Genomic DNA, 57,671 nt, shown 5'->3' on the forward strand with positions numbered 1-57,671 from the left:
GGTGCTGCACTGGCATCACATCCTTCTGTGGTTATTGCCGTTAAGCTTCCTGTTACAACTGGTGCAGTAGTATCTTCGATTGTTATTACTTGGGTAAAAGTATTACTTACTCTTCCACAAGAATCTGTAAATGTCCATGTATTTGTATAAGTTCCATTAGTATTACAACTAGCTGAAGAAACAAAGCTTCCTGATGTTTTTACTATTGTTAAATTACAGCTTAGCTCTGGTTTTAACTGTTGTGCTGTTAATAAACCAGCCGAATCATTACACGATATAGTCCTATCTAAAAAATTTGTAGCCGTTGTCCAGTTTGCTTCATTTGGTTGATTGATATTTATTGTATTCGGTTGATCATCTCCAATTCCACAACTATCTACTGAATTAGAACTTAAAGTTGTTTGTAAATTACTATTCTCTTCTCCAATATAAGTTGCTGTTAATTGCATTTGAAACTTATCTGGACAGCTAGTTTCTATAAAGTAACACTGTTCTTTTACTTTTACTTGATAATTTAGTGTATATACTGTATCTCCAACATCTGTTATTCCATTAATAGCATTAAATGTTAGTTTTCTTGTTGCACTAACATAACTATACGTTACTCCAGATGGTAAACCTGTTATTGGTTGTATTAGGTCTACTTCTTGTGGGATATCTACCTCTATTTTTAAGTTTTTAACATCATCATTTCCATTGTTTTCAACATCTACAGAAAAATTAACTGTATCGCCTACATTCACTGATGATCCTGTTGTTGGTGCACTTGTAAGTATTAATGGTGCTAGATCTGGTTTCCATACATCTACCGATAGTCCTATTAAAAATAAACCATAGGTTTCTTGGTTTGATGTTAGCCTAATTGTTGCTGATGTTTGATCATTATCTATAATTGAATTTCCAGAATTGTTTAAAGGAAATACATCTGCATCAAACCCTAATGTATTTGTACTTGCTGGATTTCTATTGGTAAAATCGGTTCCATCTTTTCCTATTCTACTATTAAAAAAGTTATTAGCACTACGTAAACTATATGATACATCTACCCAATTATTACTTACATTTTTTATTTGTAATTTATCTCCTGATAAATCTCTATCTCCTTCTAAAGCTCCAATTACAACATCTACATTAACATTACCAGAAGGAACAGTTTGAAAACCACTAAATCCTATTTCAAATTCATTTACACTACTTGTTACATTTGCATATCCATCGAATAATGATATGTTTTTGGCTGGCATTGTAGGGCTTTCGTATACAAATACTATTTGCCAACCTCCAGATGTTCCTGTATTTCCTCCTCCATGTGATTCTAACTCTCCTTCTTTTGCTCTTACATTTGCTATCTGATAAACTCCATATGGTGTTGATAATCCTTTTACATCATTTGTTATATCTTTAAAACAGATATATGGATCATTTACAAAATGACCTGTCTCATCTCTTCCTCTATAAATTACTTGATCTGCTGTTATGGTTTCATAAATTGAACTTCCTGGAAGTTGCATTTTTACTTTATTGTAATCCCAATTAGGTTCATCATTTGGATCATCTTCTTCCATATCTGCTGCTGCCCAATATATATATGCTTTTTTTATACTTAAACAGCTTATAGATGGCTCAGGATTTACAAAAGTTGCATTACTTGAATTAAATGTACTATTATCATTATCAATATCGACAAATACATTATTGGTAAAATCATGATTTCCATCATTTCCATTATAATTATTGCTCTCATGTCTTGATAAAACATTATTAGCTATTAAAGTAACATTTCCATTTACTGCTTCTGAAAACCTTGGTTGAAAACTCTGTTTAACCTGAGCATTAAGCTCTTCTAAACCAAGTAAAAATACCAGCCCAGAAAACAATAAAATTATATGAGTAATTTTTTTCATAAGTAAACGGTTTTTATAGCAAAAACTTTTTAGTTATCGCTATTTGGGTTTGGTATATAAGACTTTAAGGTAATTTTATCTAAGGCAGTAGCCCTTCTAAATGCATTTGGATTTGACACTTCTGATATTTCTAACTGTGTACAGCTCCAATTACCAAGATTTAAGTTATTTGGCTTTTTTATTTTTAAGTAAAATACTTTGATACCATTTGCATTTACTACAACTTCATCTCCAATTAAATTCATATTCTCATCATACAATGAGTAATTAAATTCTGTAATTGTTGTATTCTTCTTTTTACAAAGAACATTTGTTAAGTTTACTTTATAAATAGTTTTATTTAAACTCCTATTTTTTAGTTGCAACTTATGTATATGCTCTTTTTCGTAATCTGCTTTTTTACTGTATTCTTTTACAGATAACTCTACCAAGTTTTGAGATATCCCTTGAAATATTGTTATTATAAATAAGCATGTTGTTAACGTAATTTTACAAACCATATATTATATTTTAAATTCAAATATTTACATACCATTCTATTTCTAATTATATAGAAATAGGGATTAAATAGGGTAATAAGAGGGTGTAAAAGGGTATACGTTTAATACGTAAACAGCATATTACTTCATACAGTAATAGTATAATAAATTCTATAATTTATATTAGGGAGGAAAACTAACACTACTTGGGAATAGTATTAATTTTGAGAGGTTAACGTTTTCTAAGTTTTTTAAAAACGATTATACCAAATATAACGTATCTTTTTCATTTTAAAAAAACTAAGTTAAAAAAAGGGGCTTTTCCCCCTCACTTTTTTCAAGCATAAAAATTCCTTCTAGATTTTATTTTTTTTGCTTCTTAATAGGTAATTTTGCTGTATGATTCAAAACGATACTATTATTGCAATGGCTACCCCTTCTGGTGTTGGAGCTATTGCTGTTATAAGACTTTCTGGTGAAAAATCTATTGAGATTGTTGATGCTTTTTTTAACTCTATAAAAAAAAATAAATCATTACTTTCTCAAAAATCTCACACGCTACATTTAGGACATATAATAAATAATGGTGTTGTTCTAGACGAAGTTTTAGTTTCTATTTTTAAGAACCCTCATTCTTATACTGGTGAAAATGTTGTCGAAATTTCATGTCATGGTTCAAGTTTTATCCAGCAAGAAATTATACAATTATTCTTAAAAAATGGTTGTAGAATGGCTGATAATGGTGAATTTACTATGCGTGCCTTTTTAAATGGCAAAATGGATTTGAGTCAAGCAGAAGCTGTAGCTGATGTTATTGCTTCTAATTCGGCTGCTAGTCATCAAATGGCTATTCAACAAATGCGTGGTGGTATTACCAATGAATTAAAAGATTTGCGTGCTAAATTATTAGATTTTGCTGCTTTAATTGAATTAGAGCTTGATTTTTCTGGTGAAGATGTTGAATTTGCCGATAGAACTAAATTTAAAGAATTAGTTGCTAAAATTACTTTTGTTTTAAAACGCTTAATTGATTCTTTTGCTTTTGGAAACGCCATGAAAAATGGTATTCCTGTTGCTATTATTGGTGAGCCTAATGTTGGTAAATCTACCTTATTAAATGCTTTATTAAACGAAGAAAAAGCTATTGTTTCTGATATCGCTGGTACTACTCGTGATGCTATTGAAGATGAACTAATTATTGAGGGTGTTGCTTTTCGTTTTATAGATACTGCTGGTATTCGTGAAACGGAAGATATTGTTGAAAATATTGGTATTAAAAAAGCCTATGAAAAGGCTGAAAATGCTCAGCTAATTATTTATCTTATTGATTCTAACAAATTTTCACACTCTAGTGAACTTTTTTTAAAAGAAATTGAGACTATAAATAAACGTTTTCCTAATAAACGTTTATTGGTTATTGCTAATAAAATTGACACCTTATCTTGTCATGATTCTTCTATATTACAATCGGAAATTGAAAATTTAATTTTACTTTCTGCTAAACAAAAAACTGGTATTGACGAGCTGAAGTCTGAACTAACTTCTTTAGTTAATACTGGTGCTTTAAGTAATAATGAAACTATTGTTACCAATTCTCGTCATTTTGAAGCGCTTAATAGTGCTTTAACTGCTATTACTTCTGTACAACAAGGAATTGATTTAGATATTTCTACTGACTTATTTTCTATTGATATTCGTGAATGCTTACGTCATTTAGGGAATATTACTGGGGAGTATGATGTTGACAAAGATATTCTTGGGCATATTTTTGGGAATTTCTGTATCGGAAAATAGATTTTATTTCTTTTGTTTTCTTAAGGAAAGAATAAGAAAATAAATATCAATACTCAATTGCTTATCTATTTAAGCAATTGGTCCAAACTTAGCATATTCCTTTTCTTTTTCAATAGTCCAAATAACATTCCCGTAATCAAAATGCCAATATTCTTTTGAGTCACACACAAAATCTTCACTTTCAAATAATCCTATAAGTAATGCTCTATTTTTTTTTGCTTCTCCGTTAATTTCTGGATGATATGGATAACATTTTTTTGAAAGTTCGATATCTAACCCTTTGTTTGTTCCAAAATCCATAACACAGCCTTTAGAAACATCATAGATTAAAGCATCTACAGCTCCACCTGTAGCATGCATTGATTCTCTAGAAAAAGCAATAAAATAACTAACTATCTCTTTAACCTCTTCAAAAGATTTTTCTGGATGCTCTTTCTGAAAAAAATCAAATTTGGTATCCCATAATAATTGCTGATGTTCAAAAGATCTCCATGCTGAACGTATAATTAATATTTTATTTTGATCATCTAGTTTCTTACTAATTCGCCCAATTTTCTCTATAATACCTTCTCTAACTAAATATGTATAATTAGGAGAAATGGAAGGTTCAAAAATCAAATTAAAATCAGTATTCATTAAACTTATTAAAGGCGAATGGTTTTCTCTAATCCAAATCGATGGGACTAAAAGTTTATTTTTTTTATCTTTTGCTTCTACTGCTTCACAATATGCTTTTGCTTTCATTTAATTGATTAAATTTTTAGTTATATCTGAAGAATTTAAGACCCTTAGTAATGCTTTATATTTCAAAGAAAATTCTACTGTATCACCCACTTTTAAGTTTGATTTCGTATTATCAATCACAATATGGTCACTACTTGCGCCCAAAATTGATAGATTTTGTTTAGGCATGATTCCTGAAACAGCAACATCTTGTCTGCCAATAGCAAGAATGCCTCTATTCATTTCTCCTTTATCTTTAAATTTTTTGATTTTACCATTGGCATTTTGATGTACTTCACCATAAGGCTTAGACGGTTTAATTTTTGTCTCAATTATTTCTGCTACTAATGTAAAAGCGTCTGTAAAAAGGTTTGGAATTGCTTTTCTGCAGAGTGCTTCTCTACCTAAAAATATGGATTCTCCCAAACGTAAATTATTAATTCTACCTATACTCTTTGAAGATTGAAACCAATTGTAATTTGCTGAATTTCCTCCAGAAATGATAGTTAGTGAAATTTTAAATTTGTTTTCTAAGTGAATAGCTATTGATGAAAGTTCGTTCATCTTATTTATATCTGGGCTTATTCCTCCATAACAAGCAAAATTACTTCCTATTCCTATAAAATTAATTCCTTTTAATTCTAATACTTCTTTTACTGTATTATCTATTTCTAAAGGCATAATTCCTTCTCGTAAATCACCCAGTTCCACCATAAGAACTACTTTGTGTATAATATGATGTATTACAGCATATTTTGAAAGTTCTTTTAAAATTTTTAATTCTGAATTTAAGCTAATGTCTGTATATATAACAACTTCTTCTACTTGACTTAAAGATGGTGTTCTAAGTAATAAATATTGAGCTTGAACTCCTCCTTTAATCATTCTTTTAATATTTTCAATTCGCGAATCTGCAAGAATTTGAATACCATTATCTACTAAAACAGTTGCTATTTTAGGATTACCACCAATAAGTTTTGTTACACCGGTAATTTCAATTTTTTTAGTTCCATAAAACTTTTTCAATTGTTGAGTGTTATGAGCAATTTTTCGAATGTCGATATCTATCCTTGGTGTTCTCAAACCAACGCTAGATCTTTTTTTAAGTTTGGAAATTTTTTGGTCAATGCAGTTACTAATTTATCACACCCATACATTAAAACATCTGTTGTAGGAAGGTCGTATTCTAATTCATATCCTTTAATAACTTTTTTAATTTCTATATCCGTCATATGTTCATGATTAATAGTAATAGCAATGACTTCTGTTTTAGAAAACACTTCTATCATTTCTATTTCACCTTCTAATCCTAACATAGGTATCTTTGGAAAATCACAATAACTTTTTCGTTTTGGAGGGTGTTGAATAATAATTGCATCTGGCATCGCTCCACGCATAATAGCGCTTGAAGAAGTGAATGCAGGATGACTCAAAGCTCCTTGTCCTTCAACAATAATAATATTTGGCTTTTCTTTTCGATACACACTTAGAATAGCGTTTTCAACTTCACCAGATGCAAAACCCGATGTTAAAACATCAACTGCTATTCCATATTTTGAGCCTTGCAACAAGCCTGTTTGTCCTGTAGTTATAAAAGAAGCTTTAATCCCCTCTTTATTTAAAGCGTTTACTAAAAGTAAAGCTGATGTACGTTTACCTACCGCACAATCTGTTCCCATTACAATAACAACAGGAACCTTAACTTCTTTAACTTCTCCTGTAAAACTATAAAGGTTTTCACGTTTTGGAGGTTTTCTGACATCTTGAATAGTAACACTGTGTTTGATTGCCATGTTTGCAAATATGATATTATCATTTAAAAACTCAGGTAAACCATTAACTATATTCATTCCTCTTTTAATAGCTGATAATATTATTTCTTTTTGATAGACATCTAAAAAAGATGTTAATGGAGCAATGCCATATATAAAATATCTTGGTATACTATTTAATATTTTTAATGCATTGTCTATGCTCTTAAATATTGGGATTCCATTTCTTATACCATCAAGATACTCTCCTGCATCTTGACCTGCTTTAGAACTATCTATAATTCCTACAATATTATACCTATCAGATTGACGAACTAAACCATTAGCTACTTTTCCATCTATCTTTCCAAATTCATTCTCACAATAAACTAATGCATCAACCTTCATTATATTTTTATTTTATTTCACTATTAAACTACTGATTCATAAGACTTTAATTCTCTTTCAAAATAAACTAACTCTTTACCTAATGGATCATTTTTAATTGTACAATAGTAAATTTTTCGAGCATATATTCTTACTTCTAATAGTATGTGTGGCCTTACTTTTGCAAAAACAATATCCCCTATTTTATATTTATTTTTCATATTCTTTTTTTGTGAAAATTAATTTTTATTCTGATCTATTTTTTAAATTTCTTTTTGCAATTTTAGCTGCTTTCTTTTCTTTGGGTGTTCTTGAAGGAGGTGTTTTCCCTGATTTATGTTTTATTTGCTTCTCTTTGGACATTTGGATTATTTTTATGTTTTAATATTAAGTTTTGAGTTCTTTGTTTATAAAAAAGCATTAATCTTTCAAGTGTTCTTTTACTAAGGTTACTATTCTTTGGTATCTCATTCATGTTAAATTATTGATCTTAAATAATTATATAAAAATATTGTAGTAAATAAAGGTCTTGAAAAATGAGGTTAAGTTTGTTACATAACTTTGTTTAATTATTACATATATCATAGGTTTTCTAAATTTCTTTTTCGTTTAAATTTCATTTTTTTATAAAAAGAAGGAGAGAGCCCTGTTGATTTTTTAAATTGATTAGACAAGTGGGCTGCACTACTATAATGAAGTTTATTTGCTATTTCGCTTATATTTAACTCATCGTATAATAATAACTCTTTTATCTTCTCTATTTTATGGTTAATTATATAGTGCTGTATCGTAATACCTTTTACTTCAGAAAAAGTATTCGCTAAATATGTATAATCATAACCTAACTTATTACTTATATAGCCCGAATAGTTAATTTTGGGAATTTCTTCAGAATGATGAATCATATTAATAATTACAATTTTTATCTTTTCAATTAAAATACTTCGCTTATCATCCAATAATTCCAATCCCCTTTTTAATAATTTTTTTTTTAATTGAATACGTTTTTCTTCTGAGACATTTTCTAAAATCTCAACCATTCCAAGTTCAACTACAAAATAATTTAATCCTATTTTTTTTAACTCTTTCTTTACCAGTATTTTACAACGCATGCTTACCATGTATTTTATATATAATTTCATTTTTTTATCTTGTTTTATTACTGAAAACTAAAATAAAATGCTTGCATTTCATTTTATATATTAAAAGATTATGAAGATAGTTTTAAGGTAGCCACCTTTGCCTTAATATATAGTTTTCTTAAATGAAGTGAATTAATCTTAAAGATAGTGAAAAACTACTCACTTGACACATAACAAATGAGTTTCAATTATTTGAACATCTGACACTAGTAATAAAAGCACTACCTTAGTAAGATTATTAATTTATAATAGCTATTATTACCATGTGGACGCATAACAAATATACTTTAGGAGATATAATAACACATAGTAATTTTATAGACTTAGATTTCCAAATACTTGATATACTAAAAACTGAACCAGATACCAAAGGAAGGTATTTATATCATTGTGTATTAGTAGATGGCTATCCTGAAAAATTAGGTAAACAATTTAAATATCATGAATCTAATCTATCTCTTATAAGAAAAGGAACTCCAGAAGAATTAAAAATTCTTTTAAATACATCAATTGTTAACGAAGAGTATGAACTTTCTCAAAAATTAAAAAATATTATAGATAATTTTTAATCTTTTTCTATAATTATAATTAATACTAATACTTTTTACAACAACAACTAGTTCTAAATCACTTTAAATATCAAAAAATTGAACTATGTATAAATTAACAATAAATAGTTAAACTATTTTCTAATAATAATAGCAACAAACTTCCTCTTTTACTCTACCTAAATCCTTTAAAACCACTGATTTTACTAAGCATATTACTTTGTCTATATCCTTTGGTAGTACTTTGTTTTATTATGGTAATTAAGAGAAAGAAAATAAACTAAAGGCAGCTATAATTTAGCTACCTTTTTTAGTCGTATTTGATACTCAATTGCTATATTCATATTTTAAAATTCTTACCCGTAGCTTCTTAAGTCATTTAACCCCACTTCGCTCCTATTCTTTAATAACACTAGCCATAATTATTACAAAATCATCAGCGAACTTCGTTGATGAAATAAATATAAAACGAAACCTTCAGCGAACTTCGCTGACGAAATAAATATAGAACAAAACCATCAGCGAGCTTCGCTGACGCAATAAATACAAAACGAAACCATCAACGAACTTCGCTGATGCAATAAATACAAAACGAAACCTTCAGCGAACTTCGCTGATAGAAAAAACTAAAAAAATCATGTTTTTAGGCTATAATACACCTATTTAATACTCACTAAGTGATTCTTCTGATAAAAAAACAGGGAGGGAACCTTATTTTAATTATGGTTTTCCGTAGAACTAGCTTCTTTTTTTATGTTACATTCAAAAACTTTAAAAATTTGACGAACATTTTGATAAATATAACTGGAACAAAGTTCCGTATATAAACAAGTTATGCGTCTCTTAAAAAAACAACCTACAATGATAAAGAGTTTGAGAATCTCATTTTTTGCTTTATCTCGAAGCACTGACTTAGAGATAAAATCAGAGACGAGTATTAATAAAATTATGAATGATTTCTTTTTCACATTTGCAAAAGAAATTGATTATGAGAATAAGAAAATCAGTATTGAACAATTACAAAAAAACACTGAAGACCTAAGAAATAGGATTGATTCTATAGTCCAAAAATATAAATCATCAAATCCAATAATAAATCAATTAAATACATATTTTAATGATTTAAAGAACAATGAGTCATTTTTTTTTCTAGTAAATTCATCTATTACAAATGAACAAAGCTTTCAACTCTATAACTATTTGTCTACATTGGAGAACAATGAAGATTTTAAAAAAGCATCTAAAGAAATGGATGAGTTATTTGGAGATTTAAGAAATAACTATGATATAATTGCATTTAATGAAGGAACCAGAAACAAAATTGGAGAACCAGATAAATCCAAAAGAGTTTGTAGGTTTTGTAATAGAAAATATGGCGAAGTAACATTTAGGAAAGTTGCACATTCTATTTCAGAAGCTCTTGGTAATAAAAAAATTATCACCAATGATGAATGTGATTCGTGTAATGAAAAGTTTGGAACAGGAATTGAAAATGACTTGATTTTATATTTGAATCTTTATAGAAATGTTTTCGGCATTAAAGGGAAAAATGGTATTCCTAAACTTAAAGGGAAGAACTTTGAAATACTAAATAGCGGAAAGAGTAAAATTGAAATCAAATATTTCTTGAATGAGGAAGAAAAGAATGACCCAAGTTTTAATGATTTTAAAGTACGACTTGAAACAAATCAGAATATTGTAATTCAAAATATATACAAAACACTAGCCAAATATGCATTAAGTGTACTTGATAATAAATATTTATGTGATTTTGAAAAAACAATTCAATGGATAAATCACGAATTTGACAGTGAGAATTTACCGAAAGTGGCAATACTTACTTCTTACGAGTTATTTACTCATCACCCTCAGTTAGTGGTTTACAGACGTAAAAAAACAGACAACAACTTGCCGTATGCTGTAGCCGAATTTCGATTTATTTTTTTGACTTTTGTATTTATTATTCCATTTTCAAGTGTTGATAAATTAGAATATTCAAACGAAGATAATTTTAATGAATTTTGGACATTCTTTAAACATTACAACTCTGTTGAAGGGTGGAAGTTCAATAAAATGAATGATACAAAACCAAGAAAATTCACAATGAATTTAAACTTTGAGCTTAGAAATAAAGAATAAAAAACGAACGCATAACAATGTATATAATGCATAGCGGGTTTTGTGGATATTTTGAGCTTTGTTACTCGCCCGTATTTCGGTTCTGAAAGTTAAAGTTCACGTAATCCGCTACGACTTTATATACTCACCGTTAGACATAAACAAGGTAAAAACTAACAAACGGTTTCTTATAAAACACATATTATAAGTAATTGTTATTTTTTAGTTGCTTTTATAAATAAAAATCTAACAAAAGAAAACAAAAATCTCCACCTCACAATGCAACATATACTGATTTCAATAGACTTATTACTTTTTGTATTGATAAGTAGATTTTTCTTTAGTAGTACTTTGTTATTTTTTTTACTAATTTTAGTATTGAATTAAGTTTCTTAATTTAAATTAGACAAACCAAAAGCCTTATAAAGTTTAGCTCTTGAATTCAATGATTTTATCTCAAGAATATTAGCTTTTAACTCTGATGTAATCAGTTTTTGCTCACGAGAATTTATAAGAAACAGAGAACTTTCTCCTAATTGAAATTTACGTTCTTCAGCATTAAACATTATTTTATAATCTGAAACAATGCGTTTTATTAAATTATTTTGTCTTCCTAATGAATTAATTTCTGCTTTTATAGCATTAATTTTATTTTGAATAGATAGTGAATTTGAAGTAAGTTGAAAGCTTGCTTCTTGTAATTTTAAATTTGTAAGTTTTAAAGCTCCTCTTTCTTTTCTTAGAAATAATGGAAAACTAAAGTTTACAAAACCTTTATAATTCATACTTTTAAAATTATTGAATTGACCAATATCTGATGCTAAAAAATTATACTGCAAGTCTAATTTTGGTAATAATTTGTTTCTTTTCAAAGAACGATCAACACTTAATCTAGCTATTTTTGCCTCTAAACCTTTTAACTTAGGATGGTTTACAAGTAACTCTTTTTGAGAAATTGTTTCCTCTAAAACTAAGGAGGTAGATAATACTTGATCGTTTGGCAACAAAGGATATACATATTCCTGTATTTCTAAAGGCACATTACTAAGCCATAAATAATTACTCGCTTTTAATATAGCTTTCCTTGTTTTAAGCTTTGCTACTTCAAGATTTAACTTTCTATTCTGTAATGTTATTTTTGCTTCAATAGAATCAATTGCTGCTTTTTCACCTACTTCTACGTTACGCTTTACTCCATTATATCTAATTTGCGCATTACTTAAAAAGCGCTTATAAATAGCCAACTCCTTATGTGCCTCAAGCCATTTAAAATAAGCTACACTTGCATCAAAAATTAAATTATTTACCAGTAGTTCTCGCTTTGCTTTACTTTGTTTAATAAAAATTTTTGCTTTTTTCAGCATTGCCATACGTTCATTAATTAAAAGCCCCTGAGCTAAAGAAAAAGATACACCTGCACTATAAAGCCCGCCATTTGGAACTGTTAAATTTGGATTTAAATAGACACCGCTATTCTCTTCATAATTTACTTTAAACTCTATTCCGTACCAAGTTGGTATTTTAAAAGTTGTATTTAATTGATTAAAGTACTCTGTGTTTTTAAATTTCTTTCGATCATAATCTATTTCAATTTTTGGATCAAAACCTCCTCTTGATTTTAAAAGATTGGCTTCTCCAATGCTTAATTGCAAATTTGCTTGCTTTATTATAGGGTGATGCTTTTTCACATAACCTAAATACTCCTTAAAAGATAAGAATTGTTGTAATTTTTCAACTTTATTTTGAGCTACTGAAAGTTTTAAATAGAAAAATAAAATTATGACAATTATATATTTTATTTGCATAACTATTTATTTTTTAGAGGTTTTTGTTAGTTTCTTTTTAGGGCTGTAATAATTTGGTGGAAATCCATTAAGTTGTCTCCATAACTCATACCAGATAGGAACATCTTCTAAAAGTGCTATTGTATTAGCTCCAGAACCTACTCTCATATTTTTTGGCCATGAAACATCCTCTTTATTAGGAGCAATTAAAATTCTAAACATACCATTATCACTAATAGAAGTTTCAACAGCAACCACTTTACCTCCATAAGTTCCATAAGATGCATTTGGCCATCCACTAAAGAAAATAGCAGGCCAACCGTCAAACCTAATACGTACAGTTTCCCCTAAATGAATTAAAGGTAAATCCATAGGACTTACAAAAGTTTCAACTGCTAAATCATAAATTGACGGCATAATAGCAACTAATTTTTCTCCAGATTTAAAAGTTTCACCTAAACCACCTCGTATAGCTTTATTAATAAATCCGTCTTGAGGAGCAGTTATATAATACATTGCATTTCGCATTTTATAATTTGTCGATTTATTTTCAAGTTTACTCACTTGAACCTCTGCTTCAAATTGATTAGATTCCGCAGTAAAACGATTACTACGAGATTTAGATATTTTATCTTGATAATTTGCAGCTATTCTACTAATTTCTATTTGAGCATTAACCACAGAGTTTCTACTGATTAATAACTTATTTTCTTTAGAAATTAATTTAGCTTGTGTTTCCTGTAACTTTAAACGTTTTTCCTCTACATCCTTGGTTGCTTTCAATCCTTCAGCTTGTAAAATAATGGTACGTTCATATTGACGTTTTGAAATTTCAATATTGGTTTTGGCTGCTTTAAATTCTATACTATCACTTTTAACTTTTAAACGAGATTGTTCTAACTTATTTTTAGCTTGTGATAATTTAAGTGCACGTTCATTTTGAAGTGCTGAAACTTGATTGTTAAGCGCTTTTATTTTCTCTTGATACGATATAACCGATCGACTTTTTGCTTCACGTTGCTTATTTGTTCGATTTATAAGTAGAGGATCTTGGTATTCATTTTTAATTTCAGAAATAAATAGAATGGTATCTCCTTTTTTAACAAAATCACCTTCTTTTACATACCATTTTTCTATTCGGCCAGGAATAGGAGATTGAATACTTTGTGGTCTTTGATCTGGAGTAAGCGTAGTTACAAATCCATTTCCAGATACATTTTGCGTCCATGGTAAAAAAAGAATTATTATACCAGCTATAGCGAAAGCTGCTAAAAATCTATTGAAAATTTTAAATTGGCGAGGCTTGAAATTTTTTTTAAAAGCCATAAATTCTTCAAGTGTCATTTTTTTATTAAGTTGATTATTAGATATATTAAGCATTATTTTCAATATTTAAAATTCCTTGAGTTAATTTTATAGCCTGTGAACATTTCTTTTTCCAAAACGGATTGCTAGAAACAATTACAATAGACCATGGTTGCATTTTATCTGTTAAATAGTCTATAATATTTCTCGCTTCTTTAGGTTCAAAATATTCTAAAGGGTCTTTAAGGATTAATAATTTGGGGTTATGTATAATTGCTCGTGCTAATACAACACGTTTTGAAATACTATAAGATAATTGCTGACCTTGAGGATTCAAAACAGTTTGTAAACCATTAGATTGCTCTTTTATAAAAGCTAGTAATCCTAAGTTTTGTAGTACTTCATTTAAACGTTTTCTAGAAATGTTTGGGTTATTAAACGTTATGTTTTCAAGAATGGTTCCTTCAAAAATTTGTTGCTCTGGTAAAACTTGACCAACATGGCTCCTATACCGATTAGGTAAAATTCCTTTAATTGAAGAATCGTTAACGTAAAGAGAGCCTGTAGTTGGAAAATCAATACCAGCTATTAACTTTAAAAGTGTTGTTTTACCTGAACCAGAATCGCCATTAAGTAAAATACGTGCTTTTTCAGTAATGGATAAATTAATATTATTTAATATTTTTTTACCATCAGGAGTTATATAGCTTACTTTCTCAAGTTCTATTTTAAATTCATTTTTAGATTCAAAAGGATCGACTCCTTCTTGTGGTTCAATTTCTTTATCTACAACTTGTCCTATTTTTTCAAGCGAGGTTAATACATCATAAAAGGTCTCAAGTACATTTATTAATTTTTCAACAGAGCTTATAACTAATAGAATAATAATTTCTGCTGCCACAAATTGTCCAATATTCATTTTCTGATTCAAAACCAATAAGCCTCCAATAACTAATAACCCAGCAGTTACTAAAACCTTAAAACCAATCATTTGTATAAATTGAATTAAAAGTATTTTAAAATGACTTTCTCTAGCATTCAAATATTCTGTAGTTAATTTATCATTTCGTTTCATAGCAAGAGACGTATCTCCAGATAGCTTAAAACTTACCAATGAGCGTGCTATTTCTTGAATCCAATGTGCAACTCTATATTTACTTTTTGATTCTTTAAGACTGGTTTCTAAGCCTTTTTTAGCAGTAAACTTAAATACTATGTATATTAATAGGATTAGTAACATTCCATAAATAATAAAGAATGGATGATAAAAGGATAAAAGAATGATTCCGAATAAAATTTGTAAAACTGCTGCTGGAAAATCTATTAATATTTTTGATAATCCTTTTTGTACAGTAAGAGTGTCAAAAAAACGGTTTGCTAATTCTGGCGGATAATAATTAAGTAGTTCGCTGTATTTAATTTTTGGAAAACGATAAACAAATTCAAAAGAAGAACGCATAAATATTTTCTGTTGAATGTTTTCTAAAATTCTTATTTGCATAATTTGTAATCCTCCCTGAAAAGCAACACCTAGAGTTACTAAAACCACAAGTACAATCCAAGACGATGTAATTTGCGCACCTTGTAATAAATTAATAATAGCTTGTATTCCTAGAGGTAACGATAATGCTACCAAACCTGCAAAAACTGCATAATAAAAAATTTGCTTTATATCTCTTTTATCTAGTTGCAGTAATCCTATAAAACGTTTCCATGGAGACATCTTTTTTGTTGTCATATTGTTAAATTTTAGGCAGTATTTTTCCTGTACTTATCTTTCTATATTGAAAAATAAGAAGGTTTAATTTTGTTTTTTTTGAAAAAATGGACTATTCTAATACGAATATTAGAATAAATCAAATAGAAATAAACTGAAGAGTCTAAGCGGTTTCTGGAGGTGGAATATGAGTATCAAGAGCAATATCTCTTAATAATTTTGAATTATTTAAAATTAGAATTTTGAGTTCAAACTCTATAGAATCAAAAAAAGAATTTGAAAAACTTATTTTTTCAAACTCCTCTTTTTCTTCGTTTTCTTGATTTTCATTATCACTAGAGTTCTCTTCAACATCTACACAAACTATTTCATTACTTATCTCATCAATTATAATAAAAGATGAAACAATTGGTTGAATAGCCTGTGAATACAATACACAAACAAAAGAAATAAATCTTAAAACCGATAATATGTTATTACAATACCCTGACATTCTTTAAATAATAGTTTTAAAAACTATATCAATATAAAACTTTACAATGCTATTTTTTCCTTCTTCAAAATCCGTTAAAGATGGTAAGTGTTTTGAAAAATATCTTTGCTGATGTGCCCCTTCTATTACTGTAGAAATAAGCATTTTGGGGTACTTAAAAGTGGGATTAATTTCTAGTACTATATCACTAACACGTTTTACAACTTCTTTATAAGTTTTATAATATCCTTTTTCATTTTCTAAGTCGATATCTTTAGTATGATATGCCTTGGAAGATTCAGATATGATGATTTTGCTAAGTAAAACTTCATTAATAAATGAAAATGAATTGTCTTTTTTTATCTCTTGGGTTAATAACTCTATTGAATTTCTTAGCCTATCTGTAGCAGACGAAATATTTAATGTCGCAAAAACTAGTTTATATTCAATCCAACTCCAATACCAATTAATAAGATAAATTAATAAAGCATGTTTACTTTCAAAGTAACGATAAATAGAGCTTTCATTTGAACCAATTTTTACACCTAGTTTCTTAAACGTGAAGCCTTCAAATCCCAACTCATTAATCATTTCTATACTATTAGAAATGATTTTTTTTCCAAGATCTGATGATTCAGGATTCTTAGTGTAAAATTTAGGATCTATTTTTATATGTACTTCCAAAACTAAAATGTTTTACTTAGCAAACATAATAGTATTACTATTAATATGCAATAGTTTTACTTAAGAAGTTTTTTTTAAGCTACTATTTTTAATTAAAGGTGTAAAATGAGGCTTGTTAATAACATTATTAATAACTCTTTTTTTTGTTTTCATTTTATTATAAAAATCCTAATATTTTTATAAAAGATTAAAAGATCCTTTAATAGATGTATATTTATGATTTTCAAATCGTTTTACAAGAGGTACCAGGAGAAATAAGCTTATGCTTTTCTATTTCAGGGTGTTCTATTCAATGTAAAGGTTGCCACTCCCCTTTTTCTTGGAAAAAAGATAATGGAAGTATACTAACAAAACAATATTTCTTAGAGCAATTAAAAAAGTATAAAGTCATTGCTACTTGTGTTTTATTCATGGGGGGAGAATGGCATGAAACAGAATTAATAGAAAATTTAGAGTTAGCAAAGAAAGCAGGATATAAAACTTGTTTGTACACGGGACAAGAAAAAGTTTCAATTCAGTTAAAAAAACAACTCACTTGGCTAAAAACAGGGAAATGGAACGAACACCTAGGGGGATTGGATAGTAAAAATACCAATCAGAAATTTATAGAAGTTAAAACCAATAAAAAACTTAACCATTTATTCATAAAAAATTAAATATATGATACGGCTTACAGAAAATCAGGTAGCAAAAAAAATCAATTTTATAGATCAATATATACATTCAGAAAATGCAGCAGACGGATCAAAGGTAGATGCAAACGCTAATGTTACTTCTAAAAATATAGCAACAATGGAAGCTGAATTGAATAAGGATATAAATATTCAAGTGAATAGAGTTCTTTTAAGTCGTAAAATTGCTTCTCTTTTTGGTGAAGATTTGGCTAAAGAATATGTACGTCAAATAGAGTCTCATGAAATATATGTGCATGACGAAACTTCATTAAAACCTTATTGTGTTTCAATAAGTATGTATCCTTTTTTATTTGATGGCTTAACTAAATTAGGAGGAGAAAGTAAAGCTCCACAACATTTAGAAAGTTTTTGCGGAGAATTTGTCAATCTGGTTTTTGCTATTAGTTCACAATTTGCAGGAGCTCTAGCTACAGTTGAATTTCTAATGTATTTCGATTACTTTGCTACTAAAGATTATGGAAATAATTACTTAAAAACTAATACCAAAACAATAGAAAATCATTTACAACATGTAGTATATGCAATTAATCAACCAGCAGCAGCAAGAGGATATCAATCAGTTTTTTGGAATATTTCTTTATATGATAAAGCATATTTTGAAAGTATGTTTGGAGATTTTATTTTTCCAGATACGTCAAAACCTAATTGGGATAAATTAAAAAAGCTACAAAAATTTTTCATGAAATGGTTTAATACAGAGCGTACCAAAGCAATTTTAACGTTTCCTGTAGTAACAGCAGCTATGCTAGTAAGAGAAGGAAAACCTGTAGATAAAGAATTTACTGAAATGTGTGCACAAGAGTTGAGTGAGGGAAATTCGTTTTTCATTTATCAATCAGAAAATGCAGATAGCTTAGCATCCTGTTGCAGACTAAGAAGTGAAATTAGTGATAATACTTTTAGTTATTCATTAGGAGCTGGAGGTGTGGCAACAGGCTCTATCAATGTTATTACATTAAATATGAACAGATTGGTACAAAAAAAAGCTAATATTATTGAAGAAATACATAAGATTCATAAGTATCAAGTTGCTTATAGAAAATTAATAGAAGAATACGAACAAGCTGGGCTGTTGCCTGTTTACAAAGCTGGATTTATTTCTTTAGATAAGCAATTTTTAACTATTGGTATTAATGGTATGGTTGAGGCAGCCGAGAGTCAAGGCATTCATGTAAGTAATAATAAAGAGTATAAAGCCTTTGTAAATATATATTTAAAAGAAATTTATACCCAGAATAAACTAGCAAAAGAGAAATATGGTTATATGTTTAATACTGAGTTTGTTCCTGCAGAAAATTTAGGTGTAAAAAATGCTAAATGGGATAAACAAGATGGTTTATCTGTTACTAGAGATTGTTATAATTCATATTTTTATGTTGTTGAAGATAAACACACCAACACTTTAGATAAAATAATACTTCACGGAAAAGAAACAATACAATACTTAGATGGAGGATCTGCACTACACTTAAATCTTGAAGAAGCACCTAATAAAGAAGGTTTTATTAAATTATTGCATGCAACTGCAGTAGCAGGCTGTAATTATTTTTGTTTCAACATAAAAATTACTATTTGTAATGATTGTAGTTATATAGATAAAAAAACAACTTACTCATGTGAAAATTGCAATTCTAGAAATATTGATTATGCTACCAGAGTAATTGGGTATTTAAAACGAGTTACGAGTTTTAGTTCGTCACGCCAAAACGAACACCATTTGAGGCATTATCATATTCAGAAAAAATAGCATGCAATTAGAAAGAATTAATGTTCTTAAAAAACAATACATCCAACAAAAATAACATAGATTTTTCCTTATCAAAAACTAATTAATTTACAATTCATAGACAAGATTACATGCTTTATACATGATATTTATCATAAAATTTTATACATAGTGTTAATATTTTTACCAAATAAAAGATAAAAAGATCTTTTAATTCAAAAAACTAATTATGTTATCAAAAAAACAAGCTAAAACATTTTTCCTAGGCGGAACTTTAGTTACGTTTCTGATTTTTATTGGGTTAACAATTTACTCTTTTTCAAAGAGTAATGATCAAACCAATTATGAAGATTTATCAGAATCAGCAATTAGAGGGAAAGTAATTTGGGAATCTAACAATTGCATGGGATGCCATACACTGTTAGGAGAAGGAGCCTATTATGCTCCAGAATTGACAAAAGTTGTTGATCGTTTAAACAAAAGGTACAATGGTGAAGGAGAAGAAGTCATCAAAAGTATTTTAATGTCTCCATCTCCATGGCAACCAAATGGAAGAAAAATGGTTGCATATAACATGTCTGAACAAGAAGCACAAGATATGGTCGCTTTTTTTAAATGGATAGGTAATATAGACTTAAATGGATTTGGTGAAGTAGTAGGTGTAGACAGAAAGATTTCACCTCTTTCTAAAAAAAATAACGAATAAATTATAGCGCATTATGAAATATAAGTCACAAAAAGTAGCGTATTGGTTTTTTGCATTATCAATGCTCTTGTTAGTATTACAATTAGTATACGGATTTGTAATGGGGTTCGCTAGGGTTGGTCTTGATAACTTTCATGACTTTATTCCTTTTAACACAGCTAGAGCTGTACATACCAATTTATTAGTAGTTTGGTTATTATCTGGTTTTATGGGAGCAGCCTATTATATCATACCAGAAGAAGCTCAAAGAGAATTGGTAAGTGTAAAATTGGCATATGTCCAATTAATTTCTTTAGCATTAGTAGGTGTAGCAGCTATTGTAGGTTATCATTTTAACTATTGGGAAGGTCGTAAGTTTTTAGAAATACCTAGACCCTTAGACTTCTTAGTTGTTATAAATGTATTATTATTCTTAGGCCTTATACTACTTACACTTTTTAAAGGTAAAAGAAGAACTACAACAGCTTTAGTATTATCAATGGGGCTATTATTTGCTGCATTATTATACTTACCAGGAATGTTACCATTTGATAGTCAGGTAACAGATTCCTTTTTTCGTTGGTGGGTAGTACATTTATGGGTAGAAGGAGTTTGGGAATTAATTATGGGAGGTATTTTATCGTTCCTTTTAATCAAATTAACTGGTGTTGATAGAGAAGTTATTGAAAAATGGCTATACGTAATTGTAGGATTAACATTCTTATCAGGAGTACTTGGAACAGGACATCACTATTATTATATAGGTGTAAATAAAATTTGGTTAATCGTAGGTGGTATATTCTCTGCATTAGAACCTTTAGCTTTCTTAGCAATGGCATTGTTTGCTGTAAATATGTATAGAAAAGGTGAAAAAAAGCATCCAAATAAACTAGCACTATATTGGACTTTAGGCGCTACCATTGTTTCTTTTGTCGGTGCAGGTTTATTAGGATTCGCACACACTTTACCACAAACAAATTTATATACTCACGGTACTTTAGTAACTGCAATGCATGGGCACTTAGCATTTTGGGGAGCTTATGGTATGATTGTTTTAGCAATTATTAGTTATAGCTTACCTAATATGACTGGTAGAAAATTATATGAATCTACAAGAGGTAGAATGGCTTTTTGGCTTTCGAATATTGGTATGATTGGTATGACCGTTGCTTTTGGTGTAGCTGGTGTAGCACAAGTATACTTAGAGAGAAAATTTGGTATGGATTTCATGAAAGTACAGCAGGAAATAAGTATTCATTTTGTTGTACTAATCTTATGTGCAACCTTATTTACTACTGGTATAATTTTATACATCATTGACTTTTATAAGCATGGTAAACCTACAGACGAAGCTTTAGAATTAAAATAAACATAACAAAAACTAACAAAATGAAACATTTAAAATTAGGCATATTACTATTTGCTATAGCAGCTTTAGTTACTAGTTGTAAAAGTGACAAAAAAATAGAGATAAACCCTGCAGAAATTGCCATAAAAGGAACAATGGAAGCTGAATTAACAGCGCCTCCAAATGTTCCAGCACCCGTAGGAAACAGAAAAGCCAAAAAATTATTGGTTAATATGGAAATCCTTGAAGAAACAGGGACAATGACAGATGGTGTTGAATATGTATATTGGACTTTTGGAGGCTCAGTGCCAGGAAGCTTTATAAGAACCCGAGTTGGAGATGAAGTCGAGTTTACTTTATCAAATCATCCAGATAATAAATTGCCACATAATATAGATTTACATGCAGTTACTGGTCCAGGTGGTGGAGCAACATCTTCTTTTGTAGCACCAGGGCATGAAAAAACATTTTCTTTTAAAACCTTAAACCCAGGGTTATATGTATACCACTGTGCTACAGCACCAGTAGGAATGCACATAGCAAATGGTATGTATGGTTTAATTTTAGTAGAACCAGAAGGTGGTTTACCTAAAGTTGATAAAGAATACTACATCATGCAAGGTGACTTTTATACAAAAGGAGAAAATGGAGAACCAGGATTACAAGCTTTTGATATGAAAAAAGCAGTAGATGAAGATGCAGATTATGTAGTATTCAATGGTAAAGTTGGAGCCTTAACTGGAGATAACGCCATTACTGCTAATGTAGGAGAAACAGTACGTTTATTCGTTGGTAATGGAGGACCGAACTTAACTTCTTCATTTCACGTAATTGGTGAAATTTTCGATAACGTACATGTTGAAGGTGGAGATTTAATCAATACAAATGTGCAAACAACATCAATTCCAGCAGGTGGAGCGGCTATTGTAGATTTTAAAGTGGATGTTCCAGGTACTTTTATACTAGTAGACCATGCAATTTTTAGAGCCTTTAATAAAGGAGCCTTAGGAATGCTTAAAGTAAAAGGAAAAGAAGATAAAAAATTATATTCTGGTGTAAAACAAGAAGGAATTTATCATCCAGAAGGAGGTACATTACAAGAAATGCCAGATGATGGAAATAAAAAAGAAGTTGTAAAAACTGGAGAAAAATCTTTAGCTGAAAAAATAGCTTCTGGAAAACAGATTTATACAAAAACATGTTTTGCATGTCACCAAGCAAATGGAGAGGGTATTCCCAATGCATTTCCTCCTTTAGCAAAATCAGATTACTTAAATGCTGATGTAAAAAGAGCTATTAGTGTTGTTCTACATGGTAAAACAGGAGAAATTACTGTAAACGGTAAACTGTACAATAGTGTTATGACAAAGCAAACATTAACTGATGAAGAAGTTGCCGATGTATTAACATACGTATACAATTCATGGGATAACAATAAAACAAATGTAAAAGTAACCATGGTTCAAGAAGTAAAAAGCACACACTAAATTCCAATTCAATGAGAACTATTTTAAGATTGACTTTTTGTATTCTATTTGGATATACAGTTAATACAAACTGTCAATCTAAAATGGTTAAAATTAAAGGAGGAACATATATTCCTTTGTATGGAAGAGATTCTATGCAAGTTACCGTTTCAGATTTTTTAATGGATGTATACCCAGTTACAAACCAAGAGTATATTCAATTTGTAAAAAAAAATCCGAAGTGGAAAAAATCAACGATAAAAAAAATATTTGCAGATGGTAATTACCTTAATAACTGGAAATCAGATTTTGAGATAGGAAATAACCAATCTAATAAAGCTCCTATAACCAATATTAGTTGGTTTGCTGCTAATGCTTATTGTGAATGCCAAGGTAAACGTTTGCCTTCAATAGATGAATGGGAATACGTTGCAATGGCAAATAAAAACATTCCAGACGCACGTAAATTAAAAAACTATAATGAATTTATTTTAGGCTGGTACGAAAAACCAAAAACCTTTAATAATAACATTCAATCAACTTTTAAAAATTATTGGAATGTATGGGATTTACATGGTTTAGTTTGGGAATGGACATCAGATTTTAATTCAGTATTAATTTCGGGAGAATCTCGAAAAGATGTAGATAATGATAGTAATTTATTTTGCGGTAGTGCTGCAGTTGGAACCACAGATTTAATGAATTATGCCGCTTTTATGCGATATGCAACACGAGGAAGTCTAAAAGCAAAATATACTATGAGAAACTTAGGGTTTCGTTGTGTAAAAGATATAAAAAATGAAAAAATATAAAATAACAGTATTGGTATTAATGTTATTAATAGCTTTTGTTTCATGCAAGAGAAATACGGCAACAACATCAATAAATAATACAAAAATAGCATATCAATGTCCTATGAAATGTGAAGGAGAAAAAACTTTTACTATTGAAGGAAGTTGTGCTGTTTGTAAAATGGATTTAAAACCATTAGCAAGTTCTTCTCAAAAAACAAGCTCAAAAGTTGTGTCAAATGAAATTTCAGATGAATCTATTTTTAATTTAACATCGCAATGGAATACGGAAGAAGGAAATGTTATTAAATTAAAAGACTTAAAAGGAAAAACCTTGGTAATGGTTATGATTTATACCACTTGTAAAGCTGCTTGCCCAAGATTAGTTGCTGATATGAGGAATATAGAAAAGCAAATACCCAAAAAGTACAATAAAAATTTACGCTATGTATTGGTGAGTATAGATCCTGAAACTGACACCCCTGCTCGATTGAAAATTTTTGCTAAAGAAAATTTAATGGATGATGAACATTGGACTTTTTTACAAGGAACAAAAACATCCGTTAGAGAATTTGCCAATGTACTCGCTGTAAAATACAAACAAATTTCTCCATTAGATTTTTCTCACTCAAATATAATTAGTGTATTTAATCCACAAGGAGAGTTGGTCCACCAGCAAGAAGGCTTAGGTGTAGACAATAAAGAAACGGTTTCTAAAATTATAGAAACAGTACAGAAATAAATAATTATAAGCCTAAAAAGATACATGATGAAGGAAGCAGCGTTTTTAAAAAATAAAACAACAACAGTAACTCCATATTATAAACCCATAGCCAAAGAAATAGAAGTATTTGAACACTCGTACAAACAAAAACTACCTTTTCTATTAAAAGGACCAACAGGTACGGGTAAATCTAGGTTTATAGAATACATGGCTTCAAAACTAAATAAGAAATTAATTACAGTAAGCTGCCACGAAGAAACATCTTCTACCGATTTAATTGGTAGGTATATTATAAAAGGAGCAGAAACCATTTGGTTAGATGGTCCATTAACTACCGCGGTAAAAACAGGAGCTATATTATATTTAGATGAAATAGCAGAAGCACGGCCAGATGTAATTGTAGCGATTCATTCATTAACCGATCATCGACGCGAATTGTTTATTGATAAGTTGGGAAAAACTATAAAAGCTCATGAAGACTTTACATTAGTAGCATCTTTTAATCCTGGCTATCAACGAGGGTTTAAAGAATTAAAACCTTCAACAAGGCAACGATTTGTTGCAGTTTCCTTTGAGTATCCAAAAGCAAAAAACGAGATAGAAATTTTAGTTAATGAAACCACTATTCAAGAAGCAGATGCAAAAAAATTAGTAAACATAGCTACTAAGATTAGAAATTTAACCGAGTTAGGCTTAACAGAAACAGTATCTACCCGATTATTAATAGATGCCGCAAAATTAATAGCATCAGGCTTACCAAAACGTTTAGCCGTACATGTAGCAATTGTTGAACCTCTTACAGATGATACTGAAGTTGTAAGTGCTCTAAATGATTTATGTGATTTAATGATATAATAATAGCACCTAATTAATTGTCATTCAAAAAAGCAAGAAAATTCTCATTTATAATGGCTTTTTTCACGCTGTAAACGCTGTTCAGAATGACTGAATACTGAAACTATGTTCGAATTTGAACCCGATGAATATATATTTACCAAATTTGCCCATTACTTTAAGCGTCGTCGTAAAAAGAAAGAAGCAGATTTAGCATACGCAATTAACTTAAGTGAGGTAAAATCTCGTTTAACCATTTTTGCAAGAGCTATTACAGGTAAATCAATTGAAATTTATGATGCTGAAAGAGAAGGTGGCTATAAAAACAATAACTTTTTTTTACCATCAAAACTTACAGAATTCAAAACGATTGAGGAAAACACTTCTTTTTATTTATTCAGAATTTTATACTTATCAGTTCAGAAAAACTTACACTTAAACTGGAAAGAAGCCCGTGAATATTCTTTAAACGAATCGCAAGAAAAAGCAAGAAAAACATCTTTAAGAGTATTAGAACAATTATTTAAAGAATTTCCTACAACTGAGAAGTATTATCAAAAATTTATTTCTCATTATAAAGAAAAAGCAGCCAAAAATAAAGAACCAGATTATTCATTTATCTACGGAAAATGGATGGTTAATTCACCTGAAGAAGCTTCAAAAAACACCTTAGAAAACTTTACAGATAAAGTAAAAAAAGCCAATCAAGAACAGCCAAAAACAACCTTAAAATCTCGGGCAGTAGAAGAAATAATTTCTGTTCAGGTAGATGAAAAGCAGTTAGAAGACGCTGTCTTACAACATCAATTTGAAAAAGTTGAAACTGCCGATGAGTTTGGAGGAAATTTTAGAGACATGGATGGTGACGATGATTTAGAGGACCATGCCAATGCTTTAGAAGACTTAAATATGAAATACACGGTTCGTGTAGATGATACGGCACACTCAGTATATCAAGCTGATTTTGTAGAAAATACGACTATTGCTGAAAGTGCTGAAAGAAATGAAAAAGGATATTTTATACCTTATGATGAATGGGATTATGCAAAACGTAACTACAAAGAGCATTTCTGTAAAGTATACCCAAAGAGTATTTTAAAAACCGATGTTGCATATTATAAAAAAGCAATTTCTAAAAATCGTTCTACCCTATTAGGTTTACGCAAAATGCTAACAAATGTTAACAATAAATACCAGCAACAACGCAAACAAACTCAAGGAGAAGAATTTGATTTAGATGCTATTATAGATTTGTTTGTTGATGTTCAATCTGGATTTACACCCTCTGAAAAAATATACTTATCAAAAAGAAAAAAAGAAAAAGATTTATCAATACTATTATTATTAGATAGTAGCTTATCTAGTGATGGATATGCTGCTGGTAATAAAGTAATAGATGTAGAAAAACAAGTTTCTATACTTTTTGGGGAAATATTAGATGAGTTCAATATCGATTTTTCTATCAACTCTTTTCATTCAAAAACTAGAAACCATTCTAGTTATATAACAATGAAAGATTTTGATGAAGATTGGAACAAAGCAAAGTATAAAATTGGAGCAATAGAACCAAGTGGTTACACTCGCATAGGTCCTGCCCTACGCCATTCTGGTGCTTTATTAGATAAACGAAATACTAAAAACAAATGGATTATTTTAATTTCTGATGGAAAACCGAACGATTACGATCGTTATGAAGGTAACTATGGAATTAATGATATTAAACAGGCTTTACGAGAGTTAAACGAAAGACAAATAAATTCTTATGCATTAGCTATTGAAGCACAAGCAAAATACTACTTGCCACAAATGTTTGGGCAAAACCATTATCAAATTTTAACAAACCCAGTAGAATTATTACAATCATTAGTAAAATTATACGATAGAATAAAACACCAACAATAAATGAATTCTTTTTTACCAGAAGTAGAGAAACTACCTGAAGGACATCCTGTAAAAGTATATTACCAAGAAAGTCAACTGATCCAAGATCTTTTACAAGACTTATACGATATAGATGTAGTTGAAGATTTTCAAAAATACTTTAACATCTTTAATCAATTAACAACAATTGAAAAACGATTTGCACGTAAAGAAAATCAATTATTTCCATATTTAGAAAAGCATGGATGGAATGGTCCAAGTCAAGGAATGTGGTCATTTCATGATAATTTAAGAGATCAAATCCGTTTATTAAACATTCATAACTCAGAAAAAAATATAACAAAAATTATAGAAAATATTCCATATTTAATAGAGGGAGTAAAACGTTTACTAATAATTGAGGATATGCGTTTATTTCCTAATGCAATAAACATACTTTCAGAAGAAGATTGGAAAGAATTTTATGAAGGTGATGAAGAAATGGGATGGATGTTAAAAGAGAAACCTATTCCTTATCCTGCAAAAAACGATCGTTATGTTCACCCAAGTCAAGATTTTACAGAACGAGAATTATCTTTTTCTTTAGAAAACACTTTTCATTATGATGAGGGATATATGACACCTACACAAGTTAACTTATTATTACGCTTTTTACCTATTGACATAACCTATGTAGATGAAAATGATAAAGTGATTTTTTACAATCGAGGAGACAATCGAGTTTTCCCTAGAAGTAAAGGAATTATTGGAAGAGAAGTTCGTTTTTGTCACCCACCAAAAAGTGTAGATATGGTGTTACGAATTGTTGATGAATTTAGAGCTGGCACTAAAGATGTAGCTGAATTCTGGTTTAACTACCGTGGACGTATTATTCACATTAGATATTTTGCCATTAGAAATAAAAACAAAGAGTACAAAGGAGTTATTGAAATGTCACAAGACATTACAGATATTCAAAAACTAGAAGGTCAAAAACGTTTATTAGATTGGGATTAATGGAAGAAACTGCTATAAATCATAAAAACATCTTTTACCCTCCAGGAGGAATTCTTATGTGGATTATAATTTACTTAGAGTTGTTTACTTTTGGTATGGCATTAATAGCTATGATATATTATGGTAAACAAGAGCCAGAAATTTTTCATAATTCTAGGCTCTTATTAAATTCAACTTATGGGGTACTAAATACCTTTTTTTTACTAACAAGTGGTTTTTTTATGGTTGTAACTGTAAATGAATTAAAAAATAAAAAGCAGCAAAAGGCAAAACAATATTTATTGTTAACAATGCTTTTTGGAATTTTGTTTTTAGGATTAAAAAGTATAGAATATTACGATAAAATTGAAGCTGGATTAAGTATGAGTTATAATACTTTCTTTAGTTTTTATTGGCTTCTTACCTTATTTCATGTAATACACGTTTTAGTTGGTTTAGTCATTTTAATTTCTATCTACTTTGGAATTAAAAAAGAAAAAAATATAACAAAAATAGAAGACGTAGAAGCAAGTGCTGCTTTTTGGCATATGTGTGATTTAATTTGGTTATTACTATTTCCTATAATCTATTTATTATTTTAAATATGAATAAATCAACAATTATTACTTGGGTTAGTTTACTACTATTAATTATTATATCCACATTATTTTCTACTATTGAAAATAGCCTTTTCGTATACTTAATTATAGGCTTAGCTGCAATAAAGTTTTTAGGAGTCGCCTTTCAGTTTATGGAACTTAAAAAGGCACACTCCTTTTGGAAAATAGCCATTCTTTGTTTTTTATTCATTTTCACTGTTCTTGTTTTAAGCATTTTATAAATGATGGATACAAAAAAAAACATACTAGTTATAGGTCTTTTAATAACAACTTTTTGTTTTTATAATTATTTAATATATACCTCAAAAGAAAATGGAGAACCAATTAAATTATCAAAAAAAGCATTAGTTGGACAAAAAATATGGCAAGATAAAAACTGTTGGTCCTGCCATCAAACCTATGGTTTAGGTGGTTATTTAGGTCCTGATTTAACCAATATATATTCAAACAAAAATAAAGGACCAAATTATATTAAAGCATTTTTAAATAGCGGTGTAAAATCGATGCCGAAATTTAATTTCACTGAACAAGAAAAAGAAGCAATAATAGCTTACTTAAAAACTATAGATAGTACAGGATACTATCCTAATTACGATGCCGCTTTAAAAGTTAATGGTTGGGTAGAATTAAAATATAAAAATGAAAAATAAAACATACTTACTCTTTTTAATATTAGCAATATCAGCGTTATTTTTAGGGATCCTCTTTGGTTTATTAGCATCATTACAATACATTTTTCCAGAGTTTATAAAATCAATTATCCCGTTTAATGAAATGCGTCCTTTTCATGTTACAACTGTAATATCTTGGATTATACTTTCTTCAACAGGAAGTATCTACTTTTATATAACTCATGAAGAAAAATTGCCTTTATTTTCAAGAATATTACCCAAGATTCATTTTTCTATATTTTTAGCTACAGGAATTGCCATATACTTTTCGTTTTTAACAGGAAAAACTGAAGGTAGAGAATATTTATCGTACTCTCCAATCCTAACAATTCCTATATTATTAGGGTGGATTTTATTTGGTATCAACTATTTCAAAACCATTTTAAAAAATGTAAAAAATTGGCCTGTATATTATTGGATGTGGGGAACAGGAATTGTGTTTATGATTTATCATTTATGTGAAGCACACTTTTGGATGATTCCTTCATTTAGAGCTCATTTTATAAAAGATATTACGGTACAGTGGAAATCGTATGGTTCGTTTGTAGGCTCTTGGAATATGTTAGTATATGGAATCTCTATTTATATTATGTGTAAAATTAAAGGAGATGAAAAATTTGCAAGAGGGAAAAAAGTATTTTTCTTTTATTTCTTAGGATTAACCAATTTAATGTTTGGTTGGGCACATCATACTTATATAATACCTATGCAACCTTGGATTCGCTATGTAGCATACGGTATATCTATGACTGAGTGGATTCTTTTAATACATATTATTTATGGATGGAAAAAATCGTTAACTCAACAAAAAAAAGAAGAATTTTCTATTGCCTATAAATTTTTAATGATTGCCGATTTTTGGGTATTTCTTAACCTTGTTTTAGCGTTATTATTTTCTATACCTGTAATTAATTTTTTCACTCACGGAACTCATATTACTGTAGCACATTCAATGGGAACAACTATTGGTATAAATACATCTATTTTATTAGCTTCCTTATTTTTTATAGCTTCTCGATTAAAATTGAAAAAAGCATTTCCTATAAAAATTCTTCTCAAAAATATTAAACTCTATAATATCTCTTTACTCTTATTTTGGATAATACTACTTATAGCAGGCACAAAAAGAAGTCATTGGATGTATTTTACTAAAAGTATACAATTCTCTGAAATGCAAGACTCTCTATACTATATTTATATAGCTTTCTTTTGTTTTGGATTATTATTAGTTACTTCTATTGTAAGAATAGTTCTTCCTTTATTCATCTCTTTTATCAAAAAAGTAAAAATTAATTAAAAGAAAATATTTTTATATGATAAATATCATACAACAAAACGCTAAGTAATAATAGATTGCGGCATTTTAATTTTATAAAAATAAAAATCATGCTTAAAACACATACATTCCACATCCCTGTGATGGGAATTGGTTTTACTATAGATTCACCATTAAAAGTTTCTAGATTCGGAATAGACTCTGTAATATCGTTGGTTGACGATATCCTTTTAGAGAAAATGAGGAAAATGTACTGCCATGAATTTAAAATTCCTTACGATGAGATTACTGAAAAAATGGAAGATTTCAGAGCCAAAAGAATTACATCGTATTTAAATTTAATGAACACTTTATCTGAAAATAAATTTGAAGAGTTTAAAAGTATTATTACTGAAACCAAAAAGAGTGTTAAAGAATATTTTAATACACTTTCCAACGTTTCTTCTTTAAAAAAACAATTTATAAATTTTACTAAAAACAACTTTACACTTGACGAAGCCAAACAATGGCTTAAAGATAATTTAACTATGGGGGCTATTGATGTAAATATCATGACCAAAGTTGATAAAGATAATTACATTAAAAACGAAAAATTACCTATAGAATATAATGATGCTCATGCTGCTCTGAGAGGTTTTGCTAATAGTAATGTTAACTCATCAGTAGTTCTTTCTGCTGGAATGAACCCGAGATTGTATGCCTATTTAGAACAGTTTAAAGATTTTTACCCTGATAAAAATGGGAATATTAAAAAGAAAATCATTTTAAAGGTAAGTGATTATCGTTCGGCTTTAATACAAGGAAAATTTTTAGCAAAAAAAGGAATTTGGGTTTCAGAATATCGTATTGAATCTGGGCTTAATTGTGGTGGGCATGCTTTTGCTACCGATGGTTATTTATTAGGTCCTGTTTTAGAAGAATTTAAAACAAAAAGAGAAGAATTACGACAAGCTATTCAAGAATTACTTTTTAGTGTTTTAAAACAAAAAGAATATGTAATTCCACAAACCAATTTAGAATTTAAAGTTTCAGCTCAAGGTGGTGTTGGTACAGCAGAAGAGCATCAATTTTTATTAGACCATTATCAAGTAGATTCTGTAGGTTGGGGAAGTCCTTTTTTACTGGTTCCAGAAGCAACAACAATCGATAATGAAACCTTAGAAAAACTAATCAATGCTAAAGAAGAAGATGTTTATTTAAGTGATATATCTCCTTTAGGTGTTCCTTTTAATAACCTTAAAGGAAATACTAAAGATTTAGAAAAAGAAAGACTCATTTATAAAGGAAGACCTGGAAGTTCTTGTCCTAAAAAGTTTATTGCTTTAAATAAAGAATTTACTGAAAAAGGAATCTGTACAGCGTCTAGACAATACCAACATTTAAAACTGAAAGATTTAGATAATCAAAACCTTAGCAAAGAAGAACACCAAATAGCGTATAATAAAGTTATAGCAAAAACCTGTACTTGTGTCGGTTTAGGAACTACCGCTTTATTAGCTAATAATTTAGATACAAAAACCGAAGGCGCAGGTGTTTCTGTTTGCCCAGGTCCAAATATTGCTTATTTTTCTAAAAAAATGAGTCTTAAGGAAATTACTAAGGCTATTTACGATCAATCTGTTAAAATTACAAGCCCAAATAGACCTAACATGTTCATTAAAGAATTGAATATTTATATCGATTTTTTTAAAAACAAGTTGGAAGAGAGCACACAATCAGTTTCTCCTAAACAGCTAAAATATTTTAAACTATTCAATAAAAATTTAGCGAGTGGTATAGAATATTATAAGCAGTTATTTAATAATCATAAAATGCTATTAGATTTAGAGAAAAGTAAAGAAGAACTAAATACACTACAATTATTAATTGAAAAATAATTTAAGTTAAAAAGGCTGTAAGACTTCTAGTTCTTCAGCCTTTTTATTTAACCTATCAATTTCTCTTCAAATCTTAAAATATGGTATTTAAACTTAACCATCCGTTATGATTTAAATCATGTTTTTAAATAGTGTATAAACCTAATTTCGCCTCAAATAGAATAAAAACAAGATGAATTTAAAAGAAGATATAGCGCGATTAAAAAAAGAAAAAAACGCGATTATTTTAGCTCACTATTATCAAGAACCAGAAATTCAGGATATTGCTGATTATGTTGGTGATAGTTTAGGTTTGTCTCAAAAAGCCGCTGAAACAGACGCTGATATTATAGTTTTTGCGGGTGTGCACTTTATGGCTGAGACTGCAAAAATTTTAAATCCAACTAAAACAGTTGTGTTACCTGATTTAGAAGCAGGCTGTTCTTTGGCAGAATCTTGTCCGCCAGAGGCTTTTGAAAAATATGTTAAGGCACATCCTAATCATACTGTTATTACCTATGTAAATTGTAGTGCAGAGGTTAAAGCTTTAACCGATATTGTTTGTACCTCTTCTAATGCCTTAAAAATTGTAGAATCTATACCCAAAGATACTCCTATCATTTTTGCTCCTGATAGAAATTTAGGAAAGTATATTATTAAAGAGACAGGAAGAGATATGTTATTATGGGATGGTAGTTGTATAGTTCATGAGGCTTTTTCTATTGAAAAGCTTATCAAATTACACAAAGAGTATCCAGATTATAAAATTATTGCTCATCCAGAATCTGAAGAGCACATTTTAAAAACCGCTACTTATATAGGCTCTACTTCTGGAATGATAAACTATGTAAAAACACATTCCTATCAGAAATTTATTGTGGCTACTGAAGCGGGAATTTTACACAAAATGCAACAAGAAGTACCAAATACAGAATTAGTTCCTGCTCCTGCTAAAGAAGACAATACTTGTGCATGTAGTGAATGTGCTTTTATGAAAGTAAACACCATGCAAAAACTGTATGATTGTTTAGTAAACGAGCGTCCACAAATAAAGGTTTCAAAAGAAATTCGTGAACGTGCTCTACTACCAATAGAACGTATGCTTGAACTTTCAAAATAAATGATAAAAACAAATTATTTAATTATAGGCTCTGGTGTAGCTGGGTTAACTTTTACTGTTAAAATTGCTGAAAAATTCCCGAACAAATCAATCACTATTGTTACCAAAGGAGATGAAGATGAATCTAACACTAAATATGCTCAAGGTGGTGTTGCGGTTGTATTGGATACAAAAGAAGATTCATTTCAAAAGCATATAGAAGATACTTTAATTGCTGGCGATGGTTTATGCGATGAATCTGTTGTTGAAATGGTTATTAAAGAAGGTCCTAAGAGATTTATGGAATTAATTCTTTGGGGAGCGAATTTCGATTTAGATTCTCAAGGAAATTTCGATTTAGGAAAAGAAGGTGGTCATTCTGAATACAGAGTTGTGCACCATAAAGATATTACGGGGTATGAAGTTGAAAGAGCTTTATTACAACGCATTCATCAATTAAAGAATGTAACACTTCTACCTCATCATTTTGCTATCGATCTAATAACAGAACATCATTTAAACATACAAAAATCAGAAAGTATATCGTGTTTTGGGGCTTATATATTAAATGAAAAAACAAATGCTGTTATTACTATAAACTCAGAAAATACCTTACTTGCTTCTGGTGGTATTGGTAGAGTTTATGGACATACAACTAATCCTATAATAGCTACTGGAGATGGAATAGCCATGGCATATAGAGCTAAAGCTGCCATAAAAGATATGGAGTTTATTCAATTTCATCCAACTGCTTTATATGATACCGAAGTAGGCTCCTCTTTTTTAATATCTGAAGCTGTTAGAGGTTTTGGTGCTTATTTACGTGATAAAAAAGGAAATCGATTTATGCTGAATTATGATGAACGTGCTGAACTAGCTTCTCGTGATATTGTTTCTCAATGCATTGATAAAGAATTAAAAAAATCAGGAGATTCTCATGTGTTTTTAGACTGTACACACCTAAATATTAATGATTTTAAAAACCATTTTCCTACTATTTATAAAAAATGTAAGAGCCTATATATTGATCTTACTAAAGATTGGATTCCTGTTGTTCCCGCCTCTCATTATTTATGCGGAGGTATTATTGTTGACAAAGATGGAAGAACTTCTATAAAAAATCTTTTTTCTTGTGGTGAAGTATCAAGAACGGGGCTCCATGGAGCAAATAGGTTAGCTTCTAATTCTTTATTAGAGGCCCTTGTATATGCTCATAATATTTTCAAATATTTATCAAAAAATAATACAAAATCTATTCAAGTTGAAATTCCTAAATGGAACGATAAAGGCACGCAAATTTCTAAAGAGCACATTTTAATTCAGCACAATCTTAATGAACTGCAAGCTTTAATGCGTAATTACGTAGGAATTGTAAGAAGCAACAATCGATTAACCAAAGCTATTACAAAGTTAAATGTTATTTATAATGAAATTGAGGATCTATATAAAACTTCTAAAATAAATACTTCACTTTGTGAGTTAAGAAATATGATTAATGTATCGCATTTAATTATTAGCCAATCGTTATTAAGAAAAGAAAACAAAGGAGGTTATTATAATATTGATAACTTTAAATTTATAGAACATTAACTAGTAGTGTTACTATAAATATCATAAAAAAGACAGCTATTACAGCTGTCTTTTTTCATAAACTAAACCCCTAATTTAGTTTACTAAAACCCATCCCCTGGATCCTCTGGGCTTTGTGCTTGAGCTTTTTGTGGATTTAAAATCATATATGTACCTAAAGCTGTTAAAGCTGTGTATTTACCATACTTACCTAGTCTCTTTAAAGCCTCCTTTCTTGTAATATTTTCTTCTTTATTTTCTATATTTCTATTTTTCATTGTGTTTACTTTTTAAGGATTATCTTCTTACTTTTTGTTCCAACATTCGTTACAACTCTTACTATATAAACTCCTACCTCAACAGCTGGTAAATCAATATTGTTTTTACCTGTTCCTTTAAAAGTATCTTTATAAACTAATGCTCCAGAAATGTTATACATTATAAGTTTAAACTGCTCGCCTTGTACTCCCTCTACAAATAATTTATTGTTTACATTATATAGTTTAATATCAGCTAAGCTTACTTCTGGAATTTCAACTTGCGCTTTGGTATGTAAGTAAAATCTTCCAACTCCATTTGTAACTTTTGCTATTGTTAATGAATAATCCTCTTCATTTAAATTGATAAATTTTTCTAATTCTTTATCTTCTAAGTATATATCCATTCCTTCTAATCCAATTCCTTTTGCAGAAATAGTTACTAAAGTTCCTTCCTTAGCTTTAATTCCTACTGGAATGATATACGATTCCTTTCCTTCTACTGGTAAAGATTGATACGTAAAGTTCTTTTCTGAAGAACCGTCTAATAATCTTGTATAAATGTCTAACTGAGATCCATCAAAGTTTCCTACATCATATCCGCTATCTAAACCTTTTGTAACATTTTCTCGATAACTAACCGTTGTATTAACCCTTGTTCCTTTAGAAGCTATAGACAACTCAATCGTTGGTATATTACCTCCTTTGCTAAAAGCTCCTCCCGATACTGGTTGAGTCATTCTCTGTGCCTGCTTAAAGCTTATTGCCCCTGCTCCTGTTGTTGTTTTCACAAAGAATCCTTGTCCTGGCACTAATGAACTAGCTCCACTAACTAAGCTCTTTGCTACATATTTATTTTGAGCATTATCCCAAACATAAGTTCCTACATACGCTGGATCGAAACTTGCTAAATTGTCATTAATAAAGTTCGTACCTCCATTCTCATTAATTGGTAAAAATGCCGTGTATGGATTTCCTATAGCATTCCATTCTGAAGCTGTTACTGCTTTTGTAGCATCAGTTGTTTCAACAGATCCAGTGAAAGTAACCGAACCATTAGTAGCTCTTGAAATTGCATAACTCCTACCTTTTTCAAAAGTAATTGTATTTGATGCTAAATCATCTACAGTATAATATACCCACTTATTTCCTGTTGAACGGCTATCATCATAATAACCAACTGCATATCTATTTGGTGTTACTGTACTATTTATTCGAATGTTATTTGTTGGGTTTTCTACAAAATCTTTTATACGCTGACCTGATACTGGCGCTGATACAATACTCCATTTGTTAGCTATTAAACCACCTCGCTCGTATGATACCATACCATTTGCGGTTCCTTTTACTAATAAACTAGAACTATTTACTGCCGTAGATATCATTTTAAAAGTACCAGCATTTGTAAAGTTTCCATCTACAGTTACGGATCCGTTTTCTGAAATATCAAATGATGATAATGATTCTACTGTTAAATCATTTGTTTGAACTCCTGAAACTACATTAGGTGTGGTAGCTACATTTGGTATTAAAACATTATTACTTATTAATGGTGTAGTATTATTACTCCAGTTAGTTCCTTCTGTCCATACTGAATTGGTACTACCATCCCAGATTACTTGATTAACCCCTGATGTTATACTAAATATTCCTACTACATAAGTTAATGTATAGTTTGAATTTAAAGCTAAACTTCCTTGAGTAATTGCATAATCACCTACGGTTTCTCCTAATACTCTAGTTAAACTTCCTGTAAAGACATCTCCACTTACTATACTTCCATTAGTAATTTGGTATGTTAAACTTGGGTCTACATCTCCGTATACTTTGTTCTTTGCATCCGCCGTTACTTCAATTGCTCTTGCAGTAATACTTAAATCATCTAAAACATAGGTTAGCGTATAGTTTGAATTTAATGCTAAGCTTCCTTGATTGATCGCATACGTACCTACATTCTCGCCTGTTACTCTTGTTAACACTCCTGTAAAAGCATCACTATTTACTAAACTTCCTGAACTTATTTGATACGTCAACGCTGGATCTGCTGCTCCGTATACTTTGTTCTTTGCATCTGCCGTAATTGTGATAGCACGTTGGGAAATTTCAAAATCATTTGATGTAAACGTAATAATATAATTTCCTCCTGCGGTCAACGTCCCCTGACTAATTGTATAGTTTCCTATGTTTTCTCCGGTTGTTCTTGTCAATACCCCAGTAAAGTTGTCTCCGAGTTCCAAACTACCTGATGCAAGTGTATAGGTAAGAACCGGGTCAGTATTTCCATAAATTTTACTTTGACCAGCATTGCCGTTTACCAGAAGTGGTTTTGGTAAAATTGTAAAGTCAAAGGCATTAAAAGTAATGGTATAATTACTTCCGGCTGTTAATGTTCCTTGATTGATGGCATAGTTCCCTGCATTTGCTCCGGGAGTTCTAGCCAATGCACCTGTAAATGCATCACCCGAAACCAAAGTTCCAGAAGTAAGGACATAGGTAAAGACAGGGTCGATACTTCCATACACTTTTACCTGCCCCATACTAGCCGTTACAGTCAATGCTCTCGTTGTGATACTTAAATCATCTGAAACATAGGTTAACGTATAGTTTGAATTTAATGATAAGCTTCCTTGGTTAATCGCATACGTACCTATATTATCTCCAGCTACTCTTGTTAACAACCCTGTAAATGTATCTCCACTTACTAAACTTCCATTTGTAATTTGATATGTTAAACTTGGATCTACTTCCCCATATATTTTTGTCTTTGCATCAGCAGTTACCTCAACTGAACGCTTCTCTATAGTTAAACCTTTTGATACATAAGTAATATTGTAATTTCCATTTAAACCTAAAGTACCTTGATTAATTGCATATATTCCTCTTGCTTCTCCTAAAATTCTTTCCAAATTCCCTGTAAATGCATCACTTCCTGCTAAACTTCCATTTGTTATTTGATAAGTAAATACTGGATCTACATCTCCATATTCTTTAGACTTAGTATCTGCTGTAACCTCAACTGTACGTTTCCCAATAGTTAAGTTATTTCCAACAAAAGTTATTGCATAATTGCTTCCTGCAGTTAACGCCCCCTTATTAATAGCGTAACTACCTAAAGCTTCTCCAGAAACTCTTTCTAAACTCCCTGTAAAAGCATCACTAAACTGTAATGCTCCATTAGTTATCTGGTATGTTAAAGCAGGGTCAGAATTTCCATATTCTTTTAACTTAGCATCTGCTGTTACCTCAATAGCTCTTTGATTAATAAGTAAACGTACCGAACCTGCATTGGTATAAGTAATTGCGTACGAAGATTGCCCTCCGTTTGTTGACGTAAACGTTGATGATAAACCTCTTATTTGATAGCTACCTACATTTTCTCCTGCATCTCTAAATGTTCCAAATACTTCAATTGTATCATCGAATGCCAACGAACCTTCTGTAATTGTAAAAGGAAAGTTTAATTTAGCTGGATCTGCATCTCCATAAGTTTTCTGTACTGCTACTGTTGGTACAATTCGAATAAAACGATAATCTATATAAAAATTAGCTCCAACAAATGTAACATCATAGTTATTACTTAGAGCTAATGTTCCTTGAGTAATTCCATAATTTCCTTGTGCTTGACCTGTAGCTCTAGATAAGCTACCTGTAAAGGCATCACTTCCTACTAAACTTCCTGAAGTAACTTGATATGTTAATGTTGGATCTGCTTCTCCGTATACTTTCGTTTTAGCATCTGCAGTTATTTCAATAGTTTTTTTCGCAATTGTAAGTTCAGGTGAACCATAACTTCTAAAATTAAATTGATAGTTATTTACATCTGCACTATGCGAAGAAGTTATTTCAAATTCAAAGTTCCCTATCCCTAAGAATCCATAACCATATGCCCCTATATTTTCACCAGCTGATCTAGCTGCTTTTTTCAATATAAGCACATCATCATGAGCCATTGCTGTACCATCAACAATATTTAATACTGGTAAAGGATCTACTTCTCCATAAACCTTACTTGCATTTTCTAATGAGAAATTTACATTTTTTGGTGTAACTCTAAATTTAGAATCCACAAAAGTTAAATCATAATTTGCATTTAATACTAATGTACCTTGAGTAATTGCATAAAATGGGTTTGATGGTAAACTATTGAATACTGTTTCTCCTGTTTCTCTAGATAAGCTTCCTGTAAAAGCATCACTTCCTACTAAACTTCCATTAGTAATTCTATAAGTTAATACAGGATTTGAATCTCCATATATTTTTGACTTGGCATCTGCAGTTACTTCAATTGCCTTTTTTCCAATAGTTAAATTATTAGCTACGAAACTTAAGTCATAATTAGCTCCAGTATCTAAACTTCCTTTATTTATTATATAAACTCCAACACCTTCTCCAGTAATTCTAGATAAACTTCCTGTAAAAACATCACTTCCTACTAAGCTTCCATTCGTAATTTGGTATGTAAATGCTGGATCAGAATCTCCATATACTTTTGACTTAGCATCCGCAGTTACTTCAATCGCTTTTCTAGTAATTGTAAGCTTTGCTACCCCTAAGTTTGTTATTTGTAAAAGATAATTATCTGCTATAAACTGACCTGGTAAATTAGTGATTACATATTCACCTACACCTGTGGTTGTACTTACCAATGTAGAACCAACTTCATAAGCTCCTAAAGTGATGTTTTGTGTAATATTACTCTCGTTATCTCCATTAACAAAATTTGAATATTGCATGGTAAACGTTGGATTAGATTCACCATATACTTTTGTTTTATTATCAACAGTTGCACTTAAAATACGTTTTGTAACCGTAAGCGTTCCATTATTGGTAACAATTGTATAATTATTATCTGAACCTCCTGATACATTCACCACGTGTGATCCACCTGCCGGTGTTGTTCCATCTATTGTTACTGCTGGTATTGCAGTTGGTGGTGTATCTATAACTGAGGCATTTTCTCCATTTACAAAACCTGTATACTGAATTGGTAAGGTACTTAAAGCATCTCCATATATCTTTTCTGAAACCGAAGTAGCTGTTAAATTCACCTTGTTAATGGTAAAATCGGCACTATTAAAAGTTATTACATAATTACTTCCTAAACTTAAAGTACCTTGATTTATCGCATATGTTCCTGCATCTTGACCTGCTACTCTACTTAATGCTCCTGTAAAGGAGAATGGATCTGGATACGTTATTACATCTGTTCCTGTTGGTAAGTTATTTCTATCTACTGCATATGTTAATGTAGGATCGGTAGCTATGTTACCATTATAATCTTTTGATTTTGCCTCTGCTGTAACTGTAACTGATGCAGCGTTTATCGTAAGATTCCCTGTACCTAGAGCATTATACTCATAATTTGTTGACAAAAGTTGTAATATCGGAGCTGTCGCCCATGCTAAAACTCCATTATGTATTCCTACATCTAATGCCTGTCCTGGATTTGACGCATTTACAATGGTTAAATCTGATATATCAGCTCCTCCTGTAAATAATTTCACAACATCGGTTGCTATATCACCATTTACCAACCCCGTAACCTTAAATGGATAATTCTCGGTTGAATTATCAATTGGTAAATCTAATACTCCATAAGAAACTGTAGCATCTTGGGGAGAAATAGTTAGCATTTTTTTTAATACATTAAAATTTTGTACTACATCGGTAGCTGGATTATACGTTGCATCTCCTGCTTGTGACGCGGTAATATTTGTATTCCCAGCCCCTACGATAGTTACTGTACTTCCTGAAATAGTTGCTACGGAGGTATTTGAACTTACATAACTCACTGGTAATCCAGAATCTGTAGTTGCCGCTAAATCAAATGTTGCATCTCCATAGGTTTTTGATGCTATTGCGTTAAAAGTAATTACTTGATCTTGTAGTGCCGTAAACGCTGCTGTTACAGTATTATTCATTGGTACAAATCCACAAACACTATCGGTAAATAAGTCTTTTACCCAATTGGTTGCATCTCCTGCTCCATTTTGTAAAGTTCCTGTAATTGAATTCCCAGATGTATCCGTTACACTTGCTCCAGAAGTTTGATCATAGTTATAGTTTAATACTAAGTTTGCTTGTAGAGTTGTAAACTGAGTATTCATATTAGATGTAATGTCTGACTCTGTACGAATTCCATTCCAAATTCTTGTTTGTGCTAAATCTCCACCAAACAACTTTGTGCTGTTTGAAGTACTTTCATAATTTCTCCCTAATCGAATATTTGAAGTTAATTGAAAAATTTCAAACCCAGAATAAGCTCCAGTTGAACCTATTAAGTTTCCATTTACATAAAAATTGATTGAAGCACCGTTCATTGTAGCCGCTACATGGAACCATGTATCAACCGGATACGTATACCCTGGTGTATTATAAGCACCTCCATCATCAACATCATCATCATAATGACCTGCGAAAATAGTTCCTCCTGAAATATTAATATAAAAAGGAACCACTACTGATGCAATACCAAAACCTGCATAGCTTTCTGCAGTAATAATTGACGCGTTTACATCTGTTGCATCTGAAGCTGGAATTTTCACCCAAGTTTCAATTGTTGCCTGTTGAACATTACTTAGATGAGAATTAATTGCCGGAACACTTACATAATCATCTACATTATCTAAACGTAATGTACCTCTCTCTCCATGATTAGCCATTGCATCAGTCCCTACTACTTTATAAGTTCTATCTGCTGTTATTGTTTCTGAAGTAAAAGAAAGATCAACACCAGTACCTGTTAAAGGACCTTGTAGTACTTCATTAGTAGTATTATCTTGTAAATAATAACTTATTCCTAATTGAGAACTGGCTACAGATACAACAGCCGAACCTCCATCTGGTTGTGTTAAGTTTACAGTTTTTCCATCTAATGTTTGTACACTTACTATTGGTGTACTAGTCATTTGCAATGTATTGGTAGCAGATGGTAAAGTTTGGTTACCTTGTACTGCTATGACATTATAAGTACGATTCGCCATTAAAACCTCTGAAGCAAACGAAATTCCGCCTCCAGTTCCAGCAACTGGACCTTCAATAATACTATTATCGCTATTATTTCTTAAATAATAATTTACACTTGCTCGTGAATTATCCAAAGACACTGTTGCAGTTGTGCTACATAGCCCAGAACCTGTTGTATTTAAAGCTACGTTCTGATTAACTAATGTAATAGGATTTACTGTCAATGGTTGTACTACATTAGAAGCAGGATCATACACTCCACTTCCAGCCTGTGAAGCCGTGATATTTACCGTTCCATCTTTATGAATAGTAACAGTACTACCAGAAATTGAAGCAATTGTTGGGTCTGAACTTGTATAAGTAACTGCTAAACCTGAAGAAGCTGTTCCTGTTAAATTAAACGCAGCATCACCATAGGTAACATTACTTAATGTATTAAACGTAATTGTTTGTGGTGTACCAATTACGGTTACAGTTACATCTGTTGTTGTAGCATTATATAAGAAATTATCAGGTGTAAAAGCTCGTAAAGTTACGGTTCCTGCACCTCCTGCCGTAAAAACATTTCCAACTAATGTAGAACCAGTTCCACCATTATCAACAATACTATAGGTTGTAGCTTGTCCAGAAAAGTTTTGGGCTGTTATTATGGTATAACTTTCCCCCGGATTTAAAGAAAAATCGAATAAATTATGTGCTATGTCAGTTTTTGGAGAGAATCCAGCGTTATAAAATATTGTTGAATAATAGGCTACCGTTTCACTATAATTTGCATCTGCAGCTTGTGTAACTTTAATTAGTATTGAACCTGCAACATTGTTTAGATTTAATAAATTACCATTGATGGTGTATCCTAATGTTTGCCCTATAATTTCAAAGGTATATGCTCCAGTAGAATTAGAAGATAAACCTGTAGTCATATCTAAAGTTGTTGGACCAGAATTTACTTCATACACAATACCTCCTCCTAAAGTTGCTTGCGGAGCATTTATAGTCAACGTCATTGTTTTAGAAGCAATTTGATGTGTTGCTGTTGCCGCTTGAGAAGCTTCAATAATAACTGTTCCTGCACTTCCTACAGTTACTGTCTCATTATTAGTACCACTTAAAGTAGTTCCTGTACCTCCATCACTTATAATTTTATAACTAATTGCTCCACTAGAATCAGAAGTTGCATTCAAATTAAAATTAGCTCCACCAGCATTCACTGCTACATCATCAAACGTAATCGTTGGTGTAAGTAAAGATCCATTATTAACTACAGAAAACTCATATCCCGTTTGTTGATAGCTATTAAAAAAATAAGGTGCTCCAGAATCATTATAAGCATAAATGGTAAAATAATAGGTAGTATTTGGAGTTAATCCTGTAATTTCCTGATTTGGATTTGTAGATGCTCCAAAGTACACAACCTGTTCTCCTCCTTTATAATCTGCATCTGGTGTAGGTGTTGGTCCTCTAAAACTATGAGGTGTAAAACTATTTACGGTATTCATTTTTACAATATACCCTTTAGGTATTCCCAATCCATTATCGGCAGCTGCTGCCGCTGTAAATGATGCTAATGTGAACGCTGTTCCTGTAAAATTATTGATTACTGCATTAGATGATAATTTATCTGTTACTCCTGGAGTATGTGTAGAAATAACATCTGAAGTATTCGAAAAGTAATAGGTTCCTGCACATTCCGTGTACGAATAAATCTTAAAGAAATATTGAGTATTAGGTAACAAATCATAAGTAGTAAAAGCTTGTCCTTCTGGAAATACTCCTGCTAAAACTACTTGTTCTCCCGAACCTGAATAGTTAGTATTTGCAGTTGGTAATGTATTTATACCTCCCATAATATCAGTAAAAGTATTCACTGTATTAATTTTCACTACTTGTCCTTCTGCAGTTGCAGGCACGTTTGAAATAATTGGTGAAAGTCTATATTCCCAATGTAAATCTGTTCGAAAAGAATTTAACTCTGAATTTCCTGTAGGTGCTCCACAAGTTGTTACAGAAACTGTAGTACTTCCTGTTGTTTCAAAATATTCACTCCCTGCACAGGTATTATAGGCATATACTTTTATATAATACGTACCATTACTAACCAATCCTGAAACGGAAATATTGGGAGTAGCTGAGCTCCCCACATACATTACTTGCTCTCCTCCAGTAGCAGTGTTATATACTGCATTTGGCGAACTAGGTACTGATGTTGGTGTAGTAAATGAATCTACATCACTTACTTTAACTATATACGATAATGTACCTTGAGACGTATTAGAAGGTGGTGTAAATGAAGCTATATTCATCGTCGTTGCTCCAGTTGTGTTTGCAACTATACTGGTTACTGCCGATGAGGGTGTGGCACAAACATAATTCGTGGTTACTACTGACGAACCTGTGGTATCAAAATTAATAGTACCTCCACATAAATCGTAGGTATATACTTTTACATAATAGTTTGTATTAATTTGTAAACCTGAAACAATTTGGTTAATATCATCGGTAGTACCTGCTCCACTACCTACAACTCCTGTATACACCACTTGTTCTCCTGTTTTACCAGTATAATCTAAAGAAGCAGTTGGTAAAGTTGCTCCACTAGGTGCAGTAAAACTATTGGTGTCACTAAACTTTACAATATATCCAGTATCTGCATCTGCTCCTGTTGGTCTTCCTAAAGTATTAATAGTTGCCGTTGTTGGTGATGTAGCTGTAACCGAATTTACAGATCCTATATTTGGAGCTGTTCCGGGGCAAGTTGTTACCGAAACAGAAGCTATTGTGTTATTATAATTGATATATCCATTACAATCACTATAAGTATATATTTTATAATAATAGGTTGCATTTCTTTGCAAATTGGTCATAGTTAAGGCACTTTGTAAAGCCCCGTTATCGGTACCCACGTAAACCACATGTTCTCCTGAACCGTTATATGAATTGCTTACTGCCTCAATTGGTAATGCCTGATTTTGAATATAAGCATCTGTAAAATCTGTAAATGAATTCGTAGAAGAAAACTTAACAATATAATACAAATCATCAAAGCTATTTACTCCTAAATTATTTAATGTTACATCTGTATCGTTTGTTTGTATAGCTGTAGGTGCCGCAGTATTAAGGTCGTAACAGTAGTAGTAAGAGTTTACAGTACTAGCTCCAATATTAAAATTATAATTGAAACTTGATACTCCTGTAAATATTTCAATTGCGTAATAATTATTACTATTACCTCCACTAACATTACTACTATACGGTAAATTAACAGTATAACTATAAATACCCGATGGCTGCATTAAGGTTCTAAGTGTACCAATATTTACTGGAGTAACTCCCCAATTTCCACCACGGTATTCCCAAACTCGAAAATTAAAATCTGGATTACTATTAACCCATGTTCTATCAAAATATACAAGTACATCAGTTAATTGATTTTCTTTTCTTGAAAGAATCCAAAAATCAGAATCAGAACTTGTTACAGTTCCTTGATAATTGGCAGACATGTGAATACGGGATTGAGAAGATGCCAACACATTACTAATATTGTTGTTATTCTCAACCTCATTAAATTGCGAAAATGCTTGTGTTGATATCAAACACAAAAACATCACATAATAAAAGAGCGTAGTTTTTTTCATAAGAGGCTTTTAAATTTAGTTTTTTGTTCGTTATTATTAAGTCTATAAGGTGTCTTATACATGCTGTACAGTTAATTTTTTAAACACCCTATTTATTATTTCGTCAAAACTATTCTTATAAACTCTAACACCCTATTTTAACACCTATACAAAACCCTATACAAAAACAATAAACCAACTAATAAACAAGACGTTAGCTCGTTTAACAAATAAAACAACTAACTATATATTTGACATTAAAAAAGAGAGCTAAATAGCTCTCTTTTTTAACTTAAATACTCAATTAAAGGTATTTCTTTTGGTGCAGATATTTTCTTTCGAAGTCTATATCTACTAATAAAAATACTATCTACAGAAACCCCTAGCATATTTGCTATTTCGTTATTATCTAACCCTAATTTTTCAAGAGCAACTAATCTTTCTTCAGATTTTGTTAGTTTATATCCTTTTCCATTTATTTCTATAAAAAAATTAGGATGCACTCTTATAAATTTCTCTTTAAAAATATACCAATCATCCTTTGTTAAAATTTTTGAAGTTACTAAATCTTGAATTGAATTTATAGTTTCTTTTTCTACAACTTTTACTTTCAATTTTTCTAATTGAAGTTTTAATTCCTCTTGCTCTTTTCTTTTTAACAATAACTGATTTGTAAAACCAATTAGTTCATCTTTATTTCTTCTTAATTCTTTTTTTAAATGAATTCTTTTATTTTTTTCTCTCCACCATATTCCGAATATTATTAAAATAATAGAAAATAAAATAACCAGTGTTGTAGTTCTTTTACTTTTTACTAATTGTTGTTCTTTTTCAAACTGCTTTATTGCTATTTCTTGTTTCAAAATTTCTTTTTCCTTTTGAGCTGTTTCAAATTTTGTTTGATGAAATGCTAAAGCTCCTGTTAATGACGCTTTATTAATAGAATCTTTTAATTCTAAATAATTTGTATTATGTTTTAAAGCATTTTTAAAATCACCGTATTTTTCATACAATGCTGACAATAGTCTTTCACTTTCTAATAGACTTAGACTATTTAATGAATTTTCTATAGCATAGTTTTTATAATCTAATAATAGTTTTAATGCTTTTTTTCTTTCTCCTTTTCTAAGTAAGTAAGCTGCCTTTTCTGGAATATTTAAAAAAGTTAATCTTTTGTATTTAATTTTCTTTTCTAAACTTAAAAGTTGTGCATATATAGAATCAGCAACCTTAATATTATTTTGTTTTAACCATAGCCTAAGTTCTATTTTTTTAGATTGTAATTTATTATTGCTTCTAATTACTAAATCTGAAATAAATCGTTCATATTGTTTTGAAGAATCTAAGTATGTATTAGCTAATTTTAGTTTAAAATCTTTAATTGCTTCTTCACTTAAAGACAAATATAAAAATTGTAAAGTACCATATGATTTGTACTTTTTTGCTTTTGATATTAACTTAGGCATTTGTTTATTGGCTAATTTTCTTAACCCATTCCTTCTATAAATTAAATCCAATTCTTTGGCAGTTCTAAACATATAGGTGTAATCTTTCAATTGTTCATATATAGAATTAGCCTTTTCAAAAGAATTAATTGCTTTTACAAATTTACCAGTATTAGAATATGCTTGACCTGAGAATAAAAATGCATCGGCAGCAAAAATTGAATCCTTAGATTTTAAAAATAAAGATGCAGACTCTTTATAATCTTTTATAGCTTTATCATAAGCTAATTCAGAAAAATAAATGCCACCTCTTTTTAAGATAATATAAGCTTCAGATTTTTGTTTTTTAAAATATGGTTTAAATAAAAGAATAGAATCACATAATTGTAATGCTTTTTGATTTTCTCCTTTCATAATATATTGTTGAATCAGAAAACGTGATTTTGATGCTAATAAATCATATTCTTTCAATTCATTAGCTAAAAACATATAATCTTTAAGTGTTGTAACTAACTCTTTATGATTCTCTCGAATCATTTGCTTCGTTATTTTATCTAAAATTTGTAACCTTTCATTTTTATTTTCTGTAGTTTTAAATACTCTCTTAAGAGAATCAATTTGAGTTTGCCCTTGAATTAAGGAAGCAAACAAGAGATTGAACAGTACACATATAACAGGTAACTTTCTAAAAAACATATAATTATATATAAAATTTAAACTTGTGCTTTATATTATGTACAGTAAAAATCTATATAACCCTATTCATTATTTCATTTTTCTTAGATTTGTACTTCAATAATTTTTGTGAATGCCTGAACAAAAAAAATCTGTTTGTGAAGAAAAGAATTTTGATTCTTTATTTAATAGCTACTACGAGACTGCTACAAAATACATTTACTACAAATGTGGAGATTTACAGCAAGCAGAAGATATTGTACAAGATTCTTTTGTGAAAATATGGAAAAAATGCGCTGAAGTAATTTATGAAACTGCCAGAGCTTTTTTGTATACTATTTGTAATAATGCTTTACGCAACGAATTTGCTCATCAAAAAGTTGTTTTGAGACATAAAGCTATTTCTGTAAATGATAAAGACATTGAAAATCCTGAATTTATTTTAGAAACTGAAGAATTTAAAGATAAGCTAGAAAATGCAATTGCTAATCTTTCTACTAAAGAAAGAGAAGTTTTTTTATTAAGTAGAATTGATAAAAAAACTTATAAAGAAATTTCAGAAATTACCAATATTACAGTAAAAGCAGTTGAAAGAAGAATGAGCAATGCTTTTATTAACCTTAGAAAGACTTTAGGGAAAGATTTAAAATTTTAATAGGGTAAATTGATTAATAACGGTACAGTAAATAAGAACGTAAATTAAGAAGCATGAATAAATACGAAACAGATAAATCTTATTTAGCTAAATGGGCTGCAAATGAATTAAGTAAAGAAGAACTTGCTGAATTCATGCAAACTGATGCTTATAAAGATTTTAATCGTATTAATATTATTGCTCAACAATTTAAAGGTCCTGAAATTGATAAAAAAGCAGCTTTAGTTAAAACTAAAACTAAAATAAAAAAAGGAAAAATTGTAAAATTAAATCGTAATTTTTGGTATTCCATAGCTGCTTCAATTGCTTTGCTTCTAGGCGGATATTTCGGATTGTACTCAACTAAAAATTATACCACACCAATAGGAGAACAATTAGCTATTATTTTACCAGACGGAAGTGAAGTTCAATTAAATGCTAACTCTAGTCTAAGCCACAAACGGTTCTTTTGGAATAACAAAAGGCAATTAAACTTAGATGGAGAAGCTTATTTTGAAGTAAAAAAAGGAAGTGATTTTAAGGTTATTACTAATTATGGTAATGTGACTGTTTTAGGTACAAAATTTAATGTAAAATCAAGAAAACATATTTTTGAATTAAACTGTTTTGAAGGTAAAGTTAAATTTGAACAAAAAAACACAACCAATAAAAAAATCTTAAATGCTAACGATAAAATTATTATTGAAAAAGAAATAATTTCTGAACTAAAAACTCAATTTAATAAACCTAATTGGATAAAGGGAATCAGCCTATTTAAAGATCGTCCTTTACAAGATATTTTAAACGAATTGAGTAGTATGTATAACATTTCTTTTAAAACTGAGAATATAGATACTTCTCAACGCTTTTCTGGAAGTTTTATTCATAATAATTTAGAAAACGCGTTAAAAACTACCCTTACTCCAATGGGGATAGTTTACACATTATCAGAAGATAAAACAATAGTATCTTTGCAATAATTAATTTTTTTCCCTTGAAATGATTAAAAACTCAATACTAACCATAGTATTTTTATGTCTCATTAATTATACCTTTTCTCAAGAAAAGTTTAATGTTTCTTATAACAAAACTTCGTTACAACAAGTTATTGTTGACTTAGAATCTAAAACAAATATCATTTTTTCATATTCTAAAGAAGTTATACATAAAAAACAAATTACTCTTACCAAACAAACAACAACTATTAAGAATATTATTTCAGATTTAACTCAACAAACAGGGTTACTTTTTGAAATACTTTCCAATAACCAAGTCATAATTAGTAAAGCAAGAAAAATTTGTGGTTATGTTGTAGATGCTAGCACAAATGAAACGCTCCCTTTTACTAATGTAGTTATAAACGATAAGCTATATAAAACTACTAATGAAAACGGTTTCTTTAGCTTTGAAAACCCTCCAAAAAACTCAGAAAAAATCACCTTATCGTTATTAGGGTATCAAGACAAAGAAATTACCTTAAACACAAGTGAAGAGTGCATAACAATACCTCTTTATACAATATCTTCTGAACTAGACGAAGTTATAATACTAGGCTATATTACCTCTGGGATTGATAGAAATAAAGACGGTTCTATTTCTGTAGATTCAAAAAGATTAGGGATTTTACCTGGCTTAGTTAGTCCAGATATAGCACAAAGTATTCAATTAATTCCAGGTATTTCTACTTTAGATGAATCTGCTACTGGAATTCAAATTAGAGGAGGGTCACCAGATCAAAATTTAATTTTATACGACAATATTAAACTTTATAATACAGGGTATTTTTACGGTATGTTTTCTTTATTTAATCCATTTGCTACTCAAAAAGCTACCGTTTTTAGATCTGGGACTAGTGCCAATTATGGTGATCGTATTTCTGGTATTATTGATATTTCTAGTGGTAGTGATATTCCTAAAAAAAATGAAGGCGGTTTTGAAATTGACGGTTTATCTATAAACGGTTATTTAAAAACTCCTTTATCTGAAAAAGTAGGGCTATATTTCTTTGCAAGAAGATCCTATTCAGATGTAATACAAACCCCAACTTATAATAGTTATGCTGATAAAATATTTACTAACTTCGGAATTGCTAAAGATATAAATGGCAATATATTAGACTTAGAAACTGATGATGATTTTAGTCGTAAAACCAGTAATAATAACTTTACTTTTTCTGATTACAGTACGAAGCTTATTATTAAACCCAATGAGAAAAACTCGATAGCGGTGAGTGCTTTATATACTCGAAACTCATTAGACTTTGATTTTAATTCTATAGAAGAAAAGTCTGTTGATGATTTAATTACTATAAATAAAGGTTTTAGTCTTAACTGGAAACATATAACTAATAAAAAGCAACAAGAAGAACTTACTGCTTATTATTCTGAATACGACTCTTTCTATAAAAATGATGAACTTGAAGATGAAACTGGAAATGGTAGTTTAGATCTAACTAAAATAAGTATTCGTGAAAATAATATTGTTGATCTTGGTTTAAATTTTTCGCTTCATAAACAACTTAATGAGCATCAAAAATTAAAATTAGGTTATCAGTTATCTAATACAAATTTGCTTGTTGATATTCGTAAAATAAAACCTTTTGAAACGAATGAAAACGAACGTAAACTTCAAGATATTAATAATTTTAAAAATGCTCTTTTTGGTGAATATATTTACTCTTTTGCTAATAATGGTTTTATAAACGCAGGAGTACGTTTTGTAAACTATAGCTCTTTAAATCGTTTTTTGGTTGAGCCTCGTATTAATTTTGAATATCCTATTACCAATTCTCTTAGATTTAAAACTGCTATTGAAAGAAGAAATCAACCCATATCACAATTAGTAGAATTTGATAATATAGAATTACGCTTAGAAAATAATTTATGGAGGTTATCCGACAATAAACAATTTCCGTTACTTAGTAGCGATCAAATTTCTGGAGGGCTCTTATATCGTTATAAAAAATTAAGTATTGATGTTGATGCTTATTATAAAGAATTAAAAGGCTTAACTACATTTACAAGTGGATTTAGTAATCCATTAGAAAATTTGGAACAAGGAAATAGTACTATAAAAGGGCTCGATTTATTATTAAAATATAAATGGAATAATTATAAAATATGGGCTGGATATACATTTAACGATATTACCTTTCAATTTCCTAATTTACCTAATACACCTTCTAGTTTTTCAGGAAATAATGATATTAAGCATCAATTTAGAATCTCTAATACTTTACAACTTAATAAGTGGCAATTTTCTTTAGGATGGCAAATTAGAAACGGTAAACCTATTACACCTGTAAATAGTTATGAAATTAAAATTGATGCAGATGGTGAAAAAGCTGGAGTGGTTAATTTTGGATCTATAAACAGTAGTAGATTACCAAATTTTCATAGGTTAGACGCCTCTGTTTTATATGATTTTAAGATTAAAACTGGGAATAAGAAGTTAAATGCTCAATTTGGAATATCTGTTTTAAACCTTTATAACAGAGTAAGACCTTTAAATTTAATATATAAAGCAGAACGTAAGCCTTTAGACGATGGTGGTATTGCTGTACCAGGCACAACTGGTAGCTCTCCTGAAGAATTAGAATTGATTCTAGAACAAGTAATTCAACGTTCTTCTTTAGGTTTAACACCTAATGCTGTTTTTAGAATTCATTTTTAATTTATTAATATTTAAACTTCATTATAACTCTTAAATAAAAAGCTTGGAAAATAATTTCCAAGCTTTTTATTTCTATATTAAAATTAACATGAACAACAATTATCTGCTGCTGTAACTTCATTAAAAGAAGCATCTATTCCAGTATCTATAGCCTTTTTTAATTGTTGAAATGCCTGTTTAATTGTTGACAATGGTGAAGCTATATTCATTCGCATAAACTGTGTATGACCTCCTTCAAACCAATCTCCTGGTGTTAAAGCTAGTTTTGCTTGGTTTACAACCAGATGTTTTAACGCTCTATCTGATAATTTTAACTTACTAAAATCTAACCATACTTGATAAGTTCCTTCGGGCTTGTATAAAATAACTTCTGGTAATTCTTCTTGCAAAAAGTTATCAATCCAATTCATTGTTTTTTCTAAATAAGTTAATAAGTCATTTAACCACTCCTCTCCTTCTTTATAAGCTGCTATTGTTGCGTTTGCTGAAAGTATATTCCCATGATCTAGATATAGTGATTCTACACTCCTCTTCACCAACTGTTTAAAATTATCATTAGGTATGTATAAGTAACCGTTTGAAATACTTTGCATTCCAAATGTTTTTGCTGGAGACCCTATTACTGCAATATGGTTATTACTATTACCTATAGAAGCAATGCTATTAAATTGTGATTTTGAATACACAATATCTGAATGAATTTCATCACTAATAATAGTAACATTATATTCATTTGCTAGATTTACCAATTTTTTCAACTCTTCTATACTCCAAACCCTACCTATTGGATTATGAGGATTACAAAGTATAATAGCTTTAATATTTAATGTTTTTAACTTTCGCTCTACATCTTCAAAATCCATTTGATAACGGCCATCAATAACTTTTAATTTATTGCTAACTACTTTCCTACCTGCAGATTCTATAACTTTAAAAAATTGGTGATATACGGGTGTTTGTACCATAATACTATCTCCCTTTTTAGATAATTCTCTAATTAATATGCCTATACCTGTAAGTACACCTGAAACTTGCACAAATGATTTTGGATTTAATTCTAATTGATGCCGTTTAAAATTCCAATCTGAAATGGCATTAAAAACATCTCCTGTATTAAATTCATAAGCATACATATTTCTTGTTACCAATTTTTGTAATGCTTCTTGTATAGGTTTGGCTATTTCAAAATCCATATCAGCTATCCACAAAGGCATTATATCTGTTGCTCCAAACATAGATTTTAAATAATTTGGATTCTCTTTTGCAAAGTTGTTTTCTGTTGTATGCATTGTATCAAATTGACTCATTATTCTTCTTTTTTACTATTTCCATTCAGCTTTAGCTGCTCTAAAATCTTTTTGAAACGTATCTGTATTCCACATTAATGATAACATTTTATGTGCAATTTGCCTAGCTGTTTCATCATCACTAGGAAAATGAACTCCCATTACTTCTCTAGACATGCCTATCTCATAAGCTAGAGATATAAATTTACCTCTACTTTCAGGCATCAACTCACTTAATGTATATGCCTGTATATAAGCCCATAATGTATGTCCACTAGCAAACGATGGAGTTGGTATTTTTTGTAAAGGTTTTATATTTAAATCAAGATGATAAGGCCTAGCTCTAATTTTATTAAACTTTAAAACAAACTCTAAAAGTCGTGCATCATTCATTACTCCTTTTAATAGTTTTGCTGTTTGTGGAAAATCTTTTGCAGTGTGTTTTTTTCTAGAAACTTCTCTTAACATAAAAAACAAATCTTTCAAATTACGCTCATACCTATCATCTGTTTTTGTATAATTTTTATGAGGCCAGTAACCTATTCTCGCTAATTTCATAACACGCTCTACCTCTTTATCTGTTCTCTTCTTTTGCAAATCAAGTAGAAAATCTAGTTCTGCTCTAGTTTGTTCTGAACTATTTGCCGGAAAATTAACTGAATTTAGTATAAAGTTTATCTGATTAGAGCTCAAGTAATATGGTTTGTTTGATGCATAAACCAATATAAAATCTAAATAATTATCTGTAGGATACACGATGCCATCCATCGATGCATATTCTATACGCTTATTACTGTTTAACTTCTTTAATTCTTTGTAATGTTTTTCTGTAGGTTCTATGTCGTGAATTGTAGAAAAAATAGAATTCTGACTATATATACTTAAAGTAATAGTGTGCATTACTAATACTATAATGTTTTTCTTTAAATTATTCATTTTATAAATTATTTTTTAATTTTAAATCCAGCCTAATAATAACCCAAAGCCTAATAGTACTAAGGATGCTCCGGAAACTTGATTAATTAATTGTTTGTTTCGTATCAACTTATCTGAAACTTTATTAAACCCAAAACCTACCCCTATTAATAGACTTCCTAAAGGAAGACTATAACCTACTGCAAACACAAAAAGAGTAAACCAGCTTAAAAATAAACTACCTTGAAGATATGATGCTCCTAAAATAATTGGGAAAATTGGGCTACAACCAACTGAACAAGCCGTTGCAAAACCACCTAGAAGTAAACCAAATAAAAAGCTTTTATTAGCTAAACTCGATATTTTCGATGAAAATTTAGTTCCAATTTTTAACTTAAAAGGAAGCATATCTAAACTCATTAAACCTAAATACACTACTAATACACCTGCTACAATTGTCCAGTATTTTCCTACTATTTGACCAATAGATACGCTAATTAAACCTGTTAAAGCTCCTATTAACGATAAGGATATAATAGTACCTATTAAGAATGAATATCCCTGTTTTTATATGTGATTTTTTATTTTTTGAATTTACTTCTGATCCTGCATAACTAGTTACTGCTGCTAAGACACCAATATTACATGCTGACCCTATTGCTGCAACAAGACCTAATACAAAAATTGCAATAAAAAATAACGGGGAATTTAATTGGTTTTCAATAATTGTATTAGTCCATTGCTGAATATTCTCTAACATATTTCTTGATTTTATTCATTAGAGCTACCACAAGCAGCTTTTTGTTGAGTAGTACAAGATGCTTTCGTTTTTTTGTCACAAGAAGCCTTACTTTTTTCAGAACAAGCAACTTTTTGATTTGATGAACAAGACATTTTTGATGTTAAGACAGTTTCATATGCTCTAATTAATGTGGTTATATTTATCGCTGATTCTTTAACTACTAAAGCACTTTTCCCTAAAACAACAGTAGCAGGAACTACTTCTATATTTAATTTAGAAACTACATCTAGATAATTTTCTTCATTAACTTCTAATGCTAAATAATAAGCAGATCCATCTGAATTGTTTAATTCTGAAACAACATTTTCTATTTTAGAATTTATTTTTTCATTTTCGCTAACATCATTCCCTTTTAACAATAGATATGTAACCTCTTTATCCGTTTTTAACCATTTAAAATCATTCTTAGAAGTTATTACTTTTGAAGTTGTGGTACAAGTAATCTCTTTAGTTGTAACTCCCTTAAATGCTGATGTAAGTGCTAAAATAAATGCTAAAGCAAAAATCCCTAACCCAAATTTAATTTTGATGCCTTTATTTTTGTTCTTCTCATCATTTGGATCACAACAATTCGGTTCAGATTTAGGGGAACAACAATCTAAATTTTCTGTGTTTTGCATTGTAATATTTTTATAGTTAATTTCTCTATAGACGCATCATTAAAAAAAAGACGCAAAAAAATAAGCCTTAAAACTAACTAAGGCTTATTCATTAATAATCAAAAACGATAACAGTTACTTTTCTGCATAAACACCAAGACTAATAACTTCATTAGTACTTGCTTTAAATTTTTCTAACTCTTCTGGACAACATACATACTCTAATAGCACATCATCTGGCATTTCTACCACCCTTTCTTTAGTTATTGTAATATTTTTAAAACCAGCATCTTTTATTGCTTCTATATACGCTTCTTCTTGCAACGCTCCAGAAATACACCCTGCATACATTTCAGCAGCTTCCATTATTCCTTTAGGTAAAGTTCCTCTTAAAACAATGTCAGACATACTAAAATGACCTCCTGGTTTTAAAACACGGTATACTTCTTCGTATGCTTTCTTTTTATCAGGAACTAAGTTTAATACACAATTACTTACCGTAACATCTATACTATTTTCTTTTAAAGGTAAATCTTCTATTTCTCCTAATATAAAATCTACATTGTCATAACCAAGTTTCTGCTTATTTTCATTTGCTTTCTCAATCATAGCTTCTGTCATATCTACACCAATTACATGTCCAGTTTTCCCTACAATACTACGAGCTACAAAAACATCATTTCCTGCACCAGAACCTAAATCAAGTACTGTATAACCCTCTTTAATTTTTGCATGTTCTGTTGGAATTCCACAACCTAAAGCATAATCTGCTTCTGCTTCATAACCTGCTACTTTTGAATAACTTTCACTTAAAGTCCAATCTTGAGCTGGTGACCCACAAGATGCTGGTCCACAACCACAACCTGCTCCTGAATTTGCTACTCTTGTATACGCTTCTTTTACCTGTTCTTTAATTTCTTGTGACATACTATATTTTATTTAAAGTGTTTTTATTTTTCACCCTATAGACGTCACATAAACAAAAAGATGCAAAAAAAATTAATTAGATAAGTTATTACATTTTTTCTCTTTATAATCTAAAACATCCCCATATACATCTGTAGATATTATACAACACTCCTCATAAGCAGACTTTAACATTTCTCTTCCTCTTTGTACTCTCGATTTTGCTCCTGAGTAAGAAATATTTAATCTTTCCGCAATTTCTTTTTGAGATATATTTTCTATATCTGCTAAAATAATGGCTTGTTTATATTTATCTGGTAGCGAATTTATAAAAGGACTTATACAACTTGTAAGTTCGGATGTAAGCGTATTTTCTGATAAATCTTCTGAATCTATATCTTCTGAAGATTCATTGTATTTTAATTTTCTAAAATGAGAAACTATTTCATTTCTTGTAATTTGATAAATCCATGAAACTAGTTTTTCTTTATTTTTTAAAGTATTGTATTTTGTAAACACTTTTAAAAACACATCTTGAACGATGTCTTTAGTTAGCTCAGAATCATGAACCTTTAGATTAACAAAATTGGTTAATCTAGCATTCATATCATTCCAAACATGTAATATTTCATTGCCCATAATAACAAAAATAAATCTTTGATTTATTTGTAGACGTACAAAATTAAAAAAGACGCATTTTTTTTAAAACTTATTTATTTTTCATTACATAGTGTCTATTACATAACAAATATTCTAAATACTCCCTCTCTTTCCTTTAATTAAATGTACTATTTATCTAATACCATAATTTGATTTTCTAATTTAGTTATTTCAGATTTTAAAGCAACTACCTTAGCTTCCAATTCTAATATTTTAGCA

General features: G+C 29.9%; 44 protein-coding genes and 1 pseudogene (1 of these 45 running past the window's edge). 23 read left to right on the forward strand and 22 right to left on the reverse strand.

The window, feature by feature from the left end; translation table 11 throughout:
• Positions 1–1,904: pseudogene (locus tag Q0881_RS06910) on the reverse strand (hypothetical protein); the annotation flags it as partial.
• Positions 1,905–1,933: 29 nt separating this feature from the next.
• Positions 1,934–2,404 carry a hypothetical protein gene (locus Q0881_RS06915; RefSeq protein WP_299158149.1) on the reverse strand — a complete coding sequence of 157 codons (471 nt, stop codon included), beginning with the start codon at positions 2,402–2,404 and terminating at the stop codon, positions 1,934–1,936.
• 378 nt (positions 2,405–2,782) lie between these two features.
• On the opposite strand from Q0881_RS06915, the gene mnmE reads away from it, so the two are divergent.
• Entirely contained in the window at positions 2,783–4,177 is a 1,395-nt protein-coding gene (mnmE, locus tag Q0881_RS06920) for a tRNA uridine-5-carboxymethylaminomethyl(34) synthesis GTPase MnmE (protein ID WP_299158151.1), read from the forward strand.
• A 69-nt stretch (positions 4,178–4,246) separates the two neighbouring features.
• Here mnmE and Q0881_RS06925 read toward each other — a convergent pair whose 3' ends face one another.
• The 4 genes from Q0881_RS06925 to Q0881_RS06940 all read right to left on the reverse strand — a co-directional run bounded on the left by Q0881_RS06925 (position 4,247) and on the right by Q0881_RS06940 (position 8,180).
• Positions 4,247–4,921 (reverse strand): M15 family metallopeptidase, encoded by a 675-nt coding sequence (locus Q0881_RS06925; protein WP_299158153.1) that lies wholly within the window; start codon positions 4,919–4,921, stop codon positions 4,247–4,249.
• Positions 4,922–5,983 (reverse strand): alanine/ornithine racemase family PLP-dependent enzyme, encoded by a 1,062-nt coding sequence (locus tag Q0881_RS06930; RefSeq protein WP_299158155.1) that lies wholly within the window; start codon positions 5,981–5,983, stop codon positions 4,922–4,924.
• Positions 5,980–7,059: a DUF1611 domain-containing protein gene (locus Q0881_RS06935; protein WP_299158157.1), complete on the reverse strand. Its 1,080-nt coding sequence runs from the start codon at positions 7,057–7,059 to the stop codon at positions 5,980–5,982. The genes Q0881_RS06930 and Q0881_RS06935 overlap by 4 nt, the downstream gene beginning before the upstream one ends.
• Before the next feature lie 560 nt (positions 7,060–7,619).
• On the reverse strand, positions 7,620–8,180 hold the full coding sequence (locus Q0881_RS06940) for an AraC family transcriptional regulator (RefSeq protein WP_299158159.1): 561 nt from the start codon (positions 8,178–8,180) through the stop codon (positions 7,620–7,622).
• Between the two features lie 263 nt (positions 8,181–8,443).
• On the opposite strand from Q0881_RS06940, the gene Q0881_RS06945 reads away from it, so the two are divergent.
• Together Q0881_RS06945 and Q0881_RS06950 are read left to right on the forward strand one after the other, a co-directional pair.
• Positions 8,444–8,749, forward strand: a complete 306-nt coding sequence (locus tag Q0881_RS06945) for a hypothetical protein (protein ID WP_299158161.1) — start codon at positions 8,444–8,446, stop codon at positions 8,747–8,749.
• 927 nt (positions 8,750–9,676) lie between these two features.
• Positions 9,677–10,867, forward strand: a complete 1,191-nt coding sequence (locus Q0881_RS06950; RefSeq protein WP_299158163.1) for an HNH endonuclease — start codon at positions 9,677–9,679, stop codon at positions 10,865–10,867.
• Positions 10,868–11,238: 371 nt separating this feature from the next.
• On the opposite strand, the gene Q0881_RS06955 is transcribed toward Q0881_RS06950, so the two are convergent.
• From Q0881_RS06955 to Q0881_RS06975, 5 genes are all read right to left on the reverse strand, one after another.
• Positions 11,239–12,651 (reverse strand): TolC family protein, encoded by a 1,413-nt coding sequence (locus tag Q0881_RS06955; RefSeq protein WP_299158165.1) that lies wholly within the window; start codon positions 12,649–12,651, stop codon positions 11,239–11,241.
• 6 nt (positions 12,652–12,657) lie between these two features.
• The gene (locus Q0881_RS06960; protein WP_299158168.1) at positions 12,658–14,010 is read right to left on the reverse strand and encodes a biotin/lipoyl-binding protein; all 1,353 of its coding nucleotides are present in this window, start codon (positions 14,008–14,010) and stop codon (positions 12,658–12,660) included.
• Complete coding sequence (locus tag Q0881_RS06965) at positions 14,003–15,673, reverse strand: ATP-binding cassette domain-containing protein (protein WP_299158170.1); 1,671 nt, start codon at positions 15,671–15,673, stop codon at positions 14,003–14,005. The genes Q0881_RS06960 and Q0881_RS06965 overlap by 8 nt, the downstream gene beginning before the upstream one ends.
• 142 nt (positions 15,674–15,815) lie before the next feature.
• Complete coding sequence (locus Q0881_RS06970; protein ID WP_299158172.1) at positions 15,816–16,145, reverse strand: hypothetical protein; 330 nt, start codon at positions 16,143–16,145, stop codon at positions 15,816–15,818.
• Between the two features lie 3 nt (positions 16,146–16,148).
• On the reverse strand, positions 16,149–16,808 hold the full coding sequence (locus Q0881_RS06975; protein WP_366139556.1) for a TetR/AcrR family transcriptional regulator: 660 nt from the start codon (positions 16,806–16,808) through the stop codon (positions 16,149–16,151).
• A gap of 206 nt (positions 16,809–17,014) precedes the next feature.
• On the opposite strand from Q0881_RS06975, the gene nrdG reads away from it, so the two are divergent.
• The 17 genes from nrdG to nadB all read left to right on the forward strand — a co-directional run bounded on the left by nrdG (position 17,015) and on the right by nadB (position 35,045).
• Positions 17,015–17,464 (forward strand): anaerobic ribonucleoside-triphosphate reductase activating protein, encoded by a 450-nt coding sequence (gene nrdG / locus Q0881_RS06980; protein WP_299158174.1) that lies wholly within the window; start codon positions 17,015–17,017, stop codon positions 17,462–17,464.
• Between the two features lie 4 nt (positions 17,465–17,468).
• Positions 17,469–19,250, forward strand: a complete 1,782-nt coding sequence (nrdD, locus tag Q0881_RS06985) for an anaerobic ribonucleoside-triphosphate reductase (protein ID WP_299158176.1) — start codon at positions 17,469–17,471, stop codon at positions 19,248–19,250.
• 208 nt (positions 19,251–19,458) lie between these two features.
• Positions 19,459–19,935, forward strand: coding sequence for a cytochrome c (locus tag Q0881_RS06990; RefSeq protein ID WP_299158178.1), 477 nt, complete (start codon positions 19,459–19,461; stop codon positions 19,933–19,935).
• A gap of 13 nt (positions 19,936–19,948) precedes the next feature.
• Entirely contained in the window at positions 19,949–21,283 is a 1,335-nt protein-coding gene (locus Q0881_RS06995) for a cbb3-type cytochrome c oxidase subunit I (protein ID WP_299158180.1), read from the forward strand.
• Between the two features lie 20 nt (positions 21,284–21,303).
• Entirely contained in the window at positions 21,304–22,749 is a 1,446-nt protein-coding gene (gene nirK, locus Q0881_RS07000; protein ID WP_299158183.1) for a copper-containing nitrite reductase, read from the forward strand.
• An 11-nt stretch (positions 22,750–22,760) separates the two neighbouring features.
• Complete coding sequence (locus Q0881_RS07005; protein WP_299158186.1) at positions 22,761–23,540, forward strand: formylglycine-generating enzyme family protein; 780 nt, start codon at positions 22,761–22,763, stop codon at positions 23,538–23,540.
• On the forward strand, positions 23,527–24,261 hold the full coding sequence (locus tag Q0881_RS07010) for an SCO family protein (RefSeq protein WP_299158190.1): 735 nt from the start codon (positions 23,527–23,529) through the stop codon (positions 24,259–24,261). Before Q0881_RS07005 ends, Q0881_RS07010 begins: the two co-directional genes overlap by 14 nt.
• A 24-nt stretch (positions 24,262–24,285) precedes the next feature.
• Positions 24,286–25,098 carry a CbbQ/NirQ/NorQ/GpvN family protein gene (locus Q0881_RS07015; protein ID WP_299158193.1) on the forward strand — a complete coding sequence of 271 codons (813 nt, stop codon included), beginning with the start codon at positions 24,286–24,288 and terminating at the stop codon, positions 25,096–25,098.
• Positions 25,099–25,203: 105 nt separating this feature from the next.
• Positions 25,204–26,979, forward strand: a complete 1,776-nt coding sequence (locus Q0881_RS07020; protein WP_299158196.1) for a VWA domain-containing protein — start codon at positions 25,204–25,206, stop codon at positions 26,977–26,979.
• The gene (locus tag Q0881_RS07025; RefSeq protein WP_299158199.1) at positions 26,980–27,954 is read left to right on the forward strand and encodes a PAS domain-containing protein; all 975 of its coding nucleotides are present in this window, start codon (positions 26,980–26,982) and stop codon (positions 27,952–27,954) included.
• On the forward strand, positions 27,954–28,535 hold the full coding sequence (locus Q0881_RS07030; protein WP_299158202.1) for a cytochrome c oxidase subunit 3: 582 nt from the start codon (positions 27,954–27,956) through the stop codon (positions 28,533–28,535). The genes Q0881_RS07025 and Q0881_RS07030 overlap by 1 nt, the downstream gene beginning before the upstream one ends.
• Before the next feature lie 2 nt (positions 28,536–28,537).
• Positions 28,538–28,774: a cytochrome C oxidase subunit IV family protein gene (locus tag Q0881_RS07035; protein WP_299158206.1), complete on the forward strand. Its 237-nt coding sequence runs from the start codon at positions 28,538–28,540 to the stop codon at positions 28,772–28,774.
• A complete protein-coding gene (locus tag Q0881_RS07040; RefSeq protein ID WP_299158209.1) occupies positions 28,775–29,203 on the forward strand; it encodes a cytochrome c in 429 nt (142 codons plus the stop codon). It abuts the gene before it with no gap.
• Positions 29,193–30,521 carry a cbb3-type cytochrome c oxidase subunit I gene (locus Q0881_RS07045; protein WP_299158212.1) on the forward strand — a complete coding sequence of 443 codons (1,329 nt, stop codon included), beginning with the start codon at positions 29,193–29,195 and terminating at the stop codon, positions 30,519–30,521. The genes Q0881_RS07040 and Q0881_RS07045 overlap by 11 nt, the downstream gene beginning before the upstream one ends.
• 89 nt (positions 30,522–30,610) lie before the next feature.
• Positions 30,611–32,377: a hypothetical protein gene (locus Q0881_RS07050; protein ID WP_299158215.1), complete on the forward strand. Its 1,767-nt coding sequence runs from the start codon at positions 30,611–30,613 to the stop codon at positions 32,375–32,377.
• 172 nt (positions 32,378–32,549) lie between these two features.
• Entirely contained in the window at positions 32,550–33,476 is a 927-nt protein-coding gene (gene nadA / locus Q0881_RS07055) for a quinolinate synthase NadA (RefSeq protein WP_299158218.1), read from the forward strand.
• Entirely contained in the window at positions 33,477–35,045 is a 1,569-nt protein-coding gene (nadB, locus tag Q0881_RS07060) for an L-aspartate oxidase (RefSeq protein WP_299158221.1), read from the forward strand. It begins immediately after the preceding gene.
• An 83-nt stretch (positions 35,046–35,128) separates the two neighbouring features.
• Here the strand turns inward: nadB and Q0881_RS07065 are convergent, their stop codons facing one another.
• The 3 genes from Q0881_RS07065 to Q0881_RS07075 form a co-directional block, all read right to left on the reverse strand.
• A complete protein-coding gene (locus tag Q0881_RS07065; RefSeq protein WP_299158224.1) occupies positions 35,129–35,302 on the reverse strand; it encodes a hypothetical protein in 174 nt (57 codons plus the stop codon).
• Between the two features lie 5 nt (positions 35,303–35,307).
• Positions 35,308–45,879, reverse strand: coding sequence for an MBG domain-containing protein (locus Q0881_RS07070; protein WP_299158228.1), 10,572 nt, complete (start codon positions 45,877–45,879; stop codon positions 35,308–35,310).
• 266 nt (positions 45,880–46,145) lie between these two features.
• On the reverse strand, positions 46,146–47,840 hold the full coding sequence (locus Q0881_RS07075) for a hypothetical protein (protein WP_299158231.1): 1,695 nt from the start codon (positions 47,838–47,840) through the stop codon (positions 46,146–46,148).
• Between the two features lie 271 nt (positions 47,841–48,111).
• Here Q0881_RS07075 and Q0881_RS07080 point away from each other — a divergent pair, with 271 nt between their 5' ends.
• The 3 genes from Q0881_RS07080 to Q0881_RS07090 are packed head-to-tail and all read left to right on the forward strand — an operon-like array spanning position 48,112 to position 52,284.
• Positions 48,112–48,633: a sigma-70 family RNA polymerase sigma factor gene (locus tag Q0881_RS07080; RefSeq protein ID WP_299158234.1), complete on the forward strand. Its 522-nt coding sequence runs from the start codon at positions 48,112–48,114 to the stop codon at positions 48,631–48,633.
• A gap of 53 nt (positions 48,634–48,686) precedes the next feature.
• Entirely contained in the window at positions 48,687–49,592 is a 906-nt protein-coding gene (locus Q0881_RS07085) for a FecR family protein (RefSeq protein WP_299158237.1), read from the forward strand.
• A gap of 19 nt (positions 49,593–49,611) precedes the next feature.
• Positions 49,612–52,284 carry a TonB-dependent receptor gene (locus Q0881_RS07090; protein WP_299158240.1) on the forward strand — a complete coding sequence of 891 codons (2,673 nt, stop codon included), beginning with the start codon at positions 49,612–49,614 and terminating at the stop codon, positions 52,282–52,284.
• An 83-nt stretch (positions 52,285–52,367) separates the two neighbouring features.
• Here the strand turns inward: Q0881_RS07090 and Q0881_RS07095 are convergent, their stop codons facing one another.
• From Q0881_RS07095 to Q0881_RS07130, 8 genes are all read right to left on the reverse strand, one after another.
• Positions 52,368–53,591 (reverse strand): PatB family C-S lyase, encoded by a 1,224-nt coding sequence (locus Q0881_RS07095; protein ID WP_299158243.1) that lies wholly within the window; start codon positions 53,589–53,591, stop codon positions 52,368–52,370.
• Positions 53,592–53,606: 15 nt separating this feature from the next.
• Complete coding sequence (locus Q0881_RS07100; RefSeq protein WP_299158246.1) at positions 53,607–54,506, reverse strand: phosphatase PAP2 family protein; 900 nt, start codon at positions 54,504–54,506, stop codon at positions 53,607–53,609.
• Between the two features lie 21 nt (positions 54,507–54,527).
• Complete coding sequence (locus tag Q0881_RS07105) at positions 54,528–55,031, reverse strand: cytochrome c biogenesis protein CcdA (protein ID WP_366139559.1); 504 nt, start codon at positions 55,029–55,031, stop codon at positions 54,528–54,530.
• A complete protein-coding gene (locus Q0881_RS07110) occupies positions 54,979–55,245 on the reverse strand; it encodes a hypothetical protein (protein ID WP_299158248.1) in 267 nt (88 codons plus the stop codon). The genes Q0881_RS07105 and Q0881_RS07110 overlap by 53 nt, the downstream gene beginning before the upstream one ends.
• 11 nt (positions 55,246–55,256) lie before the next feature.
• Positions 55,257–55,907: a hypothetical protein gene (locus tag Q0881_RS07115; protein ID WP_299158250.1), complete on the reverse strand. Its 651-nt coding sequence runs from the start codon at positions 55,905–55,907 to the stop codon at positions 55,257–55,259.
• 114 nt (positions 55,908–56,021) lie between these two features.
• Positions 56,022–56,813, reverse strand: coding sequence for an arsenite methyltransferase (gene arsM, locus Q0881_RS07120; RefSeq protein WP_299158253.1), 792 nt, complete (start codon positions 56,811–56,813; stop codon positions 56,022–56,024).
• Between the two features lie 72 nt (positions 56,814–56,885).
• Entirely contained in the window at positions 56,886–57,431 is a 546-nt protein-coding gene (gene sigZ / locus Q0881_RS07125) for an RNA polymerase sigma factor SigZ (RefSeq protein WP_299158255.1), read from the reverse strand.
• Between the two features lie 149 nt (positions 57,432–57,580).
• Positions 57,581–57,671 carry the 3' end of a hypothetical protein gene (locus tag Q0881_RS07130; protein WP_299158258.1) on the reverse strand. The gene runs 440 nt beyond the window's last position, so 91 of the gene's 531 nt are visible here — the last part of the coding sequence; its start codon lies off the right edge, out of view; the stop codon is at positions 57,581–57,583.

This window comes from uncultured Tenacibaculum sp. (assembly GCF_947494125.1).
Lineage (GTDB): Bacteria > Bacteroidota > Bacteroidia > Flavobacteriales > Flavobacteriaceae > Polaribacter.

Bases quoted from the DNA above. Each gene is read 5' to 3' on its own strand.
- Q0881_RS06915 (WP_299158149.1), bottom strand. From the start codon at position 2,404: ATGGTTTGTAAAATTACGTTAACAACATGCTTATTTATAATAACAATA.
- mnmE (WP_299158151.1), top strand. From the start codon at position 2,783: ATGATTCAAAACGATACTATTATTGCAATGGCTACCCCTTCTGGTGTT.
- Q0881_RS06925 (WP_299158153.1), bottom strand. From the start codon at position 4,921: ATGAAAGCAAAAGCATATTGTGAAGCAGTAGAAGCAAAAGATAAAAAA.
- Q0881_RS06935 (WP_299158157.1), bottom strand. From the start codon at position 7,059: ATGAAGGTTGATGCATTAGTTTATTGTGAGAATGAATTTGGAAAGATA.
- Q0881_RS06940 (WP_299158159.1), bottom strand. From the start codon at position 8,180: ATGAAATTATATATAAAATACATGGTAAGCATGCGTTGTAAAATACTG.
- Q0881_RS06945 (WP_299158161.1), top strand. From the start codon at position 8,444: ATGTGGACGCATAACAAATATACTTTAGGAGATATAATAACACATAGT.
- Q0881_RS06950 (WP_299158163.1), top strand. From the start codon at position 9,677: ATGAATGATTTCTTTTTCACATTTGCAAAAGAAATTGATTATGAGAAT.
- Q0881_RS06955 (WP_299158165.1), bottom strand. From the start codon at position 12,651: ATGCAAATAAAATATATAATTGTCATAATTTTATTTTTCTATTTAAAA.
- Q0881_RS06960 (WP_299158168.1), bottom strand. From the start codon at position 14,010: ATGCTTAATATATCTAATAATCAACTTAATAAAAAAATGACACTTGAA.
- Q0881_RS06965 (WP_299158170.1), bottom strand. From the start codon at position 15,673: ATGACAACAAAAAAGATGTCTCCATGGAAACGTTTTATAGGATTACTG.
- Q0881_RS06970 (WP_299158172.1), bottom strand. From the start codon at position 16,145: ATGTCAGGGTATTGTAATAACATATTATCGGTTTTAAGATTTATTTCT.
- nrdG (WP_299158174.1), top strand. From the start codon at position 17,015: ATGTATATTTATGATTTTCAAATCGTTTTACAAGAGGTACCAGGAGAA.
- nrdD (WP_299158176.1), top strand. From the start codon at position 17,469: ATGATACGGCTTACAGAAAATCAGGTAGCAAAAAAAATCAATTTTATA.
- Q0881_RS06990 (WP_299158178.1), top strand. From the start codon at position 19,459: ATGTTATCAAAAAAACAAGCTAAAACATTTTTCCTAGGCGGAACTTTA.
- Q0881_RS06995 (WP_299158180.1), top strand. From the start codon at position 19,949: ATGAAATATAAGTCACAAAAAGTAGCGTATTGGTTTTTTGCATTATCA.
- nirK (WP_299158183.1), top strand. From the start codon at position 21,304: ATGAAACATTTAAAATTAGGCATATTACTATTTGCTATAGCAGCTTTA.
- Q0881_RS07005 (WP_299158186.1), top strand. From the start codon at position 22,761: ATGAGAACTATTTTAAGATTGACTTTTTGTATTCTATTTGGATATACA.
- Q0881_RS07010 (WP_299158190.1), top strand. From the start codon at position 23,527: ATGAAAAAATATAAAATAACAGTATTGGTATTAATGTTATTAATAGCT.
- Q0881_RS07015 (WP_299158193.1), top strand. From the start codon at position 24,286: ATGATGAAGGAAGCAGCGTTTTTAAAAAATAAAACAACAACAGTAACT.
- Q0881_RS07020 (WP_299158196.1), top strand. From the start codon at position 25,204: ATGTTCGAATTTGAACCCGATGAATATATATTTACCAAATTTGCCCAT.
- Q0881_RS07025 (WP_299158199.1), top strand. From the start codon at position 26,980: ATGAATTCTTTTTTACCAGAAGTAGAGAAACTACCTGAAGGACATCCT.
- Q0881_RS07030 (WP_299158202.1), top strand. From the start codon at position 27,954: ATGGAAGAAACTGCTATAAATCATAAAAACATCTTTTACCCTCCAGGA.
- Q0881_RS07035 (WP_299158206.1), top strand. From the start codon at position 28,538: ATGAATAAATCAACAATTATTACTTGGGTTAGTTTACTACTATTAATT.
- Q0881_RS07040 (WP_299158209.1), top strand. From the start codon at position 28,775: ATGATGGATACAAAAAAAAACATACTAGTTATAGGTCTTTTAATAACA.
- Q0881_RS07045 (WP_299158212.1), top strand. From the start codon at position 29,193: ATGAAAAATAAAACATACTTACTCTTTTTAATATTAGCAATATCAGCG.
- Q0881_RS07050 (WP_299158215.1), top strand. From the start codon at position 30,611: ATGCTTAAAACACATACATTCCACATCCCTGTGATGGGAATTGGTTTT.
- nadA (WP_299158218.1), top strand. From the start codon at position 32,550: ATGAATTTAAAAGAAGATATAGCGCGATTAAAAAAAGAAAAAAACGCG.
- nadB (WP_299158221.1), top strand. From the start codon at position 33,477: ATGATAAAAACAAATTATTTAATTATAGGCTCTGGTGTAGCTGGGTTA.
- Q0881_RS07065 (WP_299158224.1), bottom strand. From the start codon at position 35,302: ATGAAAAATAGAAATATAGAAAATAAAGAAGAAAATATTACAAGAAAG.
- Q0881_RS07070 (WP_299158228.1), bottom strand. From the start codon at position 45,879: ATGAAAAAAACTACGCTCTTTTATTATGTGATGTTTTTGTGTTTGATA.
- Q0881_RS07075 (WP_299158231.1), bottom strand. From the start codon at position 47,840: ATGATTCGAGAGAATCATAAAGAGTTAGTTACAACACTTAAAGATTAT.
- Q0881_RS07080 (WP_299158234.1), top strand. From the start codon at position 48,112: ATGCCTGAACAAAAAAAATCTGTTTGTGAAGAAAAGAATTTTGATTCT.
- Q0881_RS07085 (WP_299158237.1), top strand. From the start codon at position 48,687: ATGAATAAATACGAAACAGATAAATCTTATTTAGCTAAATGGGCTGCA.
- Q0881_RS07090 (WP_299158240.1), top strand. From the start codon at position 49,612: ATGATTAAAAACTCAATACTAACCATAGTATTTTTATGTCTCATTAAT.
- Q0881_RS07095 (WP_299158243.1), bottom strand. From the start codon at position 53,591: ATGAGTCAATTTGATACAATGCATACAACAGAAAACAACTTTGCAAAA.
- Q0881_RS07100 (WP_299158246.1), bottom strand. From the start codon at position 54,506: ATGAATAATTTAAAGAAAAACATTATAGTATTAGTAATGCACACTATT.
- Q0881_RS07110 (WP_299158248.1), bottom strand. From the start codon at position 55,245: ATGTTAGAGAATATTCAGCAATGGACTAATACAATTATTGAAAACCAA.
- Q0881_RS07115 (WP_299158250.1), bottom strand. From the start codon at position 55,907: ATGCAAAACACAGAAAATTTAGATTGTTGTTCCCCTAAATCTGAACCG.
- arsM (WP_299158253.1), bottom strand. From the start codon at position 56,813: ATGTCACAAGAAATTAAAGAACAGGTAAAAGAAGCGTATACAAGAGTA.
- sigZ (WP_299158255.1), bottom strand. From the start codon at position 57,431: ATGGGCAATGAAATATTACATGTTTGGAATGATATGAATGCTAGATTA.